The organism is Sphingomonas sp. TZW2008, from assembly GCF_002117915.1.
In the GTDB taxonomy this organism is placed as follows: Bacteria; Pseudomonadota; Alphaproteobacteria; order Sphingomonadales; family Sphingomonadaceae; genus Sphingomonas.
In genome coordinates, this window is the sequence record NZ_BDJB01000011.1 from 57,672 (window position 1) to 114,889 (window position 57,218).

The following is a 57,218-nucleotide window of genomic DNA, read 5'->3' on the forward strand; positions in this document are numbered from 1 at the left end:
GACCCAACGGCTGCCAGTTTATTTCAATCGTGCCGTGTCTGACCATCACGGCCCAGCCGCGCTGTGATTAATCGTTACTGTTGTACCCTGGCTTGGCCGGTAATCTCTCTGCCGCTCAGCACCGAAGGTACCAAGGAAAACTTTGCTGGAGAGTGTCGGCGTGCCTCGGCGCATTGCGGTCGCGTACTTATACCGTGAAACGTCCAACGACCTGACGGACTCGGCATTTGGTGTCGAACAAGTTGCTTTAGGTGAGTGAGATTAGGGGCAACCTCGCTTCGTAGGGGCGCGTTGGCGGGCGATGCTGGGGTTAGCGCCGCAACAGGTCCTGTCGGAGGCAGAACGCGAGCGCGGCCTGCGCCTTTTGGTGATCGAGGCGGCCTTCTCGGGCGGCGCCGCGGCGCTAACCAGCGGCGTAATCCTCACCGCCTTCGCGCTGCATCTCGGCGCCTCGAACGTCATGGTGGGCGTGCTCGCCAGCGCGCCGTTCCTTGCGCAGCTGCTGCAGGTGCCGGCGATTACGCTGGTCGAGCGCTGGCGGCGGCGCAAGATGATCGCCGTCGTCTCTAGCCTGATCGGCCGTGCGATGCTGGCGCTGATGGCGGTTCTGGCGTTTCACACCGGCACGCTGCCGCTCATCCTGTTCCTCATCGCGCAGATCACGCTGTGCGGGCTGGGCGCGTTGGGGGCATGCGCGTGGAACGCCTGGATGCGCGACCTCGCGCCGGAGGAGCGGCTTGGCCGCGTCTTCGCCCGGCGGACGGCGTGGCTCGGTGCGATCAGCCTGCTGCTCGGGCTCGTCGCCGCGCTGGCGCTCGATCTCACGCCAGCGGGTTCGACGGCGCGAGACGCGGTGTTCGCCGGGATGTTCACGGTCGGCTGCGTCACCGGACTGATCAGCGCGCGGGTCGTTGCCGCCATGCCCGAACCGCTGATGCCGCCCGCCGCGGGCCCGGTGCGGCTGGTTGCGCTGCTGCGCGAGCCGCTGCGCGATCTCAACTTTCGGCGACTGTTGGCGTTCGTCGCGAGCTGGCAGTTCGCGATCAACTTCGCGACGCCGTTCTTCACCGTGTTCATCGTCCGCCAGCTGCACTTCAACGTCAGCTTCGTGATGCTGCTCGGCTGGTCAGCCAGATCGCGAACATCGGCGCGCTGCGGATGTGGGGAACGCTGAGCGACCGTTATGCCAACAAATCGGTGCTGGCGGTCTGTGCCCCTGCCTACATCCTGGCGATCGTCGCGATGATCGGCGCATCGCAGTTCGATACGCGCGGGCTGGTCAAGCTGTGGCTGGTCGCGCTGCACATCGTCATGGGGGCGTCGATCGCGGGCGTAACGCTGACCAGCACCAACATCGCGCTGAAGCTGTCGCCCAAGGGATCCGCCACCGCCTATGTCGCGGCGAGCGCGATGGCGACGGCGGTATCCGCCGGCATCGCGCCGATCGTCGGCGGCCTGCTTGCCGAAGTGTTCGCGGCACGTCGTTTCGAGCTGCTGGCGCGCTGGTCTAGCCCGAGCGGCGTCTTCGCGCTGCCGATCCACATCACCGCGTGGGACTTCTACTTCCTGATCGCCGGCGGCATCGGGCTCTATGCCATCCACCGCCTGTCGCTGGTGGCGGAGCACGGCGAGATCGAGCGGCGCGAGATGGTCAACCAGATCATCAACGAGACCCGCCGCACAATCCGCAATATCTCGTCCGTTGCTGGGCTGCGCGCCGCGACCGATCTGCCGGGTGCGCTGCTGCGCGACGCGCGGCTCGGCATCCGGCTGCGCCGCGCCCGTGCGGCACAGGCGGCGCGGCGGCCTTCGTAATGCATGTTGTGTCGCCATTCGCCGCAACCGGCCACAGCGACAGCAAGGAGGCAGCATGGCGGTAGTCGACGCGCGCAAGGAACAGGATCAGGGAGCGTCCATCGCATCGCCCGACCGCGGCGCGAGCCTGCACGCGCTGTCGCTGCGTGACGAGCTTGCCCGCGGGTTGCGGCGGCTGGGTGACTTCGCGCTGGGCGTTTTCACCGTGGAGGTCGGCGAGGGGCACGACTCGATCTGGGCGATCGTGCGCCGCCCCGGACGTGGCGGCCTGGCGGTACGCGCGGCCTATGTTCCCGGCGGCTTCGCGCGCGTCCGCCGCGTCAAGCGCGCGCCGGGCGAGGTGCTGCGGCTCGAAGCGGAGAGCCCGATCGGCCGTCACCGCATCGTGCTGGAAGGAACCGGCGCCGACCTGCAGCGTCTGCGGGTGCGAAGCTGGCTAGTCCCGGCCGCGCCGCTGCTCGTCCCCTTCCTGCCGCGCGACGTGTTTCCGCTCGACGCGAACGACGATCCGCTCGGCACGACCGGCCGGGTCGACGCGGCGCAGCGGGGCCCGAATACCGGCCTCATCTACTTCGCGCTCGACGAACCCGCCTTTGGCCACGTGCTCTACGTGCAGGATCTGACCGCGCTGAACGAGTATTTCCGCGCCACCAAGACCGCGCCGATGGGTGCCGTCGGCGGCGAGTGGCCCGAGCTCGGCTATCTGCCGCCGACCCCGCCGCAGAGTGGGACGCCGCCGTTCAATCCGCTGCCGAAGGGCGAAGAGGTGATGCTGTCCGACGCGATCGTCGTGCTGCGCGATCTGGCCGCGCAGAGCGAGCAGGAGCGGGCGCGCCAGTTCGTCCAGATGCTCGGCGAGGCGTACACCGCCATGCATCATCCGGCGGTCATCTATCGCGACTGGCGCGCGCGTGCTGATCGGACGCTCAAGGATCTCGACCGGGCGCCGGTCGCAACCTGCGCCGCCTACGGCCATCGCTACATCCGGCCCTACACTGATGCTGAATATCCCGATTCGATGGTGCAGATGGCGGTCGCGACGGCATTGTTCGAATATGCCGGCTGGCGCGGCGAGCCGGTGCCGCTGGCCGGCGAGCTCGCGGCAGGGATGGCGAAATTCTACGATTCCAAGCTCGAGACGCTGCGCCGCTACCTCCCAAACGTCGGCAAGGACAAGGACGCCGACGCGGTCGACAGCTGGTATCTGTATCATCCGTTGCGCAACCTCGCGCAGCTCGCGCTGCTGGGCGAGGAGTGGGCCCGCGACCTGTTCCTTCGCTCGGTCGATTTCGGCATCCGCGCTGCGCACCATTTCGACTATCTCTGGCCGATCCAGTACAATGTGCAGGATTTCACCGTCATCACCGCCAAGCGCGGCGATGAGACGCACGGGCAGACCGACGTCGGCGGCTTCTACGCGTACGTCATGCTGCTGGGCTTCGAGCTGACGGGCGAGCAGCGCTTTCTCGACGAGGCGCGCGCGGCGATCGACGCGGCGAAGGGCATGCGTTTCGAGCTCGAGTATCAGGCGAATCTCACCGCCTGGGGCGCGGCCGCGTGCATGCGGCTGTGGCGGATCACGCAGCGGCCCGATTATCGCGAGCAAGCTTACGTCTACCTCGCGTCGTTCCTCCACAATTGCGAGATCTGGGAATCGCGGATCGAGCACGCCGAACACTACAGCAACTTCCTCGGCGCCACCGCGCTGCACGATGCGCCGTACATGGCGATGTACGAGTGTTTCGACAGCTTCGTGGGCTGGGAGCGCTTCCTGCTCGATAGCGGGCCGGAGCTCGATCCCGCCGCGCGGATGCTCGTCACCGAATATTGCAAGTACGTGCTGCACCGCGGCTGGTATTATTTCCCGGACGCGGTGCCGGCGGAGATCGTCGCGACCGAGTGGCGCAACGGCCACGTCGATCACAAGCTCTCCTTTCCGGTCGAGGACCTTTACGCCGACGGCCAGCCAATGGGGCAGGTCGGGCAGGAGGTCTACGGCGCGGGCGCGGCTTTCGCACTCACCGCGCGTGCGTTCCACCGCGTCGAGGGCGCGGCGTTCGAGCTTTACTGCAACCACTTGCTCGTCGCGCACGAACGCACCGGCGAGTGCGCGCGCAGCCTGCGATTGGTGGGGGGTGACAGCTGCACCGCGCTGCTGGCGGTGGTGCGGCGCGGTCGCGCGCCGCTGCCGACGTGCAAGGTGACGCTGGCGGGCGGCGACGCCGTGCGTCCGCACCTCGTCGCCGACGACCGCATCGAATATCTGCTGCCTGCCAACGGCCAGGTAGTGCTGACCTGGAGCGACGAGGCATGACCCTGAAGGACAAGCGCATCCTGCTGACCGGCGGGACGACCGGGATCGGCCGCGCGATGCTGCTGCTGTTCGCGCGCGCGGGCGCCCGCGTGCTGACGATGGGGCGCGACCCTGACTCGCTCGAAGAGGCGCTGGGCGCTGCCCGCGCGCTTGGCGGCGAGCTCCACGGGCTGACCGCCGATCTCGGCGAGCGCGCCGACATCGCCCGCATCTTCGCCGCGGCGGACGAGACGCTCGGCGGGCTCGACATCCTGGTGTCGAACGCGGCACTTGGTGCCGAGCCGATCGACGCGATGGCGGACGACGATTGGCGCTACGTCATCGACGTCAATCTGACGGCGGCGCTCGCCTGCACGCGCGGCGCGCTTCAGCGCTTTCTGGCGGGTGAAGGACAGGTCGTCATCGTCGGATCGATCAGCGCCGAGATCCACGCACCCGGCGAGAGCGTCTATTCCGCCACCAAGGCGGGGCTGCAGGCGTTCGCGGAAACGCTGCGCAAGGAAGTGGCGGAGCGCGGGGTTCGCGTCAGTCTGGTAGAGCCGGGTACCGTCGGGTCCGACATGCAAGAGCCCGACGACGACGAACAGCGCGCGATGATCGCGCGCGAGGAGATGCTCCGCGCGGAGGATATCGCCGAGGCGGTCGCGTTCATCCTCACCCGTCCACATCGCGCCGACGTGGTGAGCCTGCGGATCGAGCCGCGCCTGCAGACGCTGACGTGATCGCGCTCGCCGACGCGGGTCGTACGTCGGTCGCGCGCACGCGGTATTCGCACGATCTCGGCCTCGGCTCGCTTGCGGTAGAGGCCCCGAGCGCATTCCTCGATACCCCCTGCGTTTCGCCAAAACCGGGCGCCGCTGTTCCTGGAGTGATCGCATGAAGGCTGCACTTAAGACGGCGGACGGGCGTTTCAGCGTCGATCAGGTCGACGATCCGGTGCTCGGTGGCGACGAGTGGGTCGGGGCGTGGGTGCGGGTCGCCGGCATCTGCGGCACCGATCTGCGGCACTGGAAGAAGCCGGAGGCCGAGCTGCACTGCTGCATCATGGGTCACGAGCTCGCCGGCGAGGTGGTCGAGGTCGGCCCCGGTGTCACGCGGGTCGCGAACGGCGAACGCGTGTTGATCGAATCGGTGCTCGGCTGCGGCCACTGCGACTGGTGCCGCGTGCAGCAGTACAACCGCTGCCCCGATCTCTACCCGACACGTCGCGCCAGCGTGTCGCGTGCCTACGCCGAATATGTTGTCGGGCCGCAGCACAAATTCTACCCGCTGCCCGACCACATCGGGTTCGAGGACGCGGCGCTGCTCGATACCTTTGCCGCCTGCCTCCACGCGCAGCATCTCTCGGGGCTGACGATCAACGCCAAGGTGGCGATCATCGGCGCGGGGCCGATCGGGCTCGGGCAGCTGATGCTCGCCAAGGCCAGCGGCGCCGATGTCGCGATCGTCGATACGGTCGCGCACTCGCTCGACGTGGCACGGGAGCTGGGTGCCGATCGCGTGATCCGGTCCGACCATGAAGACGTAGTCGCGGCGGTGCAGGGGCTGACCGACGGTCGCGGCGCCGACGTGGTGTTCGAATGCGCCGGCGGCACCTCGATGCCAGAGACGCTGCCGTTGGCGACACGGCTCGTCCGTCGCGGCGGCAAGGTCGTCATCGTCGGCGGGTTCGACGCCGGTGAGACGAGCATCGCACTCGAGTGGCAGCGCATCCAGATGTCCGAGATCGCGCTGATCCCGACGGCGAGCTTCGCCTTTCACGACATCTACGCCGAGCAGGCCGAAGTGCTGGAGCTGCTCGCGCGCGGCAAGCTGCGCACCGATCCATTGATCACCCATCGCTTCCCGCTCGACCGGATCAACGAGGCGTTCGACGTCGCGCAGGCGAAGGAGGAAACCGGCGCGATCTTCGTCTGTCTGGACGTTTAGCGGGCCAGGGGGAGTACGGTGCGCGACGGCGATTTCCGCCGCATGTGTTCCCAGAAGGCTGTGACGTGTGACGGCCGTGCTTCGCTGATCGTAAGGTTAGCAACACTAACCGCAATGGATGAGACGCTGTCGTGCCGCTCGCGAGTGTGCGCCGTGGCGGCATCGCGATCTCGCTATCGGCTACTCGGGGAGAAGGTGTGGCAACCTTGCCGAACGGTGGGTTCACGGGGCGCTGTAGCTGAAACAGATCGGCGCCCAGGTGCTTTTCATCGGTTCGCGCGTTGTGGGCGCGTATGGGCTCTTTCGCGCGAAATTTCCTTTGCCAGGCCATGTGTCGGGCGAGCCGATCGCCTGAGCGGCAAGCAGAAGAAAAGCAGATCAGCCATTCTCCTGCTGTTCATCTGAGGCGGACTAGGCGCGACGAGCCCAAAGCCTTGAGCGAGACGATGACACCATATTCTGCCCGCCTTTGGTTCCTGTCCGGCGGACTGGCGTTCACGCTCGCCGGCTGCGTCACGCCGCCCGCTCCCGTGCAGCCGCCGCCCGTCGTCGCGACGCTTCCGCCGCCGCCGCCGGTTATGCCGGCGGGTGGCTATATCGGGATGAAGAGCCCGACCAAACGGGCCGACGGCAAGTATTTCACCCCCAACCTCGACAATACTGATCAGGCCGCCGTCTGGCATCTGCGCAACGCGTTGAACGTCGCCGCGCTCGGGTGCGACCAGGCGGGGGGCGGTGTCATCGATCATTACAACACGTGGCTCAGAACGCGTGGTGCAGCGATCGACCGCTATTACCAGGCTTACATCCGCGAATGGCAGACGCCGGGATGGTGGGACTGGCAACGGGTCTATGACGACAATCAGACCCGCATCTACAACTTCTACGCGCAGCCCGCGATGCGCGCCGCCTTTTGCGCGGTGGCGCGCGAGGAAGTCGCCAAGGTAGGGCAAGTCGCCGACGACGATCTGCCGTCGTTTGCGCGCGGCGCGCTGCTTCGGCTCGATCGGCCGTTCGTCGACTTCTACGCAGCCTATGACGCGTGGCGCGACTATTACCAGCCAGCGCCGCCACCGGTGGTTCCGCCGCAGATCGTGCGAACCATCGACGAGCCTGCAGTGGTGACGCCACCCGCCGTGGTCGCGACGCTGGACGGTCAGGAGGCGGTTATAGCCGACACTCAGCCAGCGCCGGCTCCCGCGCTGGGCGACGCGCCAGATCCCGTGGCTCCCTCGCCCCGTTGACCGGCGGCGAGCCGGGGGAGGCAGACGCGTGTTCGCGGATGGATGTCAAATACGCATGTTACATCCTGACCGTGCAGTTCACCGGATCAACCGCCTCGCACCTGCCCGATTCCATTTGGTGCCCAACGCTATGCGGCCCCACGTGAAAAGGAGTTGGCCCCTCTGCGCCGGCGTGCCCAGCGAAGCATACCAGTGACGAAAAGCAGTGCGGGTGCCGAGCCTAGCACGACCGCCATGAGACGGGTCGGCAGGCCGCCAATCGTTCCGTCGTGTATCGGCCTGATCCAGCCGCTCACGGCCGTTCCGCTGCCGGCGCGGCGGATATCGTGAACGGCCAAGACATGGCCCGAAAACTGGTCGAGGAAGACGTAGCTACCAGGGAAGCGCCGATGCGGATCGCCCGGCACCCGAAGACGCACCCTGATCGCGGCATCTGGAGCTCCGGGCACCTCGAAGAACACGATCCGGCCGTCGGGCAGCGCGCGGTGCGCCGCGTCGAGCGCCTCCGTGATCCGGATGCGGCCGCCGTGGTCGCCGTGGGATGCCGGCGTCGGGATGGCAGCGGGCCGCACTATCGCCTGGGTGACGGCCGGTAGCGCCAGCAATACGCCGGTCCCGACCAGCGCGAACAGGAGCGCCAGGCTCCACAGCCCGAACAGCTTGTGAAGATCGCGCAGCCGGCGGGACGGCGCTGCATCGCGCTTGAAAGCCATCGCTTTGCGCCAGCTTCCGCGCGGCCACCACGCCACCAGTCCGCTCGTCAACAGCACCAGCATCGCGATGCCCGACCAGCCTACCACCTGGCCGCCGACATCGCCGGCGAGCAGCGCCATGTGGAGCTGGTAAAGCCAGCTCATCAGATAGCCGCCCCATGGTTCGGCGCGAACGATACGACGACCATCGGGCGAAAACCACACCATCACGCGCGCGGCGTGGTGGCCGTGACCGGACGAGGGATAGAAGCGCGCCGGAATAGCGCCCCCTTCGCCGGTTACCTCGATCGTCCATTTGCCGGCAGGATCGTGCCAGCGGGCGCGTCCCGTCGCCAGCGCACGATCCCATACGGGCGAGGCGAGGCCGGGCGCACCATCGCTCCGACCGGCCTCGACCACCGGGTGAAGCGCGGCATCGATGTCGGTGTAGAACACCAGCGCCGACCCGGTGAGGCCGAGCACCGCGAACAGCAGACCGATACCCAGGCCCAGCCACAGATGGACGCGCTGCACGAGCAGCCGCGCGCGCGAGGCTGAAGAGCGGCCGTACGCGCCCATCAGAAGCGCGTTGCCAGCGTGATCTCGAAAGATCGCGGTGCGCCGATGTAGACGTTGGTGGTCGGATAGCCCGAATATTCGCCGTAGAAGGCGTCGGTCAGGTTTCGACCACGAAGCGTCAGAGTTGCTTGGGGTGCGACCGGGAACGAGAGGCTGGCATCCAGCACAATATGCCCGTCGACGCGGATCGTATTGGCCGTGTCGGTGTAGAAGGCGCTGGCGTGACGCAGGAACCCGCCCACGGTCACCTTGTCGGCGATGGTATAGAGCGCCGAGGCGTTCACGGTGGTCGAGGGGATGTTGATCGGGCGGTTGCCGCTCCGATCGAGCCGAACGCCGCCCACCAATTCGGACAGTTCGTCATATTGTGCGTCGGTGTAGGAGACGCCGCCCGACAGGCGCAGCGCCTTGATGGGCGTGACGACGCCGGACAGTTCGATGCCTTGCGAGGATTGCCGTCCGCCCTGCACCGTCAGCGTCGGGTTGTTCGGATCGCGCGTCAGAATATCGCGCTGCTCGATCCGGTAGGCCGCGCCGGTGACGCTCGCCCGCCCGCCCCATGCGGTCGCCTTGAACCCGGCCTCGTAGGCGCGGCCCTTGGTCAGCCGGAAGCGGCTGTTGGCGATCGACGCCAGCAGGATCGAGGACACGGGCGATACGGCCGTCGTATATTGCGCGTAGAGCGTCATGCCCGGTGTCACGTCCCACGTCGTGCCCGTGCGCCACGACAGGGGATCGAAGGTCGGGCTGTTGCGATCGGCCGCGCCGGTCGCGTTCTGTATCGTCGTCCGGTCGAGCGCGATGTGATCCCAGCGCAATCCGCCCACCAGCAGCCATTTGGATGTCAGGTTCAGCGCATCCTCCGCGAATACCGACGTCTGCTTCAGCCTGGAATCGAACGTCACGTTGGTGGTGGTGAAGATCGCCGATCCTGTCGGCAGCGGTACGACGGCAGGATTTCGTACGTCCACGGCGGGCAGCGCCGTCACCGGGGCCTGTTGCCGCAGGCTGGTGAAGTCGGTGTCGTTATACTCGACGCCCAGGCTGAAGCGGTTGCGCAGCCCAGCGATCCGGCTGTCGTTGCCGATCACCCCGCGCGCGTTCCAGAACTGGTGATCGTGCCTGAAATCCTGATAGCTCTGGCGGAAGCTGCCGCCCGGAAAGGCCACTGTGGGCGCGGCGAAGGTTTGGCTGTCCGCCAACAGGAACGCGCGATCGGCGGTGTAGCCGGTCAGGTCGAGCGCGACGGTCCACCCGCTGCCGACTGCCCAGTCGAGCCGCGACCGCACGGTGGTCTCGTCAGCACCGGAATAGGCACCTTGGGGGTTGTAGTTACGCCGGCGCAGCGCGCGATCGGCGACCAGGCCGTTCGCCGTCGTGACGGCATCGGTCGGGCGTAGCGCATAGTGGCCGGGGATTAGCGGCAATCCTTGATAGGTGGCGTCGTAGCGATCCTCGAAATGATCGACGGCGACGAGCAGCGACAGCCGATCACTCGGCTTCCACAGCACGCTCGCGGTTAACCCGGCCGAGAAGGTGTCGTTGTTGTCGACGTCGTACAGGCTGTCCGACCGCTGGTAGCTGGCGTCTGCCCGCACCGCGATCGTCGACGATACCGGCAGGTTCACCCCACCGGCTACGAACACCGTATCAAAGCTCCTGACCGACAGCAGCGTATCGAGGTGGCGTTCGCCGAAGACCGGCTTGCGCGTCACCTTGTTGATGACCCCGGCCAGTGCGCCTTCGCCGTAGAGAACCGAGGCTGGCCCCTTCAGCACCTCGATCCGGTCGTAGTGCCAGTTATTGCTATCGCGTTGAACGACGGTCGAGGTTGAAATCCGCACGCCGTCCTGAAGGATCGACACGGTGTTGCCAGCGAAGCCGCGCAAGCTGACGACGGCCGGATTGCCGGGTACGTTGCCGGCGATCGCGCCCACCACGTCGTTGAACGCCTCGCGCGCGGTGCGAAGACCGCGGACTTGGAGATCGTCCTGCGTCAGCACCTCGACGCTTGCCGGCGTCTCGCGGATCGACAGCGCGAGACGGCTGCTCGCACGCGCCTGAGCGTCGAGCTTCAGCGGATCGCGCTGGCCGGTGACGACGATCGCTGAATCGACGCGGTCGGGGAGGCTGTCGCGGCTTTGCGCCGCGACGGGCGCGGTCGGTAGCAGGCACGACGCGGCGGCGCCCGCCAGTGAGATCTTTGGGAACATGGCAATACCTTTGACCGGCCGAGCGCGAGGCGCCGGCCGTGATTCATGGTCGCACCGGACGAAGCGGCGCGCGATCGAGAGGTCAAAGGGAAGCGGGTGGTCCGCGCAGCGGTGGGCGCAGGAACGGTGCGCGGGCAAGAACCGGCGGGCGCGCCGCGATCACGCCCGTCGACAGGATGAACGCGATCAGCGCGGCAAGCTGTAGGGGATCGATCGCGGCGAGCATCGCGGCGGAAAGGACGGAAAAGACGCAGGGCATCTCCGCCTTGCCGTGATCAGTCGGTTTGCCATGATCGGGCATGGCACCGTGCATTCCCGGCATGTCCGTCATCGCCGTAGGCGCCGCGGTGCCGGCGCAAAGCGTGATGGCGATCCGCCCATCGTCGACACCGATCATGTAGCCGGTGGGGATCACGACTTTCAGCAGCAGCGTCGCCGCACAGATCAGCATGGCGAGGCGGCGTTGCGCAAGAAGGTGCCGGATCAAACGCACCGGAGCCGACTACCGTTGCGAGCAAGGGGTGTCACTTGGACAATCCGCCTCACCCAGATCAAGCGGAAGGAGATCAGGTGACGGGCACGCTACCCGGCGGCCGCCGGCGCGCATTGCCAGTCAGCCGGGACACGCACCTTCGGCACCCGCTCAGCAAGGGCACTTCACTGTGGTGCGCAGCGCGTCGGCACGCGCGCCCACCGGATCCAGGGATCGATTGCCGTGCCGCAGCTGATGCATCATCGCATTTGCAGGATGATCCGGTGCCGGAGGTTATCGGGCCAGCGACTTTGCCGAAGCCATCCAGTCTATCGTCGCGGCTATCGCTGCGGCGACAGTCTCTCGCGCCGGAAGGCCGGCAGCCGCCACCATGGCGTGCCAGGGCTGAGATGATGTTCGTGATGATAAGCGCCGAAGTGAAAGCAGGTCATCAGCGACACCAGTGGCCGCAGCGTGTTGCTGCGCGCATTGTGCGAATCGGCGAAGGGCTGGTCGTCGTGGCGGTGCGGAAGATACGTGCCGAAGACGAACAATTGCCCCAGGGCGAGCAGCGCCGGGATCGCCCAGAAGACGACGATGTTGAGGAGCGACGCGCCGAGCAACATGTACACCGTCGCTGCCAGCGTTATCCGCACGATCTGACCGTGCGTATAGTAATTGCGGAAGAAGGCGCCGAACCACGGCAGCGCGCGGCGCGGCGCGGCAGCGTGGAAATCGGGATCGGTCGCCGTACCCGGGGCAGCGTGATGTGCATGATGCTTGGGGAGCAATGCGCCGTAGGACAGACCGGCATAGGCGGCCAGACAGATCGTCCCGACGTTTCTGTTCAGCCGCGCCCGCCCCGGCGCCAGCGATCCGTGCATGCAATCGTGCGCGATGATGAACAGCCCGGTGCTGAGCCACGCCTGCGCGATGACCATTATCGGCGCCAGCAGTGCACCGGCAAGGCTCCAGCGCCAGAAAAAGATGCCACCGATGTGCACCGCAGCCCAGGCGGCGCCAATCGCGCCGGCGAGGATCAGTCCGCGCCGAGTGTCATCCCTTCGACTCCGCATCACCGCTCGGCGCGTTCGGCGAGCCGGCGCTTCAGCCGGGCAGGATCGGGTGCGAAAAGGAAGCCGAAGCTGACGCCGCCGTCCTTGCCCTTTACCGCATGGTGAAGCCGGTGCGCCTGATGCAGCCGTTTGAGGTAGCCGCGCCGCGGCACCCAGCGCAGGCCAAACCGCTGATGGACGAGCATGTCGTGGACGAAGGCGTAGATCGCGCCGTAGACGGTGATCCCGAGTGCCATCCACCAGACCGGTTCCCACCAGGTTCCAAGGACGAACAGCGCGACGACGATCGCGGCAAAAGTGACCGCGTACCAATCGTTACGTTCAAATGCGCCGTGATGCGGCTCGTGATGCGAACGGTGCCAGCCCCAACCCCATCCGTGCATGACGTATTTGTGCGTCGCCCAGGCGAACATCTCCATGAACAGCACCATGGCCAGAACCAGCAGCAGTTTTTCGTACCAACTCATGCTCTTCCTCGGGGCGTAGGTGCGGCCATGACCGGCGTCGTACGCGGCGCGTCTCTAGCACGCGCGTACAGCCACCGCATCAGCCTGCGACAGCAGCCTTCGGCCGGCAGCCAACAAGCCGGGATACGCAAACCCATCGCAAGAAGCAGGTTCGCCACCGTGCCCGCATCGAAATGGGAAATCGCGCGGAGCGTTGCAATAACGGCCGCCAGAACCGTCGGCTCGGATGCCGGGGCGAACCAGGCAGACGCCTAGGAACTTGGTCTACTTTCGTACCGCAACGCGCAGCGCCGCCCGGTCGTTAGGAGCCCGCAGAGACCAGGGAGGCGCATACTAGCTTCCCTTCGGTGGCGCGTGATCGCACGGGCTGTTCTTTCGTCTGGTCCGGGCGCTGACGGCTCGGGCGGCCGTTGTTCACCTCGTGGTCGATCCATACCGGAAAGGCTTCCCCGATGATCAAGGCACCGATCCGCTTCTCCCCCGAACTCGAGCAGCAGCAGCCCGACGAGGCGGACATCGTCCGGCAGCTATGTGACGCGTTCGACGTCATTCTGGAGAAAACCACCGAGGATTATGGGCGTGCGGTACGATCCGTGCACGCCAAGGCACACGGCGTGATGAAGGGCGAGTTCATCGTGGCGGCTGACCTGCCGTCCGAGCTTGCCCAGGGTCTCTTCGCCTCACCCGCCCGCTACGCGGCATTGATACGGACCTCGACGAACGCGGGCGACATTCTTCCGGACACGATCAGTCTGCCGCGCGGGCTGGCAATCAAGGTGCTCGGCGTGACGGGAGAGCGGCTGCCGGGAGCGGAGGGGAGCGCACAGGATTTCGTGACCAACAACGGCGAAGTGTTCGTCGCCAAGGACGCGGGGGCCTTTCTGCGTAACGTCAAGATGCTCGCGCGGACGACCGACCGGCTGGAGGGTACCAAGGAAGTGCTGTCATCGGCGCTGCGCGGCGTTCACAACGCGCTGGAGACGTTCGGCACGTCGAGTCCCACGGTCGATACGCTGGGCGGCGCGCCGAACGTCGACCCGCTCGGCGAGACCTATCATTCCGTGACGCCGTATCGGTGGGGCGACCATGTCGCAAAATACCGGCTCGTTCCGATCACGGCGGAGCAGATCGCACTGAAAGGCCGGATCGTCGATGCCGCGGATCGGCCCGACGCCATCCGCACGGACCTTCGGGCCGAAATGGCGAGGCTCGATGCCGAATGGGCTTTCGAGGTCCAGCTGTGCCGCGATCTCGAGAAGCAGCCGATTGAGGATCCGACCGTCGCGTGGGACGAGGAGGTGTCGCCGTTCCAGCGCGTCGCCGTTCTGCGCGTGCCGGCGCAGGACAGCTGGGATCCCGCACAGGTGCACGCGATCGACGAGCAGACGCGCTTCTCGATCTGGACCGGCCTCGCGGCGCACCAACCGCTCGGCAACATCAATCGCGCGCGCAATGCGACCTACCGCCATTCCGCCGATTATCGTGCCCGCGTGAACCGCTGCCCCTATCATGAGCCCGCCGGCATCGATCCTTGATCAGGGTACCCGGGCACGCCGGTAGCGGGGCGCGGGATAGCGGCTATGCCGACAAACGCGTCATCCCCTGGTGCGCGTCGTCGAGCATGCGCCTGACATCCCTTTCGAATATCGGCTTGCTGAAATAATATCCCTGGATGTGGCTGCATCCCTGCTCGCGCAGGATGTCGAGTTGATCCGACGTCTCGACACCTTCGGCGGTCGTCTCCATCCCCAGCGCTTCGGCCAAGGTGGTGATCGACTTGATGATGGCGGTCGCCCCATCGCCGTTGAGCAGATCGATGATGAAGCTGCGGTCGATCTTGATCTTGTCGAATGGAAAGGCGCGCAGATAGCTCAGCGACGAATAGCCGGTGCCGAAATCGTCGAGTGCTACCCTGACACCCAAAGCGCGAAGACTGTGAAGCGAGGCGAGGGTCGCCGCCGGATTGTCGATGAACAGGCTTTCGGTGATCTCGAGCTCGAGGCGCTGTGGCGGCAGCCCACTCTCCGACAGCGCCTGCAGGATGACGGCCGCGAGACCTGGATTGCGGAACTGCACCGGTGACACGTTGACCGCCACCCGAACGTGCTCGGGCCACGCGCGCGCGACCCGGCACGCCTCGCGGATCACCCATTCACCGATCGGCACGATCAGTCCGGTGTCCTCCGCCAGGGGGATGAATTCCAGTGGCGGGACGAGGCCGCGCACCGGATGGTTCCAGCGCAGCAGCGCCTCGAAGGCGGTGACGCGCGCTTCGGACAGGTCGAACAGCGGCTGGAACATCAGCGACAATTGGCCAAGCGCGATCGCGTCGTGCAGATCGAGCTCCATCTGCCGGCGCTTGCGCGCCTCCGCATCCATTGCGGCCTCGAAGAAGCGATAGCCACCGCGGCCATCATGCTTCGCGCGGTACAACGCAAGATCGGCGTTCTTCGCCAGCGTTACCGGATCCGAGCCGTCGTCGCCCAGGATGGCTATGCCGACGCTGGTTCCCGGGACGATGCGGTGGCCGTTGACGATACAGGGTTCGGCGACCATCCGGATCAGCTCATGCGCCAGGCGATCGAAGGTGCGATGATCTTCGGACAGGACGAGGGCGAACTCGTCACCCCCGAGCCGTGCGACGAAGCCGGAACCGGCAAAGGTGCCAAGGCGCCGCGCGATTTCGCACAGCAAGGCATCGCCGGTCGGGTGGCCTAGCGTATCGTTGACAACCTTGAACTGGTCGAGATCGAGGCAGAAGAGCGCCTGGCGCCGACCATTGCCGATGCGGCCGAAGGTAGCCGACAGATGCTCGCGCAGCAGGATGCGATTGGCGAGGCCGGTGAGACCGTCGTGCAGCGCCATGTGGGTGATCTGCCGCTCGCGCGCGCCGATATCGTCGACCATCTGGTTGAAGCTCACCGCAAGATCGCCCAGCTCGTCGTCGGTGGTCACCGCGACCTGGGTATAGTCGCCCTTGGCGACATGCATCGCCGCCGTCTTCAGCACGATGATCGGACGCGTGATACGCCGTGCCAAGAGAAAGCTGCCTGCCCCTGCCAGCACGACGCCGATGATGCCGCAGCCGAGCAGCAGCCACAGCATCGGCCGGTAATCGTTCAGTGCTTTCGTTACACTGTGCTGCAGCAGCAGCATCTGCGGCTCGTCGCGGCGGAACGAGGCGATCGGCGATGCCTGACGAAGGATCCGCTCACCGTGGGCATCGCGCTCGCTCGTCGCACCACTGCGCTCGGTAGTCGTCAGCGTCGCGGCGGGGACGATGCGCGGCGCGAGATCGATCGGCGAAAGCTTGCCCAGCTGTGCCATCTCGCGCGCGTCGAGCGCGTTGCCGAAGACGACCCAGCCGAACGTCACAGGCGCCTTCACCGGAGAAGCGGCGGCATTGAAACGCGTTTTGCCGATGCGCAGCACGCCGCGCGCGCGGCCGTCCTGCAGCGCGCTCAGCAACTCGTCGGTATCGCTGGCCGTCAATTGGCCGCGATAGCCGATCACCGTACCGTCCACGCTGACGAAGAACGCCTGATCGAGCTGCAATCGGCTGCGGAGCGAATCGAGCGCAGAGCCGATCGTCGGCGCATCATCGGTCGCCACCGCGCTGCGGAAGCCGAAATCGCCGGCAAGCACCGTGCTCGCGTCGCCCAGCTGGGCGTAGCGCATCGCTGCGACTTGATCGAACACCTTGGCACTGGCTGCCATCTCGCTGCGGATCATGTGTTCGGCGTTGCGGCTGATCCCCGTCTTCGCGCCGACGAGGATCAGCGCAACCGCCATGGCGAACAGCAGGCTGTAGAACAGCGTCAGCTTGGTCGACAACGAACCGCGCGCCACGGCCGTGGCACGCCGCAGCGGTGCGGTGAGGCCGGACATCCGCTTACCGGAGAACCACGGTGATGCGCTTGGCGATTTCGCCCGTCGCCGGCACGTCGAGCGCGAATACCGCTTCGTTCTGCTTGGCCTTCAGACGCGGATGCCAGATCGTCAGTCGTGCCCGCCCGCCCGTCACGTTGGCGATCCGCGTGGTTCCTTCCGCACCGGTTTTGTCGGCAAACGGGGTGTCGACTACCCGGATGAAACCCGACATCGCATCGTGGATGTTGCAGCCAAGCGCAACGGTGCCCGGGGTCGTGAAGGTGAAGGAGCGGCTCTGATCCTGACCGAAGAGCTTCAGCTCGAACCGCGCCGGCTTGGAAAAGCTGTAGACGTGATGGCGCACCTTGTCCTGATTGGGAAAGGCGACCGTCGCGCCGACCGGCACGATCAGCGTGCCCGGATTGAAGGCGATGTTCTTCTGAACCATCGTGCTGGCCCAGGGAAAGCGGATCGGGCCTGTGGGTACACCTGCGGCCGGATGGAGGGTAACGACCGCATCGGGGACAGGTTGCCCACCGGCGTCGACGACACGGATGGCGACGGTTCCTGCCTGGACCGTGGCAGGAACGATCAGCAACACGGCGGCGATGGCGGGCGGTACGATCCTCATACGGCGTCTATCGCTCTATTGCGTCAATCACCCGTTAAAGGCGCGACATCGGATGGTTCGGATTAGCGTGGCTTTTACCAATGTCGGTCAATTGGCGGCACATGCGCTGTCTGGCTCGTTTCGGTTCATCTGTAATTTGTGCATTGCTGATCGCGGCGCCCGCCGCCGCGCAGGATATCGGCGCGCCGGGCAAGCTGCTGCTGACCAACGGAATCGGTTCGATCGAAGGCGCAGCGGGGGGCGGGTTGACGCCCTGGGCGGTGATCGCGGGTAATGCGACGAAAGACGGCTTCGGCGGACAGGCGAGTGCAACGATCGCGGCGCTGCCCGATTACGATTTCACCAGCCTTTCGGCAGCGATCGGAGGCTGGGATCGCATAGAGGTGAGCTTCGCCCGGCAGGTGTTCGACACCAACCGGGTTGGCGGCGCGCTGGGGCTCGGCAACGACTTCAAGTTCGATCAGAACGTCTTTGGGGCAAAGCTGCGCTTGGCCGGCGATGTCGTCTATGGCGCGCCATGGATGCCGGCGATCGCCATCGGGGTGCAGCACAAGGAAAGCCTTGACGACGCTATTGTCCGGGCGGTCGGCGCGAAGAATAGCGCGGGGACCGATTATTATGTGAGCGCTACCAAGCTTTTCCTAAACTGGTCGCTGCTCGCCAACGCGACCGTTCGGGCGACCAAAGCGAACCAAAACGGCCTCCTTGGCCATGGCGGCGCACTGGGTGATGCGCATCGGCTTCAGGTCGAAGGCTCGCTTGCCTATCAGCTGTCACGCCGGCTCGTCGTCGGCGCGGAATATCGCAGCAAACCGAACAACCTCGCGATAGCGCGCGAGGATGATTGGGCGGACGTCTTCGTGGCATACGGCGTCAATAGGCATGTCACAGCCACGGTTGCCTACGCCGACCTTGGGTCAATCGCGACGTTCGAGAAACAGCGCGGCGTGCTGGTGCAGCCGCAGGGCAGCTTTTGACCTCTTCTTTGCCTTAGGATTGCTTGATGTTGATTGCCGCCATCCTTCTTGCCGTCGCCGCTACCCCCGAAAACACCGCCATGCAGCACGTGCCCGGCGAACAAGCGGTCGATCCCTACGAGATCAATCCATCGAACGCCGGTGCCGCGCCGTTCGCCGGTGAAGCGATGGCACGTGCCTTTCACGGGCAGGAAGGAATACGCCGGATCGTCGAGCGTTTCGTCGCGAGCAATTTCGCCGATCCCCGCATCGGAGAGATCTTCGCCAATCAGGATCAGGTGCGCCTGAAGCGTACGTTGTTCGAGCAATTCTGCTACATCCTCAACGCCGGCTGCTCGTACACGGGACGCGATATGAAGGCCGCGCACAAGAACATGGGTGTCCAACAGGGCGACATGAACCGCCTTGTCGAGAACCTCCAGGCGGCGATGCGCGCTGAGGGAGTAGGTTTTGCCGCCCAGAACCGGTTCCTGGCGAAACTGGCGCCAATGCGCCGCGATGTGGTCGAGCGTTGAGACGCGGCCGCCCGCCATCGGTTGGTTCGGGCGGGAATGATTCCTATCGAAACGGTGCGCCGCCGAACACGGCGCGAAACTCTGGCAGGCACGCGCGGAAGCTGCACGCCCGACAACGAACACGACATCACGCGTTAAGCGCAGCGCCGCTAGTGCGTCGGCTGCGGCTTGCGTATCACGGCCGCTCGTAGGGGAAGCAGGACGGGGAAGTACATCACTCCTCCGTCCTGCTTCATCGGCAGCAGGCGGATCGGGCGCTCGCCGGCTAAAGGGTCGGTTCGCCGGACTGGGAAGGCGCCTGCGCAGGCCGACGATCTTTGGCCGATCAGGCGATGCCGATGCGCAAATGTCGGTCGCTCAGCTCCTCGCGCCGGACGTCTGGGGTGCGCGATGCCCGACCGGTTGCCACTGTCGCGACTTTAGGCAGACCAACGAGGCTGAGCACATAGCCGATGATCGCGCTGCCACCGTACCCGACTACGGGTGTCGGATAGTTGCCGAGCGCGGCTGCCAGGATCGTCGCGAGCCAGATCGTGCCGAATACGGCATAGGTGCCGCGGTCACCGTCGTTCCGCCACCAGCCCAGGATCGCCGGCAACAGCAGCAGCGCGAGCCCGGTCCAGATTGCCAGCCCTGCGCCGGCGTGCACGGCAAACGAGGAATAGAGGATTTGGTCGACGTAGGGGACGGCGATCAGCGTGTCTGTCTGCGCCAGCGTAGCAACGAACGCGATCGCGGCGGCGATCAGCCCGGCGACGATGAGGCGGTCGCGTCGGGTGATCGCGAGCACGGCAAGCCCAAGCAGGAGGATGCCGGCCATCGCCCGGTCCGGCTGCAGGGCGACGGCGAGCGCGGCGAGGGCGACGCCCGCGGTCGCCGACACGGTGCGGGTGCGTGCGAAGACGACCAGCATCACCGGCACAAGGATCGACGTCGGCTGGATCGTTAGCCCGCCCAGACTGATCCAGCGCGCAGCGCCGTCCGCGCGCGCGCCGAGCAGCGCCGTGGCCAGCAGCGCCGCCCCGATCGCGACGATCAGCCCGCCGGCCGCTCGCCGCGCCATCGGTGTCGCATGCCCGAGCAGCGCCAGCATCGTCAGGCCGATCAGCAGTGCGCCGGCGTTGATCGCGAGATACCGCGGCGGGGCTCCCGCGATCGTCATGTAGACGAGGCCGAGCGCGACGGCGCCGATGGCGCAGCCGATGCCGACCGCGCGCGGCCGGTGGAGCGCGGCTTCGAGAATGGTCATGGCGAAGGTATCTCCGACGGGGGTGGCGCCGTCGCCGGTCAGCGAGGCGAGAGAGTGGCGAAGGCGTGCTGCCGCCGCGCGGGGCAAAAGCCCGCGCGCGCTGTCGAGGGCGAAAAGAAGCGCCTTGGTATCGTCGCCGATGGCCGAGACTTCGCAGCGGATCGCCTGACCCCACGCTCGCTGCGCAGGCGGCAAGGCCGCGAGCAGCGCGCGGCAGGCGGCATCGGCGAGGCGGCGGCGCAGGCCCGCCGGGGCAGGGCCGATGCTCACGTCGTCGCCGGGCGAGGCTGCGCGGCGGCGGTCGCGATTAGATCCGGGGGATTGGCATGGGCGAGCGCCACGCCGCTGGGCGTCAGCCGATAGGCATGGCGCGGCGGGCGCCCGCCCTCGCTCGCCACTTGCCATTCCGCCTCGAGATACCCTTGCGCCTCGAGGCGGATCAGCAGCGGGTAGAGCGTGCCGGATTTTACGCCCGCCAATTTCGCCAGTTCGTAGCCGTGCGACCATCGGCCGCTCGCATCGAGCAAGACCGAGAGGATCGTCCGGGCGTGTGCAGAAAGAGCGCGGGCGCGGGGCATGGGAGTTAACTCGACCTATGTAGAATTAAAGTCAACCGTCTTTCAGACAGGCGGTGCGACCAAGCAATGCCACAAGCTGGTCGAGCGTGATCGTACAGGCGGTGACCGGGCCTATGGCGCACGTGGCGGCAGGAAGAACAAGGCACGTCCCCTGGTCCGGGTTGGCTATTTCCTTCGCCTGCGTGAACCAAGAGCAGGCAAGATAAACCTGTGCAGGCGCCTTGATCGGCCACGACGGCAAAATGCGTATCGACCGTGTCAGATCAGGCCGTCGCTCTATCGTGAGGCGCGGTGGCATTCATCCTGCCGACCTCGTTGCCAGTGAAGGCTCGCTATTTTCGCGCGGCGTCCCTATAAAGGAAGCGCTACAGTCGCAAATTGATGGTATCTGGCGCACTGCGCACCTTTTTCCTTCTTTCCCTGCCGCCGCGGCACTGGGCGTCCGACCGTCGGCACGCCCGGCCTAAACAGAAGGAAAACAGTCTTGGCTCAGATCGGCACCGTCAAATTCTTCAACATGGACAAGGGTTTTGGCTTCATCGCGCCCGATAACGGCGGGGCGGACGCTTTCGTCCACATCTCCGCGGTCGAGCGCGCGGGCTTCGCCACGCTGCAGCAGAACCAGCGCGTCAGCTACGAACTCGAGAACGACAAGCGCGGGCGGACCAGCGCCGTCTCGCTGGAAGCCGCGGAATAACGGTTGATCGCATGGCGTATCGGGCCGGCGGATATGTCGCCGGCCCCAGCTTGAAGAGGATCTTCGATGGCGGATGATGTATCGACCTATCGCGCGCGGGCGACGAGCGAGCGGGCGAATGCCGCTGCCTCTTCGCTGGCAAACGTTCGCGACCGCTGCGAGCGGTCGGCGATCGCGTGGGACCTGATGGCAGACCGCGCCGAGCGCGTGACGACGCAGCGGCTGGAGCGCGAGGCCATCACCGCGCAGCGCGTCAACGGCACGACGGCCTAGAACGCTCACGCCTCGCGACCGCCAGGCGCCGGCGCACGACCGGCGCGGGGCAGCGCGACCGAGCTGACCTCCCGCCCGCGCCGCGTGGCACGGCGAGAGGTCAGGTCCTCATCATGTCTTCGATTTTCCCGACCAGGGCGTCGATCGAGAACGGCTTGGTGAGCAATGCCATGCCGTGCTCGAGGTGGCCGTTGCCGACGGCAGCGTTCTCGGCGTAGCCGGTGATGAACAGCACCTTCAGCCCGGGACGTAGCTCGCGCGCGGCGTCGGCGACCTGACGGCCATTCATGCCGCCGGGCAGGCCGACGTCGGTGATGAGTAGATCGATGCGCGCGCCCGACTGGAGAACCTTGAGGCCGGCGACCCCATCGGCCGCGTTGATGATGGTGTAACCCGCCTCGTCGAGCACTTCGTCGATCAGGTGGCGGATCGTCGCCTCGTCGTCGATGACGAGCACGGTGCCGCTGCCGGCGCCCGTCGCGGCCGTGCCGTGCTCCGTGGCTGTCTCCTCGATCGGCGCGCCGAGGTGGCGGGGAAGGTAGACGCACACCGTGGTGCCCATGCCGATTTCGGAATAGATCCGCACCTGTCCACCCGATTGCCGCGCGAAGCCGTAGATCATCGACAGGCCGAGCCCCGTCCCCTGGCCGAGCGGTTTGGTGGTGAAGAACGGCTCGAACGCCCGCCGCGCGGTCTCGGCGTCCATGCCCGTGCCCGTATCGCTGACGCAGATCGATAGATATTGCCCGGGCGCCAGATCGCGCGCGCTAGCGATTCGCTCATCGAGCCAGCGGTTCGCCGTTTCGATCGTGATTCGGCCCCCGTCGGGCATCGCATCGCGCGCGTTGATGCACAGGTTGAGGATCGCATTCTCGAGCTGTCCCGCGTCGACGTTGGCGGTCCACAGACCGCCGGCGCCGACCACCTCCAGCGCATTGGCCGGGCCGATCGAGCGGCGGATGAGATCCTCCATACCGGCGATCAGGCGGTTGATGTCCGCCGGCCGGGGATCGAGCGTTTGCCGACGCGAGAAGGCGAGCAGGCGCTGCGTCAGCGCCGCGGCGCGCCGCCCGGCGCCCTGCGCGGCGAGGACGAAGCGGTCGAGATCCTCCAGCCGCCCGCCCGCGATACGATGCTGCAGCAGCTCCAGATTGCCCATCATCCCGGTCAGGAGGTTGTTGAAGTCGTGCGCCAGCCCGCCGGTCAGCTGCCCGACCGCCTGCATCTTCTGCGCCTGGCGCAGCGCCTCCTCGACCCCATGCTGCTCGGTCAGATCGCGGCCGATGATGTAGAACAGGTTCGACCCTGCCTCGGGAACCGCCGTCCACATGATCGTCCGGGTGGTGCCGTCCTTCGCCCGCACGTGATCGACGAAGCCGGTCACCAGTTCGCCGGCGGAAAGCCGTGCGACCACGTCCGCGATCGCGGCATGATCCTCGGCAGCGACGATATCGATGAACGGTCGCGTCAGCAGTTCCTGCTCGCTCCAGCCAAGGAGGCGCTCCCACGCCGGATTGACCTGGATGAGGAAGCCGTCGAGCCGCGCGGTCGCCATCAGATCGTTAGTCAACTGCCAAACGCGATCGCGCTCCACCGTTCGTTGCTCGATACGCTGTTCGAGCAGGTGATTAGCCGCGCGCAGCTGGTCCTGGCTCCGTGCGAGCGCCGCATCGGCGAGGACGCGCGCCGTCGTCTCGTTGGTAAAGACGAACAGGCCCGCGACCTCGCCGCGCGGATCGAGGACGCGCGAGTAGGAAAAGGTGAACCAGGTATCGGCGGCGCCGCGATCGGTGGCGAGCTTCCACGGCATATCGGTAAAGCGCTGGCTATGGCCGGCGAAGGCATCGTCGATGATCGGCTTGGCCTGCACCCATGCATCCGCCCAGACGGCTTCGAACGGCGAACCCATCGCCCACGACAGGCGGGGCCCAAGCAGCGGAAAATAGGTTTCGTTGAAGAAGAAGGTCAGCTGATCGCGACCCCAAGCGAGGATCATCGATTCAGGTGAGTTGAGGACAGTGCTGAGATTGGACTTCAGCGTATCCGGCCAATTCTCGGGCGGGCCGAGCGGATGAGCCGACCAGTCGCGCGCCAGGATGAGGCGGGTTGCCTCGCCGCCGCCCGCGAGGAAGCGAAGCGCCTCGGGTAGGCTGGCGGGATTGCGGTAGACATCGGAAATCATGGGCTGCCGGAAATGTTGTGCGGTGAGCGCAGCTTAACGATCGGGGTCGCCTTCGGTCCCATCGTACACCGCCCGCCACGCGGATTGTTCGCGGTGCTGTCGATGGCCAGGCGGACTTTGTCGTGCCGGCTCGAACGCCTTCGCGCGAGGTTTCCTCATTCTTGTCCAACCGTCAGCAGAGCCACGGCGGGCAGTCGAGGACGTCGCGCGGCCGAGGCGGCATGAACAAAGCGTGGGGCGGCGACGTTGCGGCATGATGCCGTTCACCATCTGGGCGGCGTTCAAGGAGACATGAATGTCGGCAGCCGTCAGCGATTCAATGGCCGCGGAAGGGACCGCGAATGCTCGGTCGTCCAGCAACCGCTTGTTGGCCGGTTTGGCGACGCACGATCGCGCGCTGCTGGCGCCGCATCTCGAGCCGGTGTCATATGCGGTGGGTGAGGCGGTTGCCCTGGCGGACGCCGCGATCGACGGCATCTGCTTCATCGAACAGGGGATCGCGGGCGTGCTCGATTCGCTCGACGACGATCGCCGCTACGCCGTCGGGCTGGTCGGGGCGGAGGGGTTCATCGGCTGGCCGATCCTGCTGGGCGACGATCGGTCGCCGTACGACGTCAGGATGCGCGCGGAGCAGGGCCGGGGGCTGCGCATCTCCGCCGACGCGCTGCGCACGGCCGTCGATCAGAGCCCGACGCTGCATCTTGCCCTGCTGCGCTTCGTGCACGTCTTCATGCGGCAGATGGGGCGCACGATCGTCTCGTCACTGGCGCATTCGGTGGTCTGCCGGATGGCGCGATGGATCCTGCTGTATCACGATCGCGTGCGCGCGGACGAGATCTGCATGACGCATGAGGAGTTCCGGCTGATGCTCGGCGTGCGGCGCAGCAGCGTCACCGACGCGCTGCACCGGCTGGAGGAGGAGCGCGCGATCCGATCGATCCGTGGCAAGGTGCTGGTGGTCGATCGCGGCAGACTGATGGCGTTAGCCGGCAATACCTATGGGCAGCCCGAGCGCGATTATGCACGATTGCTGGGCGCGACTGCGGCCAAGGAGGTGGGGTTGGTGGGTACGTTCGGGTGACGCGCGTACGCTGCCGGTGCCCATCGGCCAGCGATGCGCTCGACGTCTGAGGCCGCGGACAGCGATGTGCCCGCGGCCATTCGGCGGTTGATTAGGCGAGCCGCACTTCAGCGGTTAGGCGGCGGCGGTGCGACGGCACCGGCCGGTGCCGGCACGTCGCCGGGGCGGGGCGGGGGAACCGCGCCCGAAGCTCGCGACGCGTCGGGCGCGGAGGTGCAGCCGGGTGGCGGCGGAGGCGCGTCGCCGCCCGGTGGCGGCGGGGGGATATCGCGGCCCGGTCCGTGCGGACCTGGTCCGTGCGGTCCTGCACCGTCCGGATGGCCGGGCTTTGGCCCTGCCGGGCCGACCGCGGCGATGCTGCCGCCGGCGTCGACGAGATAACTCGCACGAAGCTGGCCGTCGTCGAAGCGGCCCTGCACGGTGATCGGCTGGCCGGTTTTCACCGCGCCCTGCGCGTCGCGGCCGGCGGCGACCAGCGCGCGGCCCGATCCGTCCTGAACCACGAAGCGATCACCGTAGACTTCCGCGACCCGCCCCTCGACCGTGACAATGCCGCTGCTCGCCGTCAGCCGGGCGACCGGCGTGCGCACGGTCGGCGCCATCTCAACCGTGGGACGTGCCGCCTGCACCGCACCCGCGCCGCCCGCCGCACCTGCGATCAGCAGCAGCGCTGCCCCGATTGCGGTCTTGCCGCGGCTGCTTTTCCACTTGCCGTCTCTGATCATCGTTCCGTTCCTTGCTTGTCGATGGAGACGGTGTAGGCCACCGCTGCCGCCGGCCCGCTGAACCTGGCGGTTCAGTTTCGGTTTACGCCGCGAGAGGTAGCTGACGGCATGCGCATCCTGCTGGTCGAGGACGATCCCGATCTGGGGCCGACGATCGCGCGCGCGCTGCGCGCCGAGCAATGCGCGGTCGACCTTTTCGCCAACGGCATCGACGGCGCGCACGCCGGCGCGACCGAGGCGTATGACGCCGCGGTGCTCGATCTCGGGCTGCCGGAGCAGGACGGCGTCAGCGTCTTGCGCGAATGGCGCGCGGCGGGGCGGACGGTGCCGGTGCTCGTCCTCACCGCACGCGAGGCGTGGTCGGACAAGGTCGCAGGGTTCAAGGCGGGGGCGGACGATTATCTGGTGAAGCCGTTCCGCATCGAGGAGCTGGTGATGCGGTTGCGCGCACTGGTGCGCCGCGCCGCCGGCCATGCCGCGACGCGGATCGACTGCGGCCCGCTCGGCTTCGAGAGCCAGACCGGCCAGTTCGAACTCGACGGGCTGCCGCTGCGGCTGACCGCGCTGGAATGGCGCGTCCTGTCCGCGCTGATGCTGCACAAGGAGATCGTGATCGAGCGGCTGGCGCTGCTCGAGCGCGTGTACGAGGGGGATGCCGACGTCGATTCGAACAGCCTGGAGGTGATCGTCGGGCGGTTGCGCAAGAAGATCGGCGCGGCGCTGATCGAAACGGTGCGCGGGCGCGGCTATCGCCTGACCGCCAGTGCGCTGCGATGAGGCTGCTGCCCCGGTCGCTGTTCGGCCGCATGTTCGCGCTGTCGCTGCTCGCGACGCTGGCGGCGCTGGTGGTGGCGGGTGTCGCGATCGGCGGCGTGCTCGAACGCTTCGTGACGGGCGGGATCGACGCGCGGCTCGGCGACCGGCTGATCGCGCTGGAGAGTGTAGTGAGCAGCGACGGCACGATCGATCGCGCGCGGCTGGCGCGATTGGCCGCGCGGCTGCCGGCGGGCGAGCCGTGGCGGATCGAGACGGCGACGCAGGCGCTGGGCGGCGGGGGAGAGATCGGTTCGATCGCCAGTGGGCCGCAGCGTCCGCCGCCGCCACCGGGTGCGCCCCCGTCGAACAGGCCACCATCGCCGCCCGGCCCCGCCGGACCGCCGTCGCTCGATAATAGCAGCGCGCCGTTCGAGGGCACGTTGCGCGACGGGACGCGGGTGCATGGCCTGGTCGCCACCGTCGCGACCGCACGAGACGAAGTGCGCATCCTCGTCGCCGTGCCGCGTGCGCGGATCGATCGGCCGGTGCGCGCCGCGCTCGTGCCGCTTGCCGCATCGCTCGCGATCCTGGGATTGGCGCTGGGCGGCGCGGCGCTGCTGCAGCTGCGGATCGGGCTGCGTCCGCTTACCACGCTGCGCGCGGCGGTGGAGGCGATCCGGCGCGGCGCGGTGACGCGCGTGCCCGACGACATGCCCGCCGAGCTTGCGCCACTCGCACAGGAATTGAACGCACTTGCCGCCGACAATGCTGCGGCGCTGGGCAACGCGCGGGCTGCGGCGGCCAATCTCGCGCACGCGCTCAAGACGCCGGTGGCAACGCTGGCGCTGCATGTCGGCGACGATCCGATGGCGCGAACTCAGCTTGACCGGATCGATGCGACGCTGCGCCATCATCTCGGCCGCGCGCGGGCAGGCGCCGTCGACCGACGCGCGGCAACCACGATCGCGCCGTCGCTGGCGGATATCGTGATCGCGGTTTCGGCGCTGCACGGCGGGCGCGTGAGGATTGTCTGCGACGGTGCGGAAGGACTCGTGGCCGCTGTCGACCCGCACGATTTCGATGAAATCGCCGGCAATCTGATCGACAATGCCGCCCGCCACGCGGCCACGACGGTGACGATCGCTGCCTCCGCCGCGGGCCGCTCGCTCGCACTCGCCGTCGCTGACGATGGCGCAGGCATTCCGCCCGCCGATCGCGACCGCGCGACGGCCCCGGGCGTTCGGCTCGACGAGCGGACCGACGGCCATGGGTTCGGCCTGTCGATCGTGCGCGAGCTGGTGGAACTCTACGGCGGCGCTCTGACGCTCGACGTCGCCGATGCCGGCGGGCTGCTCGCGACGGTTATGCTGCCGCTCACGCGTCCAGCCTAGGCGAGGGCGCGACGCACGATGGTCAAATGTGCCGCGCTAGCCACGCTGGGCGGCGTCATTGTCGGCTGGTCGGTTGCCTGGCACAAGATGGTAGTCTCGACGCGCTGACTTGGCTTGTGCGCGAGGATGAGGTGCCGTCAGGGCTTTGATCTTTACCGCCATCGCGGCGGCGATCGGCGCGGTCGGATCAGGCCGCGGGCGGGCGGAGGTGGCCGAGCATGTGCGCGGCGTAATCGGCCTTGCCGAGGTCGATCCCCTCGGCGCGCAGGATCGCATAGGCCGTCACGACGTGAAAATAGAATTGCGGCAGCGCCCAGTCGCGCGCGTAGTCTTGCGCCGCCACATCGAGCACCATGCCGATCGGCAGCGCGTGCTCGATGCGGCTCGCCGGATCGATCGCAATGCCTTCGCCGGCGGCCACGTCGATGACGACGAGCGTCTCGGCGATCCGCGCCTGCGCGTCGGCGATCGTGCCGGGTGCCTCGGCACCGTTGCGCCCTTCCTCGAGCAGCGCCTCGAGCGACGCCGGGAAGTCGCGGTGCTGCAACCGGAACACGCCTTCCTGCGCCTGCCGGCAAGCGAAGCGGATTTGCGTGGCGAGCGGGAACATGTCGGGCGCGAGGCGTGCGGGGAGCAACGCGTCGGCGGTGCCCGGCCGCTGCGCTTGCGCCTTGGTGAGCCACGCCGACAGCGCGCCGAGCATCTGGGCGTAAGTGGGCAAGAGCATGTCGGGCAGCGTCATGCCGTCCGTCTTTCGCGTCCCGACATTGGCGTCAAGTTCGGCGTGCACCCTCGGTTTCGCGCTGCACTTGGTGCGCCTCCCGGTTGGTTCGACGAAGCGGTGGCAGCAGCGGTTGCCGGTGGTCGCCCTGCGCGGCCGCCTGTCTGGCGCCGGTCAGCCAGCCCCGACGCGTTACGCGTGTCGGGAATGACGCGCCGCGCGGCGTGACGTCCGCGGCGAGGCACGCTTGGCTCGCCGGGTCGCCTGCTACGCTCGCACGCTTCGCCGCCGGTCGGCGGCGACACGTTCAGTCCGACCCGAACAGATCCCGCGTGAAGACCTTGTCGGCGACGTCGGCGAGTTCGTCGGTGTTGCGGTTGGCGATGATGACGTCGGCCTCGCGCTTGAACGCGTCGATGTCGCGGATGACGCGCGAGCCGAAGAACTCGTCGTCGGGCATCGCGGGCTCGAAGATCACCACTTCGATCCCCTTGGCCTTGATCCGCTTCATGATTCCCTGGATCGACGATTGGCGGAAATTGTCCGACCCTGCCTTCATCACGAGGCGGAACACGCCGACCTTGCGCGGATGCAGCGCGATGATGCGATCGGCGAGGAAGTCCTTGCGCGTGCGGTTGGCGTCGACGATCGCGCGGATCAAATTCTGCGGCACCTCCGAATAATTGGCGAGGAGCTGCTTGGTGTCCTTGGGTAGGCAGTAGCCGCCGTAGCCGAAGCTGGGATTGTTGTAGTGCGTGCCGATCCGCGGATCGAGGCCGACACCGTCGATGATCTGGCGCGAATCCATGCCGCCGGCGATCGCGTAGCTGTCGAGCTCGTTGAAGAAGGCGACGCGCATCGCAAGGTAGGTGTTGGCGAACAGCTTGATCGCCTCCGCCTCGCGCGCGTCGGTGAACAGGATCTCGACGTCCTTCTTCACCGCGCCGCCAAGCAGCAGGTCGGCAAAGACGCGCGCGCGCTCGGATCGTTCGCCGACGATGATGCGCGAGGGGTGGAGATTGTCGTGCAGCGCGCGACCTTCACGCAGGAACTCGGGGCTGAAGATCACCTGATCGGTGCCGAGCCGCGTTCGCACGTCGTCGACGAAGCCGACGGGAATGGTCGACTTGACGACGATCGTCGCAGTCCGGTTGTGCGCGATCGCGGTGGCGATCACCGCCTCGACCGACGAGGTGTCGAACTTGTTGGTGTCGACGTCGTAGTTGGTCGGCGTCGCGACGATGACATAGTCGGCGCCGGCGAGCGCGGTGGCGGGATCGAGCGTCGCGGTGAGGCTTAGCGGCTTTTCCGCGAGGAACGCCTCGAGCTCGTGGTCGACGATCGGCGAGCGGCGCGCGTTGAGCATCTCGACGCGCTCGGGCGTGATGTCGACCGCGGCGACCTCGTTGTGCTGCGCCAGCAGCACCGCGTTCGACAGGCCGACATAGCCAAGCCCAAAAACCGCTATCTTCATCGTCTGTTGCCCGCCCTGTTCGACTGGTGCGGCGTCGGCGCGATGACGCGACGGCGCAGCGCCTGTGGTCGCTTCTGGCGGACGCTAATCCGCAAAGATTGGCAGGCGGTCAATAGCGGGGGGCACCGGGACAAGGCTGCCTGCTGCGGACGTGATCGTGCTCGTTACGCGCATACCGGACCGGACACGTGCGCCCGCCGCGCGGCTCCATGCGGCAGGCCAGTCCCGGTGGCGACCCGTGCTGCTACGGGCGAGCGATGCGGTGTGGTCCCATCGGTAAAGCACCGGCTAGGCCGAAAGCGCGACACGGTGGAGCGTGGCGACGAGTTCTGCCTCCCGACGGCAGCCGACCTTGGCGTACATGATCTTTAGCTGGCCGCGCAGCGTCTCGACGGTGACGCTGCGGTGCCGCGCGATGTCGTATCGATCGCGGCCCTCGGCGAGCAGCTGCGCGATCGCGGTTTCGGCCGGCGTGAAGGAAAAGCGGTCGAGTTGCCGCCTTCGCTTAAGGGCGGCGCGACTTTCGGCATCGAATACGAGCATGAAGGCAGGCTCGAAGCCGAATGACCAGTCGCGCCGCCGCAGCCGGTGAAGATCGACCCGGACGATGTCACCGGAAAGCGAGCCAACACGCAGGTCGACGCTGAGCTGCGCCTGTGCCGCGGGATCGATCATTGTAGCGCGGGCGCCGTCGAGCAGCGCAGCGCTGCGCTGGTCGCGCACGACCAAACGTTGTTCGACGATCAACAGGTGATCGAATTCGGCCATTGCGGTTTCCGCTGCGGGCGTGATCGCACGAACCAAGCCCGCGCGGTCGAAGATGATGCACGCCGCCGACAAGCGTTCAACCGCACCGTGGATCAGCGTGCTGCCCTGCTGCTCAAGTGCGATCTGCAGCCGGGCGGCGGTCCGCGCGCCGCGCGCGGCCCGGCGGAAGGTGTCGCGGATTGCATCGCTGGTGCGACCATCCCTGCGGCTGCGCAGCAAGGCCAACCCGAGCGCGCCGCGCGCATCGTTCAGCAGCATCGACTGGCACCCGTATGGCATGTCGGTCTGCTCGCAATACTCGATATAGTCCGATCGGCCGATCGCCGCGCGGGCATGATCGTAATGATGCTCGAACGTCATGGCGTCGTTCGTCATATGATCGGCGCGCAGCCTGAAGTTGGTGGCGGGGTTGTGGCCATCCAGACTGTCGAACAGCGCCATTTCGGCATCAGTGATGTTTGTTACCCAGTTGAACGGCGACCACGCCTCGCTGCCGAACGCGACGAGTTGACAGCGCATCGAACCGGTCGCCGCTGCAAGCTGCCCGAGCGCCGTATCCCACGATACGGTGCCGAGTGCCGCATCTTCGAAAATGCCCCAATTATCGTCGCCCGTCATCGTCCCCGTCCGTGTTGCTTATCAGGCCGGTCGACGGGCTTCGCCTTTGCTCTCGCTATCGGGCTACAAGGCGAGGCAGTCGACCGAGCCGCTCCCCACCGGCGAAGCTGGACCAGCAGAGGCACGGGCGTCACATCGATAAACGTCGCGAAGCGTCGCAAATCGTCGCATTCGGCGGGAAGGACCCCATCGCGACATGCGCAGCACCGCGGGCGCGTGATCGACTGGCCAGACGTTGCCACGATCTTGAGTACTCTGGCGCCCCAAGGGGATTTGCGGATGCGACCATTGGATTACGAGCGATGTGCGCGGGGAAGGCAATCCCACAAAGTCGCGGCGCCGTCATGCCCCAGACGGGGGATGCCCTTCGAGGCCGCGAGCGCGGCGAAGAGAAGACGCGTATAGCGTTCGGCAGATCATCCCAAAGAATAAAGAATGGTTTTGTTGGTCTTGCATTGCGCTATCTAAGGTCGATCGCACGGGGGAAGCGAAACGGGGCGCGATGCAGGGTAGGGACGGGCGGCTGGACGGGTGGAAGTCCATCGCGCGCTATCTTGGGCGTGATCGTTCAACGGTGATTCGCTGGACGAACGATCGTGCGCTGCCCGTTCATTCGCTTCCCGGCGGCAAGAGCCGGACGGTTTATGCGCTCCAGTCCGAGCTCGACGCCTGGATGCGCAACAAGACGGCGGGAACGGCCGACGATCTCGCGGCACCCCTTGCCGCGCCCGAAGTGTTAATCGATCCGAAGGCCGATGCCGGAAGGACGACTGCCGTGCCCGCAACCGTGCCGGCAACGAAGGTCGCGGCATGGCCGCGCGGGTATCGCTGGCTCACGCTCGGCGCGGCAGGGCTCGTCGGCGTCTTCATCGTCGCGGCGGGGTTGCTGATGCTTGCGCTCAACGGGCGCGCCGCCGGCAATGATCCAGCGCTTCCCGCCGCACTCGAGGCGCGCTTGCTGGACGCACGTGACGATATCGCGTCGCGCTCGGCGGTGCGGCTGGACAAGGCGATCGCCGACCTCCGCCGGCTGACCGGCGAGGCGCGGAACCACGCCGGCGTACACGCCGCCCTCGCGGAAGGATATCTGCTGGCGCGTGAATTCGGTACGCTACCCGACCCCTATGCGCTGAAGCGCGCGCGCCACGAGGCCGAGCTGGCGTTGGCGCGGAACCCCCGGTCCGCCGTGGCGCTCCGCGTCGTGGGCGTTGTCGCCTACTGGAACGATCATCAGCCGGATGCGGCAGGTGAGGCATTCCGCCGCGCGATTGCGGCCGATCCGGAGGATGCGCTGGCGCATCACTGGTACGCCAATATCCTCGCCGACAATGGTGAGTTCCGTCCCGCCTTCCGCGAGTTTGCGGCCGCGCGCCAACGGAGTCCGGGCGCGCCGCATCTTCTGGCCGATTATGCCTGGGCGCTGTGGAGCGCCGGCCGCGAGGTGCAGGCGGAGCGACTGCTAAACGATATCGCTCGCCGATCACCGATGCTTGCCAGCGCCCACGATTGCCTCAGCGTGATCGCCTTCGCGCGGGGCGATCTGAAAGGCTACGCCCATCATCTCAAACTGCGCGCGTCGATCCGCGGTGCGCCCGAACTCGTCAGCTATGCCGCGCTGATCGAGCGGACCGGCACACAGGACGCGCGCGCGACCTACGCTGCAATGGCATCGCGTGCGCTCGCGCAGGCGGAAACGGCATCGAACTCGGACCATTCCTGGCCGGCGTTCGTCGCGAGTACGTTCGGTGATCGCGCGCAGCTGTACGCGCTGCTGAGCCGCGCACGCGCACGCGGTGAAAAATGGGGCGCGGCGGGCTATGTGCGGCGGATCGCGGCGCGCTGGAGCAGTGATCCACAAATCACGGCGCTGCTGCGCACGCTCTCCCAACCGAAGATCGAGGCCTGATCGTTAGATACCGCCGCGGCGCGGCGGTCGGGCCACCATCTGTCAAACCCGTTGAAGGGTGACAGGTGCATCAATCGTGGAAGGTCACGAACGCTTCGAGCGGCTCGCGCGCGGCGACGACGCCGTTCACCGGGTGATCAGTGTCGGCATAGCCGAGTGCGATGCCGGCGATGATATACTCGTCGTCGGGCACACCGAGCACCCGACGTGTCACCGTCCAGAACAGGTTCACGCGCCTTGCGCGCACGTGTCGAGCCCGCGATCGCGCGCGGCGAGCATCAACGTCTGCATGAACATGCCGACATCGGCATAGGACATGGCGTCCAGATCCTTGTCGATCGTGAAGATCAGGCCAACAGGCGCGTCAAAGAAGCTGTAGTTCCGGCCCCACTGACGCCAGCTCGCCGCCTCGTCGCCGCGCGGGATGCCAATGCGGCCATACATGTCCTTCCCGAGGGCGCGCATGCGCGAAAGATAGGGTTCCTTTCGCTTGCCCATGCGTGGGAATTCGGCGACGCCGTCCGCCGGGCGTGTTTCGCGATGGGCGAGCACTTCGCGTTCCAGCCGCGCCCGCGTGGCGCCGGCGACGACGTGAACCTTCCATGGCTGGATATTGGTCCCAGACGGCGCGCGGCGCGCGATGTCGAGCAGCGCACGGATCGTTTCAGGGGGCACGGGATCGGATCGGAAGGCGCGCACCGAACGGCGTGCGCGAACGACTTCCTCGAACTCCATGGCGTCTTCTCTCCCCGCTACCACGAGACGTGCGGCACGTCGCGATAGCGCCGCTATCGGCGGCTGGATATGATATTTGCCGTCAAGCGAGATCCTGCTGCGGCGTGGCGGCGAGGCTGCTGCCGAGCGGCCGCGACGATCTCGGTGGCGCGGTGCACTAGTGCTTTGTCATCATTTACATTTCGCGATCGCGCGATAAGCGGGCGACCATGAAACTGGGGAGCGCGGACGCGGCGGACCGCACGCACGATCGTCGCCTCTCGGTAGATCGCTTCGATACCGACGGGTTCGCGCCTTCCGAGCGGCACGAGGCATGGGCCAATCGCCACTGGCCGGCGGTCGGCATGTTGTTCCGGTCGCAGCCGGTTGGCGCCTTCTTCAATCACGCGATGACGTTTCACCTCGGCGCGATCGTGATCACACGTTCGCACATGGCCGCGCAGCGCTATGCCCGTCGTTCGATCGACATCCGGCGGGACGATTGCGACGGCCTGCTGATTCCGGTGACGCTGGCCGGGGTGCAGCGCGGCGACACGCCCCAGCGGCCGGTCGCCACCAAGCGCGGCGAGATGTCGCTGATCGACCTGACGCTGCCCGAAGAACATGAATCGAGCGCGAGCCATACAGTGCTACTAGCGGTGCCCCGCGTGCAGGCCGAGCGCGCTGGGATCGACGTTCGTGCGCTGCACGGCGTGTGCGTGCCTGCACCCGCGACGCGCATGTTCCGCCGCCATCTCTTCGAGATGTGTCGCCTTGCCACGCAATTGACGCAGAGCCAGGCCGAGACGCTCGAGATGACGACGATCGATCTGCTAACAGTTGCGTTGGCGATGCACGGCACAAGATGCACACTGACGCCACGATCGATCGAGACAGCACAGGGGATTGCCGTGCGCGATTTTATCGCGCGCGACCTGTCATCGCCCGATCTCAGCGTCGCCAAGCTGATGGGGGCGATCGGTATATCGCGAACCGCCCTCTACCGCCTGTTCGAGCAGGACGGAGGCGTGCAAGCGCATATCCGCCAGCAGCGGCTCGCGCGCGTGCGGAACGATCTCGCCACCGCCGATCCGCGCGCGCGCATCGCCGATATTGCCGCGCGCTGGGGCTTTGACGATCCCGCCTATTTCAGCCGCGTCTTCCGGCAGCGCTTCGGGATGACTCCGCGCGAGTATCGGCACGGCGGTGGTAGCAGGGAATAGGTGGCCACCTATCACGAGCCTGCGCGTTCGGCGGCGCAGAGCCGGGCCTCGCCGATCCATGAGCAAGCTCCGCCGCGCGGCGCGGACGGTCTATCGCGTCACCCGCACCTAGGCTGATCGTTTGGACGCGGATCCAAAACCGTTGATCGTTTGTTGGGAAGGCAAGCCATAAGATAGTGAGAGGGTCGAGCATTGCGTCACATCCCCCGCGTCGGTTCACGACTGGCCATGCATGTGACTGCTCGCCCGATGCGCCCGGCAGATGCGATCACCGCTCAGCGCCGCATCAGACCGGGGCTCGCAATCGTCCTTGGCGCCATGCTGATGACGTGGGCCGGGATCGCTAGCGCGTTTGTTTAATCGTTTCGCGCGACGATGCGCGATCTCTCCGCCAGAAGCGCGGTGCATCATTCGCAAGGTGAGAAAGTCGTGACCGCATCCGATTCCCAACAGACGCGCCAACGCGAAATTGCGACCGAGCACCTGCTTTTCAAGCTTATTGAGTATGTCGAGGCAAAGCATCCGGGTGTGCTCGATTTTCTTGCCGATAGCCTGGATCATCTGGGCGATCCCGCGACGGACGCGTCCAAAGACGATGAAGCCGTCCGAGAGATCGCGCGTCGCATAATTGACGGCGCGCGCCGCCAGGGCGTGGCCTGATCGTCAACCACGTTGCCTTCGCTGCCATTTACGGATGGCTGCCGGCCGATCCCAGTCCGACGTGACCGCTTGTCGTTGACGCGCTGGATGCGTTCATCACACACATGGAGCGTTAGTCGGTAATCGGTCCAATTGGTTGTCACGCGCTCGCTTATCGCGCGATGCCTAGCCGGCGGTCGCGTCTCGCTGACATTGGTGTGAGTCCCCGCGTACGACCATCAGCGTTCGTTCTTCACCTGCGCATGGGCCAGCACCGCGAACAGCCCCGTTCCGCCGACAATGTTGCCGAGTAGCGCCGGGAGAATGAAGCCGCCGACCGCCCAGCCGATCGAAGCATCGCCGTGCCACGCGAGCAGGAAAGCTTCCGTCGTGCCCGCGATGACATGGGCGAAACCGCTTAACCCGATGATATAGGTGACAGCGAAGACGACCCAGAAGCCGCTACCTTCGGTGGCGGATCGAATCCAGGCGATCGAGGCGATCAGAAAACCTGCCGGTATGGCCTGAAGCAGCGTCTGCACCGGCGATCGATCGAGTAGCTTCATTGATACGTCCAGCATGCCGCGCAAAACCTCCGGCGATTGGATCGCGGCGAACGCCACGCCCGCGCTTACGGTCGCCGCGCCCAGAAGATTGGCCGAGAGGACGGTCACCCACAGACGCATGAGGCGTCCGAATGCCGCCATGCTGGGCGTGCGGATGATCGGCAGCACGGCGACGGCCGTATGTTCGGTGAACAGCTGCAGCCGACCGAGGATGACGATCAGGAAACCGGCAGGGTAGCCCAGTGCGACGACGGATTCGGCCCAAGCCGCGCGCGGCAGCATGTGATGCAGCGTACCGCTCGTCCACAGCGAGGCCATGATCGCGATCCCCGCGGCAAAGCCTGACCAGAAGAGCGAGGATACGGGGCGGGCGAGCTCGTCCATGCCCTGTTCGGCCACGGCGGCGTGAACGACACGGGCGGGCGGCGCGCTGCGCTCCTCCGCCTCGCGTCGCTCCGCCTGGTCTTCGTGCGCGTTGTTCATGCCTCGAGCTCCCGTGATCGACCGGAACGCACGGCCGGCGGGAAGTGCCGCGACCTTATCGCCGCCAACGCGTTTCCTTCTTCGAAACACGAGGAGACAATGATGGACCCGCTGCATCTTCCGGGCAACGAACCCGATCCCGGCGACATGGCGCACGATCCTTCCATGCCGGTACCAAGCGACCTGCCCGACGAGCGCGGCCTGCCAGATGACGAGGCGGACCGGATCGGTGACTTCGCCTGACGGCGGTGGCGAGGCGGATCGTTCGGCGTACGCGAATGACCGATGGCGCGGACGCGCGACGCTGAGCGCGCCCGCGGCGTATTGAAACGACGAGTGACCCGGCGTTAAGAACACGCGGGGTGGATAGTCCCCAGCCCGCACATTCCGTCTTCGGTGGAAGGAAGGCCGACGTTTTTGCGCGCATTGTGTCGCAGGGCGACCGGTCAACGCGCGCATGCACCCACGCGCGACGCCTCCGAATGCAACAATCAGCGGTCTATCTGCGTACCATCCCCCAGCATCAATGATCGTCGATCACGAGCGGACGCGCTCGGCGACGCCAAACGGGAGTTAGCGCTTGCGTACCTTTGTCCTGATCCCCGCTGCCGCGGCGCTACTCCTCTCGCCGGTCACCGTCTCGGCGCAGGCGGCGCGCTCGATATCGCAGACCGATCGGGCACAGGGCGCGCAGGCCAATCCGCAGCTCGTCGCCGAGTATGGCGGGCGCTACGATGGCCCGCAGGCGGCGTTCGTCGAGCGTGTCGGCAAGCGCGTTGCGCTGCAATCGGGACTGTCGAACGCGCAGGGCGACTTCACCGTTCAGTTGCTCAACTCGCCGGTCGAGAACGCCTTCGCGATCCCCGGCGGCTATATCTACGTGACACGGCAGCTGCTGGCGCTGATGAATAGCGAGGACGAGCTGGCGTTCGTAATGGGGCACGAAGTGGGGCATGTCGCGGCGCGCCATTCCGCCGGGCGTCAGCGTACCTCGACGATCGGCGGGGTGCTGGCCGGGATCCTCGGCGCGGCGGTGGGCAATTCGACGCTCGGGCAGCTGGTGGCGGGCGGGGCACAGCGCGCCTCGCAGCTCTACGGGCTGAAATACGGGCGCGACCAGGAATATCAGGCCGACGGTCTCGGCGTGCGCTACGTCACCGGCGCGGGCTATGATCCCGCCGCGGCGCCGCTGATCCTGGGGCAGCTCGGCGCGAGCACGTCGCTGACCGCGCGCACGGCGGGGGGCGACGCCAATGCGGTCCCGACCTGGCTCAGCACGCATCCCTCCAGCGCCGACCGGGTTGCTCGGGCACGGGCGCTCGCGCAGCAGGCGGGGCGCGGCGGGGCGGGAGCGGCACAGGATACCGCGTTCCTGCGGATGCTCGACGGGCTGCGGTACGACGACGATCCGGCGCAGGGCGTGATCGACGGGCAGACGTTCCGTCACCCGGCGATGCGCATCAAGTTCACCGCGCCGCCGGGCTATAAGATTGCCAATTCTACGCAGGCGGTGACGGTGCAGGGGCCGCGCGGACAGGCGCAGCTGAGCGCCGCGCCCGCCGGCGCGCGCGATCCCGCCGCCGCCGTCGTCCAGCAGTTTCAAACGCTCGGCGCGCGCGTATCGAGCGAGCAGGTCCAGCCGGTGTCGATCGACGGCCGCCCCGGCGCAAGCGCCACCGTCACAGCGACCGCCAACAACCAGCGTGTCGATGCGACCGTGGTGGCGATGCCGCTGGGCGGCGCGACGTATCTGTGGACGATCGTGACGCCCGCGGGGAGCGGCGCGACCGCGTTCGAGCCGCTGCTGGCAAGCTTCACCACGCTGACCAGCCGCGAGGTCGATGCAGTGCGCGGCAAGCGCATCCGCATCCACACCGTTCGTGCCGGCGACACGGTCGACACGCTGGCGCGGCAGATGGCCTATGCCGATCTGCAGCGCGAGCGCTTCCTGACGATCAACGGGCTCACGCCCGATGCGCGGTTGGTGCCCGGTACGCTGGTGAAGCTGGTCGTCGCGGGCTGAACAGGCCGAAGCGACGTGCGGCGTAAGATCGGCTGCGTTCATCGCGCGTTCTACCGGCTGGTGCTTAGTAAGGACGTCATCGAGGAGAAAATTGGGTGCGCGAGGCAATCGTCGCTACGTTGATCACAGCCAGCGTTTGGGCCGGTGCAGCAACGCCTGCGCTGGCATCAAGCGATGCCGCCTGGGGCGAATTCAACACACGCGTGACGAAAGCATGCATTGCGGCAAGCGGCGTACGCGGTGCGCGCGCCTCCTCTATCATCGGTTTCGATGATCGCGTTGGAATGGTGGCGATGTTGATCAACGCGGACGGGCGTCGGCCCGCGGCGCTGTGCCTGTACAACAAGCGAACGCGGGCCGCGTATATCGACGAGGCGACCGGCTGGCGCGCACCACCCCGGGCTATCCGCTGACCGGTTCATCCCGGCGCGACGTTCTTCGGACACGAACATCCCGGTAGCGCCGGGAAAGCGGGACGCATCGGCGGGCGTGGGCTGATGTGGCCGTCTAGCGCGTCGCTCCCAAGTTCGGGCGCGACCGCGACGCATGTTTGCCCAATCTCGCATCTATGGAGCGGCTCCGGCGCATCCCGAGCATATTCGCGGCGCCGACGCGTGAGTTTGGGACGCCTATCCAAGGACGAGGGACGTTTCTGCTCCTATCTTGGCGCGCAACGAGGAAACTCGTTGAATGCGACGACTGGCCACACGCGTTTCGGGGGAAAGGCGTGTGGCCTTTTTTGGTGGGGCGTGCCCTCCGGCACGAGGAGGTTGGCGCAGGTCACCGTGGCGGCGCGGCTTCATCGCCTGCCGGCGCAGGCGATAAGGCGTGAGCGTGCTTACGGTCAGGTCGGCCGCGCAGCGCTTTGGTGGCGACGGTTGTCGGCTCACAGCGGACAGCGTTCGCTGCGATCGGCTCCGCACACGGGACGAAACCTCGCGAGACGCTTCTCGCGGTGCGCCGTTGCCGCGATACTTGAGCTGCGTCCCTCTTGTGCGGTGCAGACATGATCGGCCGACGTGCGATCGTCACGCTGGAACACCCGAGAAAGACGGCCCGCGCGACCATCAACACGGTCGGGCGGGCCGAAGTTACGCAACGGCCCGCGGATCGCGTTCGGGCCGATGCGCCCGATGTGGCGCGTCCGCGCGCACAGCGACAGCGATTTTCCTTACAATTCCTGGCCGCGTCTCGGCGCGATGCAGCCACGGCGAGGGTGGCCCCCACCGCTGTCGTTCGGCGCCGCATAAGGGAGGGTCGCTCCGCCCCTCGAGCGGAGGCTCGCTTTTCAGGGTGCGGGATGCTCCATCGTGACGATGGGGGATCCAAGCGTGATGGTCTGACTGGTTGCCGCGTTCGCGCGACGTTTTTTTTCTTGAAGACTGACACAGATGAACGCTGGCTGGTGCGGGCAGCCTTACGCCGTGAGCGATCTAGACGCATAATCGGCGTGTAGCGGCCGCGTATCGAAGACACTTGCGGGAGAGCGATGAAGGAAGCATGCCGGCGATGATCATGAATGGTACGCATGACAGTTACCTGGTGATCCTCTCGCTCGCGGTCGCAGCGTTTGCGTCGTTCACCGCGCTCAGCCTCGCAGGGCGGATCCGGGCGTCGCGCGATCGGTGGCGCCGGCTTTGGCTAGCAGCGGCGGCTGTCGCGCTAGGCGGCGGTATCTGGTCGATGCATTTCGTCGCGATGCTGGCGTTCTCGATGCCCGGCATGGCGATGAGCTACGATCCGGCGCTGACGGTCGGCTCGCTCGCACTGGCGATCGGATTCACCGCCGCCGGGCTGGCGACGATCGACTGGCAGCACGCGTCACCGCGACGGATCGGCATCGCCGGGCTGCTGATCGCGACGGGCGTCGTCGCGATGCACTATGTCGGCATGGCGGCGATGCGGATGCCCGCGACGCTGCGCTACGACCCGAGCTGGGTCGCGCTGTCGGTGGCGATCGCGGTGGTCGCCGCGACCGCCGCCGTGTCGCTCGCCGCGCGCGAGCAGGACACGCGCGGACGCGTGCTGGCCGCACTCGTAATGGGGGCGGCGATCGCGGGCATGCATTACGCCGGCATGTACGCGGCGACCTTCACCGCGGCGGCGCGCGTCGACGCGGCGGCAGGCGTCGCGAGCTTCAGCCAAGCGTATCTGGCGGTGGCGATCAGCATCGTCACGGTGCTGATCCTGCTGCTATCGCTCGGCGCGGCGCGGCTCGAGCGCGCGTTCCAGAGCGCCAGGCGGCGCGAGGCGCGTATCGCGCTGCGCCTCGATGTCGCCGACATCCTGCGCGGTGACGATGCCGAGATGGCGCTGAGCAAGGTTGCCGAACTGCTCGGCAGGCATTTCGGCGCGGCGCGCGCCGGCTTCGGAGATCTCGATCCTGACGCTGACGTCTTCGACTATCGCCTGTGCTGGACGAACGGATCGGTGCCGCCGCTGACGGGCCGCTTTCCCACCGGGGCGTTCGGCCGAAAGATCGCGCAGGCGCTGGGCAACGGCGAGACCGTCGTCATCGACGACATCTTCACCGCGGCACTGAGCGACGAACCGGGTGCGCACGATACCGCGCGGCTGGGCGATACACGGGCGATCCTGGTCGTGCCGTTCGTGCGCGACGGGCGGCTGCGGACGATCGTCTACCTCAACAATCGCCAGCCGCGCCGTTGGCGCGCGGACGAGGTGGCGTTCATGGAGGAGATCGCCGACCGCATCCGCCTAGTCATCGAACGCGTGCGCGCGGAAGCGCAGCTGCGTGAGCTGAACGCGACGCTGGAGGCGCGCGTCGAGGCGCGGACGCGCGAGCTGCAGTTGGCCGAACAGGCGCGGCGCGATGCCGATGAGCTGTATCGCGCCTATTTCGAGAACACGCCCGATCCCTTGTTCGTGATCGGCGTGGCGGCGGACGGCGGCTTCGTCGTCGAGCAGGTGAACCCGGCGCACGAGCGGGGCGTCGGCTATCGGCTCGAGGAGATACGCGGCAAACGCGTCGACGACATCCTTCCCCCTGCGGCAGCCGACCGCGTCATCACCAGTTACCGCCACGTCGTCGAGACGCGTGCGATCTACCACTACCGCGAGGTCTTCGCGCTGGGTGGCGTACCGCAGCATTGGGACACGACGCTGGTGCCGCTGCCCGGCCCCGATGGCGTGATCGTCAAGGTGATCGGATCGAGCCGCGACGTGACGGCGCAGGTCTCGGCGGAAGAGGCGCTGCGCCAGTCGCAGAAGATGGAGGCGATGGGCCAGCTGACCGGCGGCGTCGCGCACGATTTCAACAATCTGCTGACGCCGATCATGGGCGTACTCGACCGGCTGCATCGCAAGGAGGTCGGCGACGAGCGCGACCGGCGGCTGCTGGGCGGCGCGCTGCAATCGGCGGAGCGCGCCCGCATCCTCGTTCAGCGGCTGCTGTCGTTCGCCCGGCGCCAGCCGCTGCAGCCGATACCCGTCGATGTCGCCGCGCTCGTTACCGACATCGTCGATCTCGTCGCAAGCGCGATCGGGCCGACGGTGCGGATCGAAGTCGACGCGCCGGCCGGGCTGCCCGCCGCGCTGGCGGATGCGAACCAGCTCGAGATGGCGCTGCTCAACCTGAGCGTGAACGCGCGCGACGCGATGCCCGACGGCGGCACGCTGCGCATCGCGGTCGATCAAGTGATGGTTGATCGCCAGCGCAATGGCGGACCGCCGCCAGGCCGCTACGTGTGCCTCAAGGTCACGGATACCGGGATGGGGATGGATGAGGAGACGCGCGCGCGCGCGATCGAACCTTTCTTCTCGACCAAGGGCGTCGGGCGCGGCACCGGACTTGGCCTGTCTATGGCGCACGGCCTCGCCGCACAGCTGGGCGGCGCGCTGACGATCGACAGCCGGCCGAACCGGGGGACGACGATCGCATTGTGGCTGCCGCAGAGCGCGCAAGCCGCGATCGTCGCCCCACGCAGGGAGGATGTCGCCGCACCGCGACGCGGCGGCAGCGCGCTGCTGGTCGACGACGAGGAAGCGGTGCGCGATTCCGCCGCGCAGATGCTTGCCGATCTCGGCTTCGGCGTGACATCCGCTGCGTCCGCCGAGGAGGCCTGGGCGCTGATCGAGGGCGGGTTCGCGCCCGATCTGCTGGTGACCGATCATGTCATGCCGGGAATGACGGGGGGCGAACTCGCCACTGCGGTGTGCCGCCGCAGCACAACGACCAAGGTGCTCGTCATCTCGGGCTATGCCGAAGAGGGCGGCATCCCCGCGTCGCTCGCGCGGCTGACCAAGCCGTTCGTCCAGGCCGATCTCGCCGCCGCGCTGCGCCAGCTGTAGGCGCGCAGTCGCTCAGCGCTCAGTGACGGGGGGCGTCATCGACTGCATCGGCTGGCCGAGCGTGCGCGCGCGTGCCGCGATCGACGCGCGGTTCAGCGGCCGTTCCATGGCGTGAAAACATCCCAGCGGCTGGCCGAGGAACAGGGTGCAGTCGCGCAGGAAATGTGACTGGTCCCAATAGCCCGCAGCGCGCACGGCGACATGCCAGTTGCCGCGCTCGCCCTGCTCGGCCGCCATCAGCGCGCGGACGAAGCGCGCGCGGCGCAGCAGCAGCTTGGGGGTGAAGCCGAACGCCCGCCGCGTGGTGCGCAGCAGCAGCGCCGGCTTGAGCCCGGTCCGCTCGCTCAAGGCCGCGGCCGTATCCACTTCCGGATCCGCGAGGCAGGCGAAGATGTCGGCGATTGCGGGCTGCTCCGGCTCTGCGCGTGCGAGCCGCGTGAGCAGCCAATCGTCGAAAAGGGGCTTGGGCGCGGCGCCCGCGCTCAACGGCGCATGCAGCTCGGCGGCTGAGGCGATCTGATCATGCAGCGGGACAACCCGATCGGCGAGCAGCGACGCGTCTCCGCCGAACAGCCGCGCCCAGCCACGCGGCGTCACGCCGATGCCGACCAGCGTGCCGCGTGGCGCATCGACATAACCGGCGTGGCCTGACGGCCCGAACAGCGCCGCCGGCGGGATCGGATCGAAGCGCCGCCGCCGCAGCCGCACCGACCAGTCGCCTTCGGCGTGCAGCGTGAAGCGCAGGTTGGTCCACGCCGGAAAGAAGACGTCGGCGATGCGCCGTCGCGGGGCGCCGCCGATCACGTAGCGCGCATAGCCCGAGATATAGGGCGCGAGCGCCGCGGCCGGCCGCCAGAACTCGGCGGTGTCTGGGGTGGCGCTATCCTCTCCAGTCGTCATGGTTATGTTCCGCGTACGAAGCACAAGCCGGCGCAGGGCGTGAACCCTCGAAACCGGCTAAGGTGTCCGGCGATCAGGCTGTGTCAGGCCACAGACCGCGCCGCGTACTGATGGCGCGGCGCGGCGATCGGTCACGCGCGGGCGGCGATCCAGGCGTCGACCTGGCGTTCGAGGATCGACAGCGGGAGCGAGCCCGAGCCGATCAGCAGATCGTGGAACGACTTGATGTCGAACTTCGGGCCGAGCGCTCGTTCCGCCTTGCGGCGCAGCTCGACGATCTTGAGCATGCCGATCTTGTAGCCCGTCGCCTGGCCCGGCAACGTGATGTAGCGGCGCACCTCCGAGCGCGCCTGATCGGGCGAGGCGCGGCCGGTGGCGACCATATAGTCGACCGCCTTGTCCTCGCTCCAGCCCTTGGCGTGGATGCCTGTATCGACCACCAGCCGCGCGGCGCGGAACAGCTCCGCTTCGAGCCGCATGAAATCGCTCGCGAGGTCGGGGAAGGCGCCCATTTCCTTGCATAGCGCCTCGGCATAGAGCGCCCAGCCCTCGCCGAATCCGACGTAGCGCGCCGCCTGGCGGAAGCGCGGTCCGGCCTTCTGGCGCACCTGGATATCGCCCTGCATCACGTGGCCGGGGACGCCCTCGTGGCACATCAGGTCGACTATCGCGTCGGGCGACGGATCGCTCGTGTTGCCAAGCAGGTGGACGTAGACGCGCCCCGGCCGCGCACCGTCGGGGCTTGGCCCCGCGGCGTGCGCTGCGCCGCCCGCGACTTCACTGAACGACGGCTCGCGCACCACTTCCATGCGATGTTCGGGCAGCAGGCCGAAGAACTTGGGCAGCAGCGTTCGGTTGCGCGCGATCGCGGCATTGGCATCACGCAGGTAATCGGCGCGGAGCGCGTCGGTCCACGGCACCGGCGGGTTGCGGCGCTCGCGATCGGCGTAATAGGCGACGCGATCGGCGAACCCCGCCTGCTTGGCGAGCGCGTCCTGCTCCGCCTCGATCCGCGTTACTTCCTTGAGCCCGATCTGGTGGATCTGCTCGGCGGTGAGATCGGTCGTCGTGTTGAGTTGCAACGCGGCGGCGTACCACGCGGCGCCGCCCGGCAGCGAGCCTGCGCCGACCGTGCCGCTCGGCGCCGTTGGAAGCGCGCCCTGCGCCCAGGCGATCACGCGGCTGTAGGCTGGCTTGAGCGCGAGCAGTGCGGTGCGCGTGTCGGCGAGCAGCGCATCGGCCTCGGCCGGCGTCAACTTGTTCGCGGCGCGCAGCTTGGCGATCTTCGCCTGCGCGTCGGCGAGGAGCGGCGAGGGTGCGGTGCCGTCGAACGGCGCGCCGGTGGTGATCGCGCGGCTGCCCGCGATGATCCGCTCGACCTGGAACTTGGGCGCGCGGATGCCGGCGGCGTCCGAGCGCCGCGTCTGCGCGATCGCCTCGTCAAGCACCGCGGGGATAGCGCGCAGCCGCGCGACATAGCCACGCATGTCGGCGGCATCCTGCACGTTGTGCGTGTTGATCAGGAAATCGGGCAGCCGCGCGTGCGCCGAGTAGAGGAAGGAGTAGAAGGGCGGGGTGTACTGGCGGAAGCGATAGCCGAGTTCCGCGCGGTCGAGCTCGAGCGCCCAGATGTCGTAATTCGTCTGCGCGGTGGGGGAAAGTTTGGCGCGGTCGAACTGCCCCTTCATCGCCGCGACGCTGCGGCGGCGCCATTCGAGCCGCTGGAGCGCGGCGGCATCGCTGATGTCGTCGAGCCGGTCCTGCCCCTCTTTCATGCCGAGCTGCGTCGCGAGCTGCGGCTGCTGGCGCAACTGCTCGGCGAATTGCTGATCGAGGAAGGCGTAGAGGCGGGCGTCCTCGCTCGTTGCTACCGCCGGACGCGGCTGCGCGAGCGGCCTGGGCTGCGGCGCGGCTTGGGTCTGGGCAGTGGCGGCGAGCGGTGCGACGAGGAGCAACGCGGATGCCAGGCGCGGCCAGCTTGCAGTGTTCATCATCTTCGCTCCCTCGATGTTTCGCCCGCCTTAATCGGCACGTCGTGGGTGGTGAACCCGCAAATGCATGAGAGTAATGGTGATTAAGCAAATGGCCGCGATTGCGTGACCTCGCACGCTTGGTTATGTAACAACATATCATATAAAGGCTGAAGGTTTGGGGTGTTGCAATTATCGTCGTGCGAGCAAGCGGATGCTTGGCCGATCGATCCTCATGGGTGCCCTGCGGTGCTAGGCGGCCTTCCCACGTCGCGGAATGGTTGCCGAGCGACAGCGTCCATGACGACGCACGAGCCGGCATGACTGGCGGCGGCCGGTTTGCAGTGCGTGCGCGCGCCACGATGAAGGCCCGTATGGCGGCTCTGCTGTTGCCCGGCGCAGCGGAGCGCGCCGAGGTCGATGATCCGGTGGGCGGGCGGGGCGCGCCGTTGGCGTTCGACGCGGTCCCGACGTGTCCCGGAGCGCCGACGCCGCAGCATGTCGCAGCGCGAGGAGCGTTTTAGGTGGCACGGGGATCTGACGATCGAAGCGTCGCGACCGGCGCATCGCCTGCCCCCGCATCATCTGCCGGCGTCGCCGTGACGCGGGTTCGCCTGACCAGCATCGACGCGCTGCGCGGGCTCGTCATGGTGCTGATGCTGCTCGATCACCTACGCGAGACGTGGTTCCTCCACGTCGCGATGCCCGATCCGGTCGATGCGCGCACCGTGCTTCCCGCGCTCGGCTTCGCGCGGTTCGCCGCCAGCTTCTGCGCGCCGATCTTCGTCGCGCTGACGGGGCTTGCTGCGTACCTCTACGGCGCCAGCCATACGCCGCGCGAGACCGCCGACTTTCTGATCAAGCGCGGGCTGCTGCTGATCGCGATCGAGCTTGCCTATCTGTCGCCGCTCTACTGGGGCGTCGTGCCGCAGCCAACCTTCTGGCTGCAGGTAATATGGTGCCTGGGCGTGTGCATGATCGCGCTCGCCGCGCTGATCCGGTTGCCGCGCACGGCACTTATCGCGGTCGGCGCGATCATCGTCGCGGGGCACAATCTGCTCGATCCGATCCGGCTGCAGCCGGGCTACGCGCTATTCCCGCTGTGGGCGCTGATGCACCAGCGCGACGTGATCGCCCTGCCGTTCGGGTTCCTCGCCAAGACGACCTATCCCGTGCTGCCGTGGCTGGGAGTGATGCTGCTCGGCTACGGCATCGGCCCGTGGTTCGGCGCTGGGATCGAGCGGGCGGTGCGCACGCGGCGACTGGTTGTACTGGGCGCGGCGATGATCGCGGCGTTCGTGCTGCTGCGCCTCGTCAACGGCTATGGCGATGCGCCTTGGTATGTGGTGGAGGGAAGCGCGGCGCGGACGGTGCTCAGCTTCGTGTCGATGACGAAATATCCGCCCTCGCTGCTGTTCCTGCTGCCGACGCTGGGACTAGGGGCGCTGCTGCTCGCCGCGTTCGAGCGGCGCGATCGGTCTCCGATCGTCGCCACGCTCGCGGTGTTCGGCGGGGCGCCGATGTTCTTCTACCTGCTGCACCTCACCGTGCTGCGGCTGCTCTACCATGGTGCGCTCGCGCTCTACGGTCCGAACTACGGCACCTTGTTCGTCGTGCACGATTACGGATGGGTGCTGCTGTGGTATGCCGCGCTGATCGTGCCACTCTATCTGCCGACCGCGTGGTTCGCGCGGCTCAAGCAGCGGCGGCGCGACATCGGCTGGCTGCGGTTCTTCTGATTACGCCCCGCTGCAACGCGCGGCGCAGAACGGCTATTCGTTCTTCGTCAGCGACGTCTTGCGCGGTTCCTTCTCGGTCGACGTCTGGCCCTTGTCGAGCGTGTCGGACGGACGCAGCGCGTCGCCTTCCTTTTGATGCTCGGTCGAGAGGTTGGGGCGCTTCGTCTCTTCGGTCATGATCGGCCTCCTTGGGTGGTAGGGAAGTCGATCGGGCGGACCGAAGTTCCACTTTGCGCGTGCCTTTTCGTGATGTGGCGGGCAGACCGCTACGCAATCGGGCGCGCAGCCGGCGCGCAGGACGCGATCGAGGAGAGAGCCATGCAGACGATTGCCGCGGTTGCGCGCGTTCCCGAAGGCAACTTCTCGGTCGAGGAGATCGAGGTCGGCGCGCCGCGCGCGGGCGAGGTGCTGGTGCGGATCGCCGGCGTCGGCGTGTGCCACACCGATCTCATCTTCCGCGACCAGTTCGCGCCCTATCCGCTGCCCGCCGTCCTCGGCCATGAGGGCGCGGGGACGATCGCGGCGATCGGCGAAGGGGTAGAGGGCGTCGCGGTCGGCGACAAGGTGGTGCTCGGCTTTTCAAGCTGCGGCCACTGCCCGCGCTGCGACGAGGGGCTGCCGAGCTACTGCCGCACCTTTCCCCCGCTCAACTATGCCGGAATGCGGCTGGAGGACGGATCGAAGGCGTTCGCGAAGGGCGGCGAAGACATATCGTCGCACTTCTTCGGGCAATCCTCGTTCGCCGGCCACACGATCACGCGCGCGCGCAACGTGGTGAAGGTGGAGACCGACGTGCCGGTCGAACTGCTCGGGCCGCTCGGCTGCGGATTCCAGACCGGCGCGGGCGGGGTGATGCGCTCGCTCGCCGCGACCGCGGGATCGTCGATCGCGATCATCGGCGGCGGGCCGGTCGGGCTCGCCGCGGTGATGGGCGCGGTGATCCAGCAATGCGCGACGATCGTGCTGGTCGAGCCGATCGCCACGCGGCGCGACATCGCGCGGCGGCTGGGCGCGACGCACGCCGTCGATCCAAACGACGGCGCACTGGCCGAGGCGCTGCGCGCGATCACGCCCGACGGGCTCGACTATGTGTTCGACACCAGCGGCAACGTCGGCGCGATCGAGGCCGGGCTGGCATCGCTCGGCAGCCACGGGGCTATCGGGCTGGTCGGCGTGCCCAAGCGCGCGGATGCGGCGATCAGCGTCAACATCTCGGCGCTGATGACGCCGGGGCACCGCATCATCGGCATCATCGAAGGGGACAGTGACCCGCAGACCTTTATCCCCGAACTGCTACGCCATCACGCCGCCGGCCGCTTTCCGTTCAATACGCTGGTCGAGACGTTCCCGCTCAGCGAGATCAACGCCGCGGTCGCGGCGCAGGCGCGCGGCGACTTCGTGAAGGCGGTGCTGCTGCCGTAGCCGCAACGCGGGGTGCGACGATCAGCGCAGCAGGCCGCTGCCTGACAGGATCGAGGCGATCAGCGGATCGCCCGCGGTAGAGGGTGCAGCGCGGATCGCGGCTTCCTCGCGCCCGATCGCGCGCCACAGCCCGCGCGCGGCTTGCCGCGTCACGACGCGCTGGATGCCGGGTATGTCGATTCCCGCCGCGGCGCCGAGCACCGGGCCGAGGATCGAATTGCCGTCGAACTGGCGCAGCGCGCCGCCGATCTCGGGGAACATCGTGTCGATGATGCGATCGCCGATCGCGCGTTCGAGATAGCCCGTCGCCGCGCTCGGCCCGCCGCGGACGAGACCGAGCGCGTCGGCGAAGGTGAGCGAGCGGATCGAATCCAGAATCAGCGGCGCGGCACGATCGGCCGCGTCGCCCGCCGCGCGGTTGATCGTGAGCATCAGCTGACGCTGGACGGGGGCGGAGCGCAGCAGCGCGCCGAGCATCGCGCCCGACCGCCCGTCCTGCATGCCGGGCAGCGTGATGCGCGCGTCGGGATCGTTGAGATAGCCGTTGTCGGCAACGAGGCGGGTGAGCGCGCGCTGGCTCGACAGCGTGAGCAGCCGTCGCAGCCCCTCGACGATCGGATCCTCGCCGAGCGTGGTGGCACAGCCGGGCAGCAGGACGAGTGGCAGCGCGAGCCCCGCGCCGGCCAGGATCGCTCTACGACTGGGGTGGTTCATCGTTCATCGCCTCCGTTGCGCGTTGCGGCTGGCAGGCGTCGGCGTAACCGCGGCTGAACGAGGGTGAGGCCGTGCGCTTCCTCACTGCCGATCGGACGACATCGGTGCCGGCGGCGGTCAGAAATCGGGCAGTACCTGATCCGCGACGCCCCAGCCGGCGAGCGCGCGGCTGGTGGCGCGGCCGATCAGCTCGTCCGCGTCGGTGACGTGCCACCGCGCCGCGGTATCGAGATCGCGCAACTCGGTCCACGACACGGGGGTGGCGACCGGCGCCCCGGCGCGGGCGCGGGCGGCATAGGGCATGATCGCGGTGGCGCCGCGCTGGTTGCGCAGCCAGTCGATGAAGATCCGGCCGGTGCGCTTGGCCTTGGACATGGTCGCGACGAACCGATCGGGCTCCGCCTGCGCCAGCGCGCGCGCGAAGCGATCGGCAAAGCTTTTCACCGCCGGCCATTCGGCCTGCGGCGTCAGGGGTACGACGACGTGGACGCCCTTGCCGCCCGACAGCAGTGGGAAACTGGTAAGGCCGAGTTCGGCGAGCTGGTTTTTGAGGTGCTCGGCGGCCTTTTTGGTGTCGCTGAAATCGAGCCCCTCGTCGGGATCGAGATCGAAGATCAGGCGATCGGGCTTTTCCAGCGCGTCGATGCGCGAACCCCAGCCGTGGAATTCGATCGTTCCCATCTGCACGCACGCGACGAGCCCGTCGGCATCGTCGACGTAGAGGTAGTTCTCGGTCGAGCCGTCCTTCTCGCGCACGGGCACTTGGTGGACGTGATCGCCGAACGAGCCCGCGTCGTGCTTCTGGAAGAAGCATTTCTTGCCGCGGCCCTGCGGGCAACGCACGAGGCTGATCGGACGGTGCGCCGACCACGGCAGCATGATCGCGGCGACGGCGGCGTAATAGTCGGCGAGATCACCCTTGCTGACGGTCGAATCGGGGAACAGCAGGCGATCGCGGCTGCTGACCTTGACGCTGCTGGTCGGAGCAGCGGCTGCGGGTGTCGCGGCGAGCGGCTGCGGCGTTTCGAGGACGACGTCCTTCGCCGCCTTGTCACCGCGCAGTCCGAGGAAGCTCGAATGGCGCAGCACGCGGTCGGGCGTCGTTTCGGCAAAGGCGATCTCGGCAACGAGCTTTGGCGAGACCCAGTGCGCGCCGCGCACCGCGCTGCGCAGATTCTTCGGCACGTCGACGGTCGGCGTCTTGCGTTCGAGCCTGGCGAGGCGATCGGCGAGATCGGCCATCGTCTCGGTCGAGAAGCCGGTGCCGACCTTGCCCGCGTAGCGTAAGCTGCCGCCGTCGTGCGCGCCGAGCAGCAGCGAGCGGAACCCGCGCGCCTTGTCGGACGGCGTCCAGCCGACGATCACGAATTCCTGCCGGCGGGTGCACTTCACCTTGAGCCACGCCTTGGTCCGCGCGCCACGATACGGCGCCTCGGCGAGCTTGGAAACGATGCCTTCCAGCCCCTCGTCGCACATCCGCGAAAACAGTTGCTCACCCGATCCGACGACATGCTCGCTGAACTGGATGCGGTCCCCGCCGGGGATGATCGCGCGCAGCCGCTCCTTACGCGTGAGATTAGGAAGGGCGCGCAGATCCTCGCCGTTCAGATCGAGCAGATCGAAGGCGAAGAAGGTCATGTCGCCGCCGGTCGAGATCGCGTCCTTCAGCGTCGAAAAATCGGGGCGGCCGTCCTTGAAGGCGACGATCTCGCCGTCGATCAGCGCGCTGTCGACGTCAAGCGCCGCGGCAGCCTCGGCGATCGCTGCGAACTTGTCGGTCCAGTCGAGCCCGCTGCGGGTGTAGACCTTTGCCGTGCCGCCGCCGATCGCGATCAGCGCGCGATAGCCGTCGTACTTCACCTCGTGCAGCCACGCGCTGCCGGTAGGAACGGCATCGACCAGCGTGCACAATTGCGGTTCGGTAAAGGCGGGCGGGCGGGGCGCGGCGCGCTTGCCCGCGGGTTTCGCAGATTTGTGCTTCGCGGCGCTCGGCTTCGCGGCAGGCGCGCGCGCTTTCCCGGCCGCGCGCTTGGGCTTGGCCGCGGGCTTCTTGTTCTCCGCGATCTCCAGCATCGTGCGCCCGGTATCGACGCTGGTCAGCGCGGTCTCGACCAACGTGTCGGTGCCCCCGGCGTGCGCGTCGTCGATCTTGCGCAGCAGCCAGTTCTCGCGCTTCTCCTTGCCGCGCGGCTTCAAGCGGATGAGCAGCCACTCGCCCTTCATCCGCTCGCCATCGAGAACGAAGTGGAGGTGGCCCTTTTCCAGATCCTTCGGCGACTTGCCCTTGATGACGGACCAGGTACCGCGATCCCACAGCATCACCGTGCCGCCGCCATATTCGCCAGCAGGGATCGTGCCTTCGAAGCTGGCATAGCTCAGCGGGTGATCCTCGGTTCGCACCGCAAGGCGCTTCTCGTTGGGATCGAGGCTCGGCCCGCGCGTGACGGCCCAGCTCTTCAAGACGCCGTCGAGCTCCAATCGGAAATCCCAGTGGAGGCGGGTCGCATCGTGCTTCTGGACGATAAAGCTGTTGCCGTGCCCCGGCGCGAGGGTGCCGGCGGGCTCAGCCGTCTTGGTGAAATCGCGCTTGGCGTTGTACGGGGCGAGCGGATCGGTGGACATCGCAGGCGTGCGATCAGGCGCGTTTGCGCGCGGCGGGCTTCGCCGCGGGTTTCTTCGTGCTCGCCGCGCGCGGCTTGGCGGCGGCGGGCTTCTTCGCAGGCGCCTTCTTCGCCGGGGCGGCCTTGGCCGGCGCGCTGCCGCCGCTCTTCTCCATCGATTTCTTGAGTGCGGCCATCAGATCGACGACGTTCGATCCCGAACGGCCGCCGCCGTCGTCTTTCTCGTCGATGATCTTGCGGTTCGACTTTTGCTTGCGCTTGCGCTCGATCAGATCCTTCAGCGCGTCGACGTAGCGATCGTGGAATTCCTGCGGATCGAACGCCGCGCTCTTCTTCTCGATCAGCGCCTCGGCAAGCTCGAGCAGATCGTCGTCGGGCTTCGCATCGGGGATCTCGCGGAAATAGCTCTGCGCGCGGTTGACCTCGTCGGCGTAGCGCAGCGTCTCGAGCACCATGCCGCGCCCGCACGGCTTCAGGCTGACGACATATTCGCGCCCGCGCATCGCGAGCTGGCCGAGCCCGACCTTCTTGGTGCGCCGCAATGCCTCGCGCAGGACGATGAACGCTTCTTCCGCGAGATCGTCCGCCGGCACGACGAAATAGGGCTTCTCGTAGTAGAGGACGTCGATCTCGTGCGCGTCGACGAACTGGGTGAGTTCGAGTGTCTTCTTCGATTCGAGCTTCACCGAATCGATCTCGTCCTGTTCGAGGAGGACATATTCGCCCTTCTCGATCTGGAAGCCCTTCATGATATCCTCGGGATCGACCGGGCCGACACCGTCGGCGACCTTTTCGTAGTGGATCGGCTGGCCGGTCGGCTCGTGGATCTGGCGGAACGAGACCGCGGCGCCCGATTTGGTCGCCGAGTAGATTTCCACCGGGATTGATACCAGCGCCAGCCGGATCTGGCCTTGCCAATAAGCGCGCGCGGGCATGGGCGGGGACCTTCGTCGTTGCGGAGCCGATTCAATCCCTCGCCGCGGGAGTCGTTCCGCGGCTTAACCCCTGCTAAGGCGATGCGATGGCCGACGATCCCTTTTCCCTGTTCGACACCTGGTTCGCCGAGGCACGCGAGAGCGAGCCCAACGATCCCAATGCGATGGCGCTGGCCACCGTCGATGGCGACGGGCGTCCGTCGGTACGCATGGTGCTGCTGAAGGGGCACGGGCCCGACGGCTTCGTGTTCTACACCAACCGCGAGAGCCGCAAGGCGCAGGACCTGCGCGCCAACGCCAATGTCGCCCTTCTCTTCCACTGGAAATCGCAGCGCCGGCAGATCCGTATCGAGGGCGCGGTGACGCGGGTCAGCGATACGGAGAGCGACGCCTATTTCGCGACGCGCGGGCGCGATTCGCAGCTCGGCGCCTGGGCGTCGGAGCAATCGCGACCGCTTGCCGCGCGATCGATCTTCGAGGGGCGGTTCGAGGCGATGAAGTTCCGTTTCGAGGGCGGCGACGTGCCGCGTCCGCCGCATTGGGGCGGCTATCGCGTGATGCCGCAGCAGATCGAATTCTGGCAGGATCGCGCACATCGCCTACATGAGCGGCGCTTGTTCGTTCGCGCAGATGGTGCGGACGGCGACTGGACCGAAGGGCTGCTCTACCCATGACGCGCGAGGAACGCCGCCGGATCATCCCGCTCGCGATGCGCGCGGCGCTCGCCAGCGTCGCGATGGCGACCTTTCTGCTGGCGCTGAAAGGCTTTGCCGCGTGGCACACCGGATCGGTCGCGATGCTCGGCTCGCTCGCCGATACCGGGCTCGATCTGCTCGCCAGTCTCGTCACGCTCTACGGCGTCAAGCTCGCGGCCGAGCCGGCGGACCACGATCACCGCTTCGGCCACGGCAAGGCGGAGGCGCTCGCCGCGCTGTTCCAGGTGGTGCTGATCACCGCGTCGGCGATCGGCATCGCGTGGCGCGCGGTGGAGCGCTTCTCCAACCCGCAGGTCAACGAGGATGCGTCGCTGGGGATCGGCGTGTCGCTGCTGGCGATCGTCGCGACCTTCGGCCTGCTCGCCTATCAGCGCAGCATCATCCGCAAGACCGGATCGGTCGCAATCCTCGCCGACAACGTCCACTACCAGTCGGACGTGCTGCTCAACTGCGCGGTGATCGCGGCGCTGGTGCTCGATCAGATGGCGGGGCTGTCGGGCGCTGATCCGGTGTTCGGCATCGCCATCGCGCTGTGGCTCGCATGGGGTGCGTTCAGCGCGTCGAGCCAGGCGATCGACATGCTGATGGACAAGGAGTGGCCCGAGGACCAGCGCGCCGCGTTCATCGAGATCGCCGCGCGCCAGCCGGGCATCCGCGGCATCCACGATTTCCGCACGCGGCGCGCGGGAAGCCACGATTTCGCGCAATTCCACATGGAGGTCGACCGTCAGCTGACGGTGGGCGCGGCGCACGACATCGTCGAGAGCGTCGAGCGGCGGCTGCGCGACGTGTTCCCGCGCGTCGAGGTGCTGATCCACCTCGATCCCGAAGGACACGTCGATACCGACAACCCGCTGGTGGAAGCCGACGTGACGCCGCATTGGTTTGGTAAGCGCGTGTAACGCGCTTGGGGTTTGGTAAGCGCGTGTAACGCGCCTGGGGGTTCGGCAAGCGCGTGTGACGCGCCGGGGGTTCGGCAAGCGCGTGTGACGCGAGAAGGGCAAGAGCAGCGACCATGAGAATTCCGTTCGCGCAGATCGATGCGTTCGCCGATGCTGCCTTCACCGGCAATCCGGCCGCGGTGATGCCGCTGTCGCAGTGGCTCGACGATGCGACGCTGCAGAAGATCGCGCAGGAGAACAACCTGTCGGAAACCGCGTTCATCGTGCCCGCGACGAGCGGCGCGGCGGATTTCGACCTGCGCTGGTTCACCCCGGCGGCTGAGGTCGCGCTGTGCGGCCATGCGACGCTGGCGAGCGGGCATTTCGTGCTGTCGGCGGACACGACGCGCGAGACGGTGCGCTTCGCGACGCGGCAGGCGGGGGTGCTTGAGGTCGGGCGGCGCGGCGCGGGGTACGAGATGGCGCTGCCGGCGTGGCGGCCGACCCCGAAGCCGCTCGACACGATCGTCGCGGCGCTCGGCGTCGAGGCGCGCGAGACGCTGTGGCACGACAAGGGCTATGCGCTGGTGATCGTCGACGACGAAGCGGCGGTGCGCGCCGCGGCGCCCGACGGGCGCGCGGTAAAGGCGCTGGGCCCGTATGTGCTGATCGTCGCGGCGCGTGGCGAGACGGCGGACATCGTCAGCCGCGTCTTCACCGACTATTTCGATATCTCCGAGGATCCGGTGACGGGCTCTGCGCACGCGGTGATGGTGCCCTATTGGGCCGAGGTGCTGGAGCGCGACAAATTCTCCGCCTATCAGGCGAGCGCGCGCGGCGGCCGTGTCGGCTGCCGGCTCGATGGCGAGCGGGTGATGCTGACGGGATCGTGCGTGACGGTGATCGAGGGGACGTTCCTACTGCCGTGATCCTGCACTGGCCTGCTGCCTTGGGGCGGCGCCGGCCGGACGGCGCGGCACAGCGTGCAACCTAGTCACCGCGGCGGTTGTTGCGACCGCGCGTCATCGGATCGGGCTTGCGCGGCTTGATCCAGCCATCGGGCGGGGTAACGCGCGCCTGGCTTGTGCCGAGCCCCATTGCGCCGGGCTGCTGGCGCGACAGGCCGGCGACGTCGCCCGGGTCCTCGCCGGTCTGGCGCAGGATCGCGAGCCGGTCGCGCAGCTTCCCCGCCGCCTCGAAGTCGAGCGCCGCGGCGGCGGCATCCATCGCGCGCTGCAATTCCTCTGCGGTCATGCCGCGACCAGCGCGGGTTCGGTCGCCGCGATCCAGCCGCCGCCGAGTACGCGGTCGCCATCGTAGAGCACCGCCGCCTGCCCTGGCGATACGCCATATTCGGGCGCATCGAAGATCAGCCGGTCACCGTCGAAGCGCGCGGGGACCGGCTTCGCCATCGAGCGCACCTTGGCGCTGAGCGGGCGATCAAGCGGACCGAGCACGTTCATGTCGGCGAGCGTCGCGGCGCCGACCGCGAGCGCGGCGCGCGGGCCGACGACGACGCGGCGTGCCTCCGGCTCGAGCCGGACGACGTAGAGCGGCTCGGGCTGGCCGCCGATCTCGAGCCCGCGGCGCTGGCCGACGGTGTAGTGGATGATCCCGGCGTGCTGCCCGAGCGTGCGGCCGGCGAGATCGACGATGTCGCCACCCGCCCCCGCCTCGGGTCGCAGCTTCTTGACCAGCCCGGCATAGTCGCCGTCCGGCACGAAGCAGATGTCCTGGCTGTCGGGCTTGGCGGCGATGCCGAGCCCTGCCTCGGCCGCGAGCTCGCGCACCCGCGCTTTGGGCAGCGCACCAAGCGGAAAACGCAGGAAATCGAGCTGCGCGGCGGTGGTGGCAAACAGGAAGTAGCTCTGGTCGCGCGCGGGATCGATCGCGCGGTGTAGCTCCGGACCGGAGGCGGCGACGATGCGGCGGACATAATGGCCGGTGGCGAGGCAATCGGCGCCGAGATCGCGCGCCAGCGCGAAAAGATCGGTGAACTTTGGCCCCATGTTGCACTGGACACAGGGAATCGGCGTGCGCCCAGCGAGATATTCGTCGGCGAAGCGATCGACCACCTGCGTGCGGAAGCTCGATTCGTGATCGAACACATAGTGCGCGATGCCGAGCCGGTCGCACACCGCGCGCGCG

Annotated in this window: 50 protein-coding genes (1 of these 50 only partly in view); 25 read left to right on the forward strand and 25 right to left on the reverse strand. The window is 67.4% G+C overall.

Annotation, left to right across the window (positions count from 1 at the left end; genetic code table 11):
- Positions 1–301 precede the first annotated feature (301 nt).
- From B7L05_RS13770 to B7L05_RS13795, 6 genes are all read left to right on the forward strand, one after another.
- Positions 302–1,174 (forward strand): MFS transporter, encoded by an 873-nt coding sequence (locus B7L05_RS13770; protein ID WP_085810866.1) that lies wholly within the window; start codon positions 302–304, stop codon positions 1,172–1,174.
- On the forward strand, positions 1,159–1,815 hold the full coding sequence (locus B7L05_RS13775; protein ID WP_085810867.1) for an MFS transporter: 657 nt from the start codon (positions 1,159–1,161) through the stop codon (positions 1,813–1,815). Before B7L05_RS13770 ends, B7L05_RS13775 begins: the two co-directional genes overlap by 16 nt.
- A 55-nt stretch (positions 1,816–1,870) precedes the next feature.
- Positions 1,871–4,129, forward strand: coding sequence for a hypothetical protein (locus B7L05_RS13780; RefSeq protein WP_085810868.1), 2,259 nt, complete (start codon positions 1,871–1,873; stop codon positions 4,127–4,129).
- Positions 4,126–4,851 (forward strand): SDR family oxidoreductase, encoded by a 726-nt coding sequence (locus B7L05_RS13785; protein ID WP_085810869.1) that lies wholly within the window; start codon positions 4,126–4,128, stop codon positions 4,849–4,851. Before B7L05_RS13780 ends, B7L05_RS13785 begins: the two co-directional genes overlap by 4 nt.
- A 154-nt stretch (positions 4,852–5,005) precedes the next feature.
- A complete protein-coding gene (locus B7L05_RS13790; RefSeq protein WP_085810870.1) occupies positions 5,006–6,058 on the forward strand; it encodes a zinc-binding dehydrogenase in 1,053 nt (350 codons plus the stop codon).
- 446 nt (positions 6,059–6,504) lie between these two features.
- A complete protein-coding gene (locus B7L05_RS13795; RefSeq protein WP_144037301.1) occupies positions 6,505–7,302 on the forward strand; it encodes a hypothetical protein in 798 nt (265 codons plus the stop codon).
- Positions 7,303–7,430: 128 nt separating this feature from the next.
- Here the strand turns inward: B7L05_RS13795 and B7L05_RS13800 are convergent, their stop codons facing one another.
- From B7L05_RS13800 to B7L05_RS13820, 5 genes are all read right to left on the reverse strand, one after another.
- Positions 7,431–8,573, reverse strand: a complete 1,143-nt coding sequence (locus B7L05_RS13800; protein WP_085810872.1) for a PepSY domain-containing protein — start codon at positions 8,571–8,573, stop codon at positions 7,431–7,433.
- A complete protein-coding gene (locus B7L05_RS13805; RefSeq protein ID WP_085810873.1) occupies positions 8,573–10,786 on the reverse strand; it encodes a TonB-dependent siderophore receptor in 2,214 nt (737 codons plus the stop codon). The genes B7L05_RS13800 and B7L05_RS13805 overlap by 1 nt, the downstream gene beginning before the upstream one ends.
- A gap of 82 nt (positions 10,787–10,868) precedes the next feature.
- A complete protein-coding gene (locus tag B7L05_RS13810) occupies positions 10,869–11,279 on the reverse strand; it encodes a hypothetical protein (protein WP_256926740.1) in 411 nt (136 codons plus the stop codon).
- A 320-nt stretch (positions 11,280–11,599) separates the two neighbouring features.
- Positions 11,600–12,334 (reverse strand): fatty acid desaturase, encoded by a 735-nt coding sequence (locus tag B7L05_RS13815; RefSeq protein ID WP_085810875.1) that lies wholly within the window; start codon positions 12,332–12,334, stop codon positions 11,600–11,602.
- Positions 12,334–12,801, reverse strand: coding sequence for a sterol desaturase family protein (locus B7L05_RS13820; RefSeq protein ID WP_085810876.1), 468 nt, complete (start codon positions 12,799–12,801; stop codon positions 12,334–12,336). The genes B7L05_RS13815 and B7L05_RS13820 overlap by 1 nt, the downstream gene beginning before the upstream one ends.
- A gap of 452 nt (positions 12,802–13,253) precedes the next feature.
- Here B7L05_RS13820 and B7L05_RS13825 point away from each other — a divergent pair, with 452 nt between their 5' ends.
- Complete coding sequence (locus tag B7L05_RS13825) at positions 13,254–14,336, forward strand: catalase family protein (RefSeq protein WP_085810877.1); 1,083 nt, start codon at positions 13,254–13,256, stop codon at positions 14,334–14,336.
- 43 nt (positions 14,337–14,379) lie between these two features.
- On the opposite strand, the gene B7L05_RS13830 is transcribed toward B7L05_RS13825, so the two are convergent.
- Positions 14,380–16,635: a bifunctional diguanylate cyclase/phosphodiesterase gene (locus B7L05_RS13830; protein ID WP_256926741.1), complete on the reverse strand. Its 2,256-nt coding sequence runs from the start codon at positions 16,633–16,635 to the stop codon at positions 14,380–14,382.
- Positions 16,636–16,693: 58 nt separating this feature from the next.
- The gene (locus B7L05_RS13835) at positions 16,694–17,302 is read right to left on the reverse strand and encodes a methylamine utilization protein (protein WP_085810879.1); all 609 of its coding nucleotides are present in this window, start codon (positions 17,300–17,302) and stop codon (positions 16,694–16,696) included.
- Between the two features lie 143 nt (positions 17,303–17,445).
- Here B7L05_RS13835 and B7L05_RS13840 point away from each other — a divergent pair, with 143 nt between their 5' ends.
- The gene (locus B7L05_RS13840; protein ID WP_256926742.1) at positions 17,446–18,279 is read left to right on the forward strand and encodes a DUF3034 family protein; all 834 of its coding nucleotides are present in this window, start codon (positions 17,446–17,448) and stop codon (positions 18,277–18,279) included.
- A gap of 26 nt (positions 18,280–18,305) precedes the next feature.
- Complete coding sequence (locus tag B7L05_RS13845; RefSeq protein WP_085810880.1) at positions 18,306–18,794, forward strand: group 1 truncated hemoglobin; 489 nt, start codon at positions 18,306–18,308, stop codon at positions 18,792–18,794.
- A 325-nt stretch (positions 18,795–19,119) separates the two neighbouring features.
- Here B7L05_RS13845 and B7L05_RS13850 read toward each other — a convergent pair whose 3' ends face one another.
- Both B7L05_RS13850 and B7L05_RS13855 read right to left on the reverse strand, forming a co-directional pair.
- Complete coding sequence (locus B7L05_RS13850; protein ID WP_085810881.1) at positions 19,120–20,313, reverse strand: hypothetical protein; 1,194 nt, start codon at positions 20,311–20,313, stop codon at positions 19,120–19,122.
- Positions 20,310–20,621 (reverse strand): PadR family transcriptional regulator, encoded by a 312-nt coding sequence (locus tag B7L05_RS13855; protein ID WP_085810882.1) that lies wholly within the window; start codon positions 20,619–20,621, stop codon positions 20,310–20,312. The genes B7L05_RS13850 and B7L05_RS13855 overlap by 4 nt, the downstream gene beginning before the upstream one ends.
- Before the next feature lie 484 nt (positions 20,622–21,105).
- Here B7L05_RS13855 and B7L05_RS13860 point away from each other — a divergent pair, with 484 nt between their 5' ends.
- The gene (locus B7L05_RS13860; protein WP_085810883.1) at positions 21,106–21,318 is read left to right on the forward strand and encodes a cold-shock protein; all 213 of its coding nucleotides are present in this window, start codon (positions 21,106–21,108) and stop codon (positions 21,316–21,318) included.
- A 66-nt stretch (positions 21,319–21,384) separates the two neighbouring features.
- Complete coding sequence (locus B7L05_RS13865) at positions 21,385–21,591, forward strand: hypothetical protein (RefSeq protein ID WP_085810884.1); 207 nt, start codon at positions 21,385–21,387, stop codon at positions 21,589–21,591.
- A gap of 100 nt (positions 21,592–21,691) precedes the next feature.
- Here B7L05_RS13865 and B7L05_RS13870 read toward each other — a convergent pair whose 3' ends face one another.
- Positions 21,692–23,773: a PAS domain-containing sensor histidine kinase gene (locus B7L05_RS13870; RefSeq protein WP_085810885.1), complete on the reverse strand. Its 2,082-nt coding sequence runs from the start codon at positions 23,771–23,773 to the stop codon at positions 21,692–21,694.
- 295 nt (positions 23,774–24,068) lie between these two features.
- Here B7L05_RS13870 and B7L05_RS13875 point away from each other — a divergent pair, with 295 nt between their 5' ends.
- Positions 24,069–24,854: a Crp/Fnr family transcriptional regulator gene (locus B7L05_RS13875; RefSeq protein ID WP_085810886.1), complete on the forward strand. Its 786-nt coding sequence runs from the start codon at positions 24,069–24,071 to the stop codon at positions 24,852–24,854.
- Between the two features lie 107 nt (positions 24,855–24,961).
- On the opposite strand, the gene B7L05_RS13880 is transcribed toward B7L05_RS13875, so the two are convergent.
- Positions 24,962–25,579: a hypothetical protein gene (locus tag B7L05_RS13880; RefSeq protein ID WP_085810887.1), complete on the reverse strand. Its 618-nt coding sequence runs from the start codon at positions 25,577–25,579 to the stop codon at positions 24,962–24,964.
- A gap of 108 nt (positions 25,580–25,687) precedes the next feature.
- Between B7L05_RS13880 and B7L05_RS13885 the strand changes: the two genes are divergently transcribed.
- Positions 25,688–26,356, forward strand: coding sequence for a response regulator transcription factor (locus tag B7L05_RS13885; protein WP_085810888.1), 669 nt, complete (start codon positions 25,688–25,690; stop codon positions 26,354–26,356).
- The gene (locus tag B7L05_RS13890) at positions 26,353–27,726 is read left to right on the forward strand and encodes a sensor histidine kinase (RefSeq protein ID WP_085810889.1); all 1,374 of its coding nucleotides are present in this window, start codon (positions 26,353–26,355) and stop codon (positions 27,724–27,726) included. The genes B7L05_RS13885 and B7L05_RS13890 overlap by 4 nt, the downstream gene beginning before the upstream one ends.
- Positions 27,727–27,913: 187 nt before the next feature.
- Here the strand turns inward: B7L05_RS13890 and B7L05_RS13895 are convergent, their stop codons facing one another.
- From B7L05_RS13895 to B7L05_RS13905, 3 genes are all read right to left on the reverse strand, one after another.
- A complete protein-coding gene (locus B7L05_RS13895; RefSeq protein ID WP_085810947.1) occupies positions 27,914–28,468 on the reverse strand; it encodes a DUF1993 domain-containing protein in 555 nt (184 codons plus the stop codon).
- A gap of 286 nt (positions 28,469–28,754) precedes the next feature.
- Positions 28,755–29,921, reverse strand: coding sequence for a nucleotide sugar dehydrogenase (locus tag B7L05_RS13900; protein ID WP_085810890.1), 1,167 nt, complete (start codon positions 29,919–29,921; stop codon positions 28,755–28,757).
- A 288-nt stretch (positions 29,922–30,209) separates the two neighbouring features.
- Positions 30,210–31,307, reverse strand: a complete 1,098-nt coding sequence (locus tag B7L05_RS13905) for a helix-turn-helix transcriptional regulator (RefSeq protein WP_085810891.1) — start codon at positions 31,305–31,307, stop codon at positions 30,210–30,212.
- A gap of 502 nt (positions 31,308–31,809) precedes the next feature.
- On the opposite strand from B7L05_RS13905, the gene B7L05_RS13910 reads away from it, so the two are divergent.
- Positions 31,810–33,213 carry a tetratricopeptide repeat protein gene (locus B7L05_RS13910; RefSeq protein WP_085810892.1) on the forward strand — a complete coding sequence of 468 codons (1,404 nt, stop codon included), beginning with the start codon at positions 31,810–31,812 and terminating at the stop codon, positions 33,211–33,213.
- A gap of 70 nt (positions 33,214–33,283) precedes the next feature.
- On the opposite strand, the gene B7L05_RS17615 is transcribed toward B7L05_RS13910, so the two are convergent.
- Both B7L05_RS17615 and B7L05_RS13915 read right to left on the reverse strand, forming a co-directional pair.
- Entirely contained in the window at positions 33,284–33,445 is a 162-nt protein-coding gene (locus B7L05_RS17615; protein WP_218776026.1) for a hypothetical protein, read from the reverse strand.
- The gene (locus tag B7L05_RS13915) at positions 33,442–33,948 is read right to left on the reverse strand and encodes a nitroreductase (RefSeq protein WP_218776027.1); all 507 of its coding nucleotides are present in this window, start codon (positions 33,946–33,948) and stop codon (positions 33,442–33,444) included. The genes B7L05_RS17615 and B7L05_RS13915 overlap by 4 nt, the downstream gene beginning before the upstream one ends.
- A gap of 209 nt (positions 33,949–34,157) precedes the next feature.
- Here B7L05_RS13915 and B7L05_RS13920 point away from each other — a divergent pair, with 209 nt between their 5' ends.
- Positions 34,158–35,150, forward strand: coding sequence for a helix-turn-helix domain-containing protein (locus B7L05_RS13920; protein WP_085810893.1), 993 nt, complete (start codon positions 34,158–34,160; stop codon positions 35,148–35,150).
- A 375-nt stretch (positions 35,151–35,525) separates the two neighbouring features.
- Positions 35,526–35,810 carry a hypothetical protein gene (locus tag B7L05_RS13925; RefSeq protein ID WP_256926743.1) on the forward strand — a complete coding sequence of 95 codons (285 nt, stop codon included), beginning with the start codon at positions 35,526–35,528 and terminating at the stop codon, positions 35,808–35,810.
- Between the two features lie 218 nt (positions 35,811–36,028).
- On the opposite strand, the gene B7L05_RS17620 is transcribed toward B7L05_RS13925, so the two are convergent.
- Positions 36,029–37,297, reverse strand: coding sequence for a formate/nitrite transporter family protein (locus B7L05_RS17620; RefSeq protein WP_218776028.1), 1,269 nt, complete (start codon positions 37,295–37,297; stop codon positions 36,029–36,031).
- 121 nt (positions 37,298–37,418) lie between these two features.
- On the opposite strand from B7L05_RS17620, the gene B7L05_RS13935 reads away from it, so the two are divergent.
- From B7L05_RS13935 to B7L05_RS13945, 3 genes are all read left to right on the forward strand, one after another.
- A complete protein-coding gene (locus tag B7L05_RS13935) occupies positions 37,419–38,861 on the forward strand; it encodes a M48 family metalloprotease (protein WP_256926744.1) in 1,443 nt (480 codons plus the stop codon).
- A 95-nt stretch (positions 38,862–38,956) separates the two neighbouring features.
- Positions 38,957–39,274 carry a hypothetical protein gene (locus B7L05_RS13940; protein ID WP_085810895.1) on the forward strand — a complete coding sequence of 106 codons (318 nt, stop codon included), beginning with the start codon at positions 38,957–38,959 and terminating at the stop codon, positions 39,272–39,274.
- A 1,087-nt stretch (positions 39,275–40,361) separates the two neighbouring features.
- Positions 40,362–43,172, forward strand: coding sequence for an MHYT domain-containing protein (locus B7L05_RS13945; RefSeq protein ID WP_085810896.1), 2,811 nt, complete (start codon positions 40,362–40,364; stop codon positions 43,170–43,172).
- Between the two features lie 12 nt (positions 43,173–43,184).
- Here B7L05_RS13945 and B7L05_RS13950 read toward each other — a convergent pair whose 3' ends face one another.
- Positions 43,185–44,072, reverse strand: coding sequence for an AraC family transcriptional regulator (locus tag B7L05_RS13950; protein WP_085810897.1), 888 nt, complete (start codon positions 44,070–44,072; stop codon positions 43,185–43,187).
- Positions 44,073–44,203: 131 nt separating this feature from the next.
- Complete coding sequence (locus B7L05_RS13955) at positions 44,204–46,066, reverse strand: DUF885 family protein (RefSeq protein WP_256926745.1); 1,863 nt, start codon at positions 46,064–46,066, stop codon at positions 44,204–44,206.
- Positions 46,067–46,566: 500 nt separating this feature from the next.
- Between B7L05_RS13955 and B7L05_RS13965 the strand changes: the two genes are divergently transcribed.
- Positions 46,567–47,781 carry a DUF1624 domain-containing protein gene (locus tag B7L05_RS13965; RefSeq protein ID WP_256926746.1) on the forward strand — a complete coding sequence of 405 codons (1,215 nt, stop codon included), beginning with the start codon at positions 46,567–46,569 and terminating at the stop codon, positions 47,779–47,781.
- 33 nt (positions 47,782–47,814) lie between these two features.
- Here the strand turns inward: B7L05_RS13965 and B7L05_RS17505 are convergent, their stop codons facing one another.
- Positions 47,815–47,958, reverse strand: a complete 144-nt coding sequence (locus tag B7L05_RS17505; RefSeq protein ID WP_179187229.1) for a hypothetical protein — start codon at positions 47,956–47,958, stop codon at positions 47,815–47,817.
- Between the two features lie 141 nt (positions 47,959–48,099).
- Between B7L05_RS17505 and B7L05_RS13970 the strand changes: the two genes are divergently transcribed.
- Positions 48,100–49,203, forward strand: a complete 1,104-nt coding sequence (locus B7L05_RS13970; protein WP_085810952.1) for an NAD(P)-dependent alcohol dehydrogenase — start codon at positions 48,100–48,102, stop codon at positions 49,201–49,203.
- Positions 49,204–49,224: 21 nt separating this feature from the next.
- On the opposite strand, the gene B7L05_RS13975 is transcribed toward B7L05_RS13970, so the two are convergent.
- The 3 genes from B7L05_RS13975 to B7L05_RS13985 form a co-directional block, all read right to left on the reverse strand.
- The gene (locus B7L05_RS13975) at positions 49,225–49,917 is read right to left on the reverse strand and encodes a DUF4197 domain-containing protein (protein ID WP_085810899.1); all 693 of its coding nucleotides are present in this window, start codon (positions 49,915–49,917) and stop codon (positions 49,225–49,227) included.
- A 117-nt stretch (positions 49,918–50,034) separates the two neighbouring features.
- Positions 50,035–52,539, reverse strand: a complete 2,505-nt coding sequence (gene ligD, locus B7L05_RS13980) for a DNA ligase D (RefSeq protein ID WP_085810900.1) — start codon at positions 52,537–52,539, stop codon at positions 50,035–50,037.
- A 13-nt stretch (positions 52,540–52,552) separates the two neighbouring features.
- Complete coding sequence (locus B7L05_RS13985) at positions 52,553–53,473, reverse strand: Ku protein (RefSeq protein WP_085810901.1); 921 nt, start codon at positions 53,471–53,473, stop codon at positions 52,553–52,555.
- Between the two features lie 86 nt (positions 53,474–53,559).
- Between B7L05_RS13985 and pdxH the strand changes: the two genes are divergently transcribed.
- The 3 genes from pdxH to B7L05_RS14000 all read left to right on the forward strand — a co-directional run bounded on the left by pdxH (position 53,560) and on the right by B7L05_RS14000 (position 55,999).
- Complete coding sequence (pdxH, locus tag B7L05_RS13990; protein WP_085810902.1) at positions 53,560–54,147, forward strand: pyridoxamine 5'-phosphate oxidase; 588 nt, start codon at positions 53,560–53,562, stop codon at positions 54,145–54,147.
- The gene (locus tag B7L05_RS13995; protein ID WP_085810903.1) at positions 54,144–55,091 is read left to right on the forward strand and encodes a cation diffusion facilitator family transporter; all 948 of its coding nucleotides are present in this window, start codon (positions 54,144–54,146) and stop codon (positions 55,089–55,091) included. Before pdxH ends, B7L05_RS13995 begins: the two co-directional genes overlap by 4 nt.
- Positions 55,092–55,204: 113 nt before the next feature.
- On the forward strand, positions 55,205–55,999 hold the full coding sequence (locus B7L05_RS14000; protein ID WP_085810904.1) for a PhzF family phenazine biosynthesis protein: 795 nt from the start codon (positions 55,205–55,207) through the stop codon (positions 55,997–55,999).
- A gap of 61 nt (positions 56,000–56,060) precedes the next feature.
- Here B7L05_RS14000 and B7L05_RS14005 read toward each other — a convergent pair whose 3' ends face one another.
- Together B7L05_RS14005 and mnmA are read right to left on the reverse strand one after the other, a co-directional pair.
- Positions 56,061–56,324, reverse strand: a complete 264-nt coding sequence (locus B7L05_RS14005; RefSeq protein ID WP_085810905.1) for a UvrB/UvrC motif-containing protein — start codon at positions 56,322–56,324, stop codon at positions 56,061–56,063.
- On the reverse strand, positions 56,321–57,218 hold the 3' portion of the coding sequence (mnmA, locus tag B7L05_RS14010; protein ID WP_085810953.1) for a tRNA 2-thiouridine(34) synthase MnmA. It continues 206 nt past the right edge of the window; only the last 898 of its 1,104 coding nucleotides appear in the window; its start codon lies beyond the right edge, outside the window — the gene reads right to left on this strand; it ends in the stop codon at positions 56,321–56,323. The genes B7L05_RS14005 and mnmA overlap by 4 nt, the downstream gene beginning before the upstream one ends.

Bases quoted from the DNA above. Each gene is read 5' to 3' on its own strand.
- B7L05_RS13770 (WP_085810866.1), top strand. From the start codon at position 302: ATGCTGGGGTTAGCGCCGCAACAGGTCCTGTCGGAGGCAGAACGCGAG.
- B7L05_RS13775 (WP_085810867.1), top strand. From the start codon at position 1,159: ATGTGGGGAACGCTGAGCGACCGTTATGCCAACAAATCGGTGCTGGCG.
- B7L05_RS13780 (WP_085810868.1), top strand. From the start codon at position 1,871: ATGGCGGTAGTCGACGCGCGCAAGGAACAGGATCAGGGAGCGTCCATC.
- B7L05_RS13785 (WP_085810869.1), top strand. From the start codon at position 4,126: ATGACCCTGAAGGACAAGCGCATCCTGCTGACCGGCGGGACGACCGGG.
- B7L05_RS13790 (WP_085810870.1), top strand. From the start codon at position 5,006: ATGAAGGCTGCACTTAAGACGGCGGACGGGCGTTTCAGCGTCGATCAG.
- B7L05_RS13795 (WP_144037301.1), top strand. From the start codon at position 6,505: ATGACACCATATTCTGCCCGCCTTTGGTTCCTGTCCGGCGGACTGGCG.
- B7L05_RS13800 (WP_085810872.1), bottom strand. From the start codon at position 8,573: ATGGGCGCGTACGGCCGCTCTTCAGCCTCGCGCGCGCGGCTGCTCGTG.
- B7L05_RS13805 (WP_085810873.1), bottom strand. From the start codon at position 10,786: ATGTTCCCAAAGATCTCACTGGCGGGCGCCGCCGCGTCGTGCCTGCTA.
- B7L05_RS13815 (WP_085810875.1), bottom strand. From the start codon at position 12,334: ATGCGGAGTCGAAGGGATGACACTCGGCGCGGACTGATCCTCGCCGGC.
- B7L05_RS13820 (WP_085810876.1), bottom strand. From the start codon at position 12,801: ATGAGTTGGTACGAAAAACTGCTGCTGGTTCTGGCCATGGTGCTGTTC.
- B7L05_RS13825 (WP_085810877.1), top strand. From the start codon at position 13,254: ATGATCAAGGCACCGATCCGCTTCTCCCCCGAACTCGAGCAGCAGCAG.
- B7L05_RS13835 (WP_085810879.1), bottom strand. From the start codon at position 17,302: ATGAGGATCGTACCGCCCGCCATCGCCGCCGTGTTGCTGATCGTTCCT.
- B7L05_RS13845 (WP_085810880.1), top strand. From the start codon at position 18,306: ATGTTGATTGCCGCCATCCTTCTTGCCGTCGCCGCTACCCCCGAAAAC.
- B7L05_RS13855 (WP_085810882.1), bottom strand. From the start codon at position 20,621: ATGCCCCGCGCCCGCGCTCTTTCTGCACACGCCCGGACGATCCTCTCG.
- B7L05_RS13865 (WP_085810884.1), top strand. From the start codon at position 21,385: ATGGCGGATGATGTATCGACCTATCGCGCGCGGGCGACGAGCGAGCGG.
- B7L05_RS13870 (WP_085810885.1), bottom strand. From the start codon at position 23,773: ATGATTTCCGATGTCTACCGCAATCCCGCCAGCCTACCCGAGGCGCTT.
- B7L05_RS13875 (WP_085810886.1), top strand. From the start codon at position 24,069: ATGTCGGCAGCCGTCAGCGATTCAATGGCCGCGGAAGGGACCGCGAAT.
- B7L05_RS13880 (WP_085810887.1), bottom strand. From the start codon at position 25,579: ATGATCAGAGACGGCAAGTGGAAAAGCAGCCGCGGCAAGACCGCAATC.
- B7L05_RS13885 (WP_085810888.1), top strand. From the start codon at position 25,688: ATGCGCATCCTGCTGGTCGAGGACGATCCCGATCTGGGGCCGACGATC.
- B7L05_RS13890 (WP_085810889.1), top strand. From the start codon at position 26,353: ATGAGGCTGCTGCCCCGGTCGCTGTTCGGCCGCATGTTCGCGCTGTCG.
- B7L05_RS13895 (WP_085810947.1), bottom strand. From the start codon at position 28,468: ATGACGCTGCCCGACATGCTCTTGCCCACTTACGCCCAGATGCTCGGC.
- B7L05_RS13900 (WP_085810890.1), bottom strand. From the start codon at position 29,921: ATGAAGATAGCGGTTTTTGGGCTTGGCTATGTCGGCCTGTCGAACGCG.
- B7L05_RS13905 (WP_085810891.1), bottom strand. From the start codon at position 31,307: ATGACGGGCGACGATAATTGGGGCATTTTCGAAGATGCGGCACTCGGC.
- B7L05_RS13910 (WP_085810892.1), top strand. From the start codon at position 31,810: ATGCAGGGTAGGGACGGGCGGCTGGACGGGTGGAAGTCCATCGCGCGC.
- B7L05_RS13915 (WP_218776027.1), bottom strand. From the start codon at position 33,948: ATGGAGTTCGAGGAAGTCGTTCGCGCACGCCGTTCGGTGCGCGCCTTC.
- B7L05_RS13920 (WP_085810893.1), top strand. From the start codon at position 34,158: ATGAAACTGGGGAGCGCGGACGCGGCGGACCGCACGCACGATCGTCGC.
- B7L05_RS13925 (WP_256926743.1), top strand. From the start codon at position 35,526: ATGCGCGATCTCTCCGCCAGAAGCGCGGTGCATCATTCGCAAGGTGAG.
- B7L05_RS17620 (WP_218776028.1), bottom strand. From the start codon at position 37,297: ATGCGCGCGTTGACCGGTCGCCCTGCGACACAATGCGCGCAAAAACGT.
- B7L05_RS13945 (WP_085810896.1), top strand. From the start codon at position 40,362: ATGCCGGCGATGATCATGAATGGTACGCATGACAGTTACCTGGTGATC.
- B7L05_RS13950 (WP_085810897.1), bottom strand. From the start codon at position 44,072: ATGACGACTGGAGAGGATAGCGCCACCCCAGACACCGCCGAGTTCTGG.
- B7L05_RS13955 (WP_256926745.1), bottom strand. From the start codon at position 46,066: ATGATGAACACTGCAAGCTGGCCGCGCCTGGCATCCGCGTTGCTCCTC.
- B7L05_RS17505 (WP_179187229.1), bottom strand. From the start codon at position 47,958: ATGACCGAAGAGACGAAGCGCCCCAACCTCTCGACCGAGCATCAAAAG.
- B7L05_RS13970 (WP_085810952.1), top strand. From the start codon at position 48,100: ATGCAGACGATTGCCGCGGTTGCGCGCGTTCCCGAAGGCAACTTCTCG.
- B7L05_RS13975 (WP_085810899.1), bottom strand. From the start codon at position 49,917: ATGAACCACCCCAGTCGTAGAGCGATCCTGGCCGGCGCGGGGCTCGCG.
- ligD (WP_085810900.1), bottom strand. From the start codon at position 52,539: ATGTCCACCGATCCGCTCGCCCCGTACAACGCCAAGCGCGATTTCACC.
- B7L05_RS13985 (WP_085810901.1), bottom strand. From the start codon at position 53,473: ATGCCCGCGCGCGCTTATTGGCAAGGCCAGATCCGGCTGGCGCTGGTA.
- pdxH (WP_085810902.1), top strand. From the start codon at position 53,560: ATGGCCGACGATCCCTTTTCCCTGTTCGACACCTGGTTCGCCGAGGCA.
- B7L05_RS13995 (WP_085810903.1), top strand. From the start codon at position 54,144: ATGACGCGCGAGGAACGCCGCCGGATCATCCCGCTCGCGATGCGCGCG.
- B7L05_RS14000 (WP_085810904.1), top strand. From the start codon at position 55,205: ATGAGAATTCCGTTCGCGCAGATCGATGCGTTCGCCGATGCTGCCTTC.
- B7L05_RS14005 (WP_085810905.1), bottom strand. From the start codon at position 56,324: ATGACCGCAGAGGAATTGCAGCGCGCGATGGATGCCGCCGCCGCGGCG.